The sequence below is a fragment of the Streptomyces yongxingensis genome, from assembly GCF_055597465.1.
In genome coordinates this window covers 7,369,494-7,426,051 of record NZ_CM145717.1, presented here as the reverse complement: position 1 = coordinate 7,426,051, position 56,558 = coordinate 7,369,494, and the positions used below count along the sequence as shown (strand labels likewise).

Here is a 56,558-nt window from a genome sequence, read left to right as displayed (position 1 = left end):
CCGTCACCGCGGGCAACTCCTCGCCCCTCAACGACGGCGCGGCCGCGCTGCTGCTCGTCGACGAGGAGGGGCTGAAGGCCACCGGACGCGAGCCGCTGGCCCGGATCGGCGCCTCGGCCGTCACCGGTATCGAGCCGCAGTACTTCGGGCTCGGCCCGGTCGAGGCCGTACGCCGCGCGCTCGCCAAGGCGGGCCGCTCGTTCGCCGATCTGGCCACCCTCGAACTCAACGAGGCGTTCGCCGCGCAGGTACTGGGCTGCCTCGCCGAGTGGCCGGACCTCAATCCCGAGATCGTCAACCCGCGTGGCGGCGCCATCGCCATCGGCCACCCGCTCGGCGCCTCCGGCGCCCGGCTCGCCGGGGCCGTCGCCCATCAGCTCGCCGCCCGCGGCTCGGGGACGGGCCTGGCCACCTTGTGCATCGGCGTCGGACAGGGCCTCGCCCTCGTCCTGGAGAGGTAATCCCGGAACGGTAAAGGCTGGAAAGGTAAGGCTGACGGCAGACATGGCTCTCACCCAGTCCGACATCGACAGCGAACTCGCGCACCTACGGGAGTCGTACGACAAGGCGCGCGCCGAGGGCGCTCCCGCCACCGACCACCCGCCGCGCGACTTCCCCCCGTACCGCAGCAGTGTGCTGCGCCACCCCAAGCAGCCGCTGGTCGCGGTCCACGGCGACCCGGAGACCGTGGAGCTGCACACCCCGGTCTTCGGCCACACCGACATCACCGCGATCGACAACGACCTCACGGTGCAGCACCAGGGCGAGCCGCTCGGCGAGCGGATCACCGTCTCCGGACGGCTCCTGGACAGCCGGGGCCGCCCCGTCCGAGGGCAGCTCATCGAGCTGTGGCAGGCCAACGCCTCGGGCCGCTACGCCCATCTGCGCGATCAGCACCCCGCGCCGCTCGACCCCAACTTCACCGGTGTGGGGCGGACGTTGACCGGCGACGACGGTTCGTACCACTTCACCACCATCAAGCCGGGCGCGTATCCGTGGCGCAACCACGAGAACGCCTGGCGCCCGGCGCATCTGCACTTCTCCGTCTTCGGCTCGGCGTTCACCCAGCGGCTGGTGACCCAGATGTACTTCCCCGGCGATCCGCTCTTCGCCTACGACCCGATCCTGCAGTCGGTGACGGACGACTCGGCGCGGCAGCGGCTGGTCGCCCGTTACGACCACGCGCTGTCGCGGCCTGAGTGGTCGCTGGGCTACCGCTGGGACATCGTGCTGGACGGGCCGTCCGCCACATGGATCGAGGAGGGCCGCTGATGAGCGAGAGGCTCGCGCCCACCCCGTCCCACACCGTGGGCCCCTTCTACGGATACGCCCTGCCCTTCCCCGGCGGCGGCGAGATGGCCCCGGCGGGTCACCCCGGCGCCATCACGCTCCACGGCTATGTCCGTGACGGCGAGGGCGCCCCCGTCCCGGACGCGCTGGTGGAGCTGTGGCAGGCGGGGCCGGACGGCTCGCTCGCCGGGGCGGGCGGGTCGATGCGGCGCGACCCGGTGACCGGCGGCTTCCTCGGGCGCAACGGCGTGGACTTCACCGGCTTCGGCCGCATCGCCACCGACGCGGACGGCCACTGGACGGCCCGTACGCTGCCGCCGGGCGGCCCGGCCGCGCCCGCCGCGCCGTACATCAGCGTGTGCGTCCACGCCCGGGGGCTGCTGCACCACCTCTTCACCCGCGTGTACTTCCCGGAGAACGCCGAGGCCAACGCCGCCGACCCGCTCCTCGCCTCGCTGGATCCGGCGCGCCGCGAGACGCTGGTGGCGACGGCGGCGTCCCCGCCGGGGACCTATCGCTTCGACATCCGCCTGCAGGGCGAAGGGGAGACGGTTTTCCTTGAGTTCCGCTAGTCCTGGTACTTCCGGCAGCGACGACGTGGGACTGCTGTCACCGGTGCGGACCGGGTCGGCGGTGGAGGCCGCCACGGGCGACGCGGCGTTCCTGCAGGCCATGCTGGACGCCGAGGCCGCGCTGGCGCGGGTGGTGGCACCGGCCGGGGCGGCGGAGGCGGTGGCGGGCGCGGCCCGCGTCGAGCTGTACGACGTACGTGACCTGGCGCTGCGCGCCCGCTCCGGGGGCAACCCGGTCATCCCGCTGGTCGCCGAGCTCACGGCGGCGGTGGCCCGTACGGACGGCGAGGCCGCGTCGTACGTCCACCGGGGCGCGACCAGCCAGGACATCGTGGACACGGCCACGATGCTGGTGGCCGCGCGGGCGCTGCCGCTGATCGTGGCCGATCTGGAGCGTACGGCGGCGGAGCTGGCGCGGATCGCCGCCGCGCACCGGGACACCCCGATGCCCGGCCGCACCCTCACCCAGCACGCCGTGCCCACCACCTTCGGGCTGAAGGCGGCGGGCTGGCGGGCGCTCGTCCTGGACGCCCGCGACCGGCTCGCGGCGCTGCGGCCACCCGCCCAACTGGGCGGTGCGGCGGGCACGTTGGCCGCCTTCGACGGCGGGGTTCCGCTGCTGGGCCGGTTCGCCGAGGAGACCGGTCTCGCCGAGCCCGAACTGCCGTGGCACACCCTGCGCACCCCCGTCGCCGACCTGGGCACCGCGCTCGCCTTCGCCGTGGGGGCACTGGGGAAGGTGGCGGCGGATGTGCTGGTGCTCTCGCGGACGGAGATCGGCGAGGTGGCGGAGGGGGCGGGGGGCGGCTCGTCCGCGATGCCTCATAAGTCGAACCCGGTGCGTGCCACGCTGATGGCCGCCGCGGCCCGCCAGGCCCCGGGCCATGCCGCCACCTTGCTCGGCTCGCTCGCCGCGGAGGACGAACGGCCGGGTGGGGCGTGGCATGCGGAGTGGCAGCCGCTGCGGGAGCTGTTGCGGCTTGCGGGGGGTGCCGCCCGCGATGCCGTGGAACTCGCCTCCGGTCTGCGGGTCTTTCCCGAGCGGATGGCCGCGAACCTGGGGCTGACGGATGGGCTGATCGTGAGCGAACGCCTGATCGCCGTGCTCGCGCCGACGGTCGGCCGTGGCCGTGCGAAGGAGCTCTTGGCGGAAGCGGCGCGGGAGGGGAGGGGGCTGGCCGAAGCGCTGTCGGGCGTCCTACCGGCGGAGCGCCTACGCGAGCTGACGGACCCGACCACGTATGTGGGCGCGGCCCCCGCCCTGACGATGCGGGCCCTGGCCCGCGATGGGTAACCCTTGCGGGGGCCTGTTCCCCACCCCGCCCCTTCCCGAAACTGGGGGCTGCGCCCCCAGCCCCCGCTCCGGGGGCTCCGCCCCCGAACCCCCGCTCCTCAAACGCCGGAGGGGCTGGATATGCACCTGGTTGTGCGCAATCGTTCTTCCCCCAGCTACGGCTGGGAGGTGCCCCCTGGCGGAACGGGTGGGCACAACCCACCCACCGGCCCGCGCCCAGGCCGCCGCACAACACAACCCGCCCACCCACCGGAGCACCCCCGGAGCACCCACCCCATGACCAACACCCCACCCCACCACAACCTCACCGGACCCCCTACCGCCCCGCCCCTCATCCTCGGCCCCTCCCTCGGCACCTCCCTCGCCGTCTGGGAGCCCCAGCTCCCCGCGCTCGCCCGGGGGCACCGCGTACTGCGCTGGGATCTGCCCGGCCACGGCGGGTCCCCCGTCGCGCCGCTGCCCTCGGACGGCTCGGCCACCATCGACGATCTCGCCGCCCTCGTGCTGCGGCTCGCCGACGATCAGGGGTGGGAGCGGTTCGCGTACGCGGGGATTTCGATCGGCGGCGCGGTCGGGCTGCACCTCGCCGCACACCACCCCGACCGGATCAGCCGCCTCTCCGTCGTCTGCTCCTCGGCCCGGTTCGGCGACCCCGCCGTCTGGCGTGAGCGGGCCGCGCTCGTACGGGCCGAGGGGACGGAGGCGATGGTGGCGAGCCGTCCCGGCACCTGGTTCTCGCGCGGCTTCGCCCACACACCCGTCGGCGCCGCGCTGATCGAGGATCTGCGGGCCACCGACCGTGCGGGCTACGCCGCCTGCTGCGACGTTCTCGCCGCCTACGACATGACGGCCGACCTGGAGAAGATCACGGCGCCCACCCTCGTCGTCGCCGGTCGCGACGACCCCGCGACCCCGCCCGCCCACGCCCGCCGGATCGCCGACGCGGTGCCCGGCGCGAGCCTGCTGGAGGTCGCCGGGGCGGCGCACCTCGCGGGCGTGGAGCGGCCGGAGGCGGTCACCGGGGCGCTGCTCACCCACCTGGACAGCCCGGCACCCCCAGGGGACGACGCCTCACGCCACGCCGCCGGGATGGCGGTGCGCCGGGCCGTCCTCGGGGACGCCCACGTGGATCGCGCGGTGGCCCGGACGACCCCGTTCACCGCCCGCTTCCAGGACTTCATCACCCGCTACGCCTGGGGCGAGATCTGGACCGGCGACGGGCTGGACCGGCGGACCCGCAGCTGTATCACCCTCACCGCGCTGATCGCCCACGGCCATGACGCCGAACTGGCCATGCACATCCGGGCCGCGCTCACCAACGGTCTGACCCGTGAGGAGATCGGCGAGGTGCTGCTCCAGTCGGCGATCTACTGCGGCGTCCCGGCCGCCAACTCGGCCTTCGCCACCGCCCAGCGCGTCTTCGATGACATGGACCTCGACGTCGATGACGACGCCGACGCCGATGACGACATCGACGCCGACATCGACTCAGCGTCACATTCCGATACCGAAAAGTGACATCCCCCCGCAACACCTCTGTCGTAATCCGCCTCCATCGTTGATCGTTGTGTCGTACGAGACCGGGAGTCCGGGAGTCCGGGAGACCGAGACGGGGAGACGAGGGGGCGCACACCCATGTCCATGAGTCGCCGAAGGCTGCTGGGTGCGGGCGGAGGGCTGGCCCTGACGGGCGCGCTGGCCTCCGCCTGTGGGTCGAACACCGGACGGGACGGCGATGACCACGCCGGCCAGCCGGTGATCAAGCAGTGGTACCACCAGTACGGCGAGCCCGGCACCGAACAGGCCGTCAGGCGCTACGCCGACGCGTTCGACAAGGCGAACGTCCAGGTGCAGTGGCGGCCGGGCAACTACGACCAGCAGACCGCCGCCGCGCTGCTCACGACGTCCGGCCCGGATGTCTTCGAGGTCAACGGCCCGACGCTGGACCAGATCCAGGGCGGTCAGGTGGTCGACCTGACCGATCTCCTCAGCGAGGCCAAGGACGACTTCAACCCGGCCGTGCTCGCCCCGAAGACGTATCAGGGCAAGATCTGGGCCGTACCGCAGGTCATCGACACCCAGTTGCTCTACTACCGCAAGAGCATGCTCGAGGCCGCGGGGGTGGAGCCGCCGCGCAGCCTCGACGCGCTGATCGACGCGGCGAAGGAGCTGACCACCAAGGACGTCAAGGGGCTCTTCCTGGGCAATGACGGCGGCCCCGGCGTCCTCGGCGGCACCCCGCTCAACGCCGCCGGGCTCACACTGGTCACCGAGGACGGCAAGGTCGGCTTCGACGACCCGGCCGCCGCCCGGACGCTCGGCAAGCTGCGTCACCTCTACGCCGAGAAGTCGCTGCTGCTCGGGGCGCCCTCCGACTGGTCGGACCCGGCCGCGTTCACCCAGGGGCTCACCGCCATGCAGTGGTCCGGGCTGTGGGCGCTGCCGCAGGTGAAGAAGGCGCTGGGGGACGACTTCGGGGTGCTGCCGTTCCCCCGGGACGGGGCGCACGGCGCGCCCGCGGTGCCGGTCGGCGCGTACGGGGCGGCGGTCAGCGCCCGGGCCCGGGACAAAGCGCTGGCGAAGGCGTATGTGAAGTGGCTGTGGGTCGAACGGACCGACTACCAGGAGGACTTCGCGCTCCGCTACGGCTTCCACATCCCCGCCCGGATCTCGCTCGCCACGAAGGCCGCCAAGCTGCGGCAGGACGCGGCCGGTGAGGCGGTGCGCTACGCCACCGACCACGGCCATGCCGAGCCGCTGCTGTGGACCTCCGCGAGCCGGACGGCCTACCAGGACGCGCTGAGCCGGATCATCAAGGGCGGGGCCGACCCGGACGGCGAGCTGCGGTCGGTGGTCCGCAAGACCGAGGCCGAGCTGCGGCGCGTGAAGAAGAAGAGCTGATGCGGGGGACGTTCGTCCGCGGGCTCCTGGGCCCGCAGAACCGCCATCTGTGGTTCTGGATATTCGTCGGCCCGTTCGTCCTGGGGCTGACCCTCTTCACCTACGTCCCGCTGGCCTGGAGCGTCTACCTCAGCTTCTTCGACGCGCACAACACCGTCTCGCCCACGGACTTCGTCGGCTTCGACAACTACACGGCGATGCTGGGCGACGACGCGTTCACCGACAGCCTGGTGACCTTCCTGGTCTTCACGGCGTTCATCGTCCCGGCCACCTACGCGCTCTCGCTCGCGCTGGCGCTGATGGTCAACCGGCTGCGCTGGGCGCAGGCGTTCTTCCGGTCGGTGTTCTTCCTGCCGGTGGCGTGTTCGTATGTGGTGGCGGCGCTGATCTGGAAGATGTCGATTTTCAACGGGGTGCGCTTCGGGCTGGCCAACACCGTGCTGGACTGGTTCGGCGCCGATCAGATCGCCTGGCTGTCGACCACGGAGCCGCCCTGGTACTGGCTGGTCATCGTGACCGTACGGCTGTGGCTCCAGGCGGGGTTCTACATGGTGCTGTTCCTGGCCGGGCTGCAGCGCATCTCCCCGCGGCTGTACGAGGCGGCGGCCGTGGACGGGGCGCGGCCCGGCTGGCAGGTGTTCCGGCACATCACCTTTCCGCAGTTGCGGGCGACCTCGGTCGCGGTGGTGCTGCTGCTGGTGATCAACGCCTTCCAGGCGTTCGACGAGTTCTACAACCTGCTGTCGGACTCGCGCGGCTATCCGCCCTACGCCCGCCCGCCGCTGGTCTACCTCTACTACACGGCGCTGGGCCAGGGGCAGAACCTGGGCCTGGGCAGTGCGGGCGCGGTGATCCTGGCGCTGATCATCGCCGTGGTGACGGTGGTGCAGGCCCGCTGGTTCGGCCTGGGCCGGAAGGAGGACTGATGCCCACTCCCCCGAAGTCGCGCGATGTCCGGCGCCGGAACACCCGCGACGTCCGGGACGCCCTCGTCGGCGTGGGGCGCGCCGTGCGGCTGGTGCTGCTGCTCGCGCTCGCGCTGGTCTTCCTGATCCCGTTCTACCTGCTGGTGCGCAACGGTCTGTCGAGCGAGGCGGACATCACCTCGCCGGGGTGGACGTTCTTCCCGGGCGAGCTGCACTGGTCCAACGTCAGCGAGTTGTTCGACGACCCCAATGTGCCGATGGCGCACGCGCTGCTCAACTCCTCGCTGATCGCGGTCCTCACCACCGTGGGCACCCTGCTGCTGGCCTCGCTCGCCGGTTACGGCCTGGCCCGCATCCCGTACGCCTACGCCAATGTGGTCTTCTACTGGATCCTGGGCACCTTGATGGTCCCGGCGGCGGTCACCTTCGTGCCCGGCTTCGTGCTGGTCAGCTCGCTCGGCTGGGTGTCCACGCTGCGCGGTCTGGTGGTGCCCACGCTGTTCAGCGCGGTCGCGGCGTTCATCTTCCGCCAGTACTTCCTGGGCTTTCCCCGGGAGCTGGAGGACGCGGCGCGGGTGGACGGGCTGGGCTACTGGCGTACGTACTGGCGGGTCGTGGTGCCGAACTCCCGGCCGGTGTTCGCGGCGGTCGGCACGATCGTCTTCATCGGCGCCTGGAACTCCTTCCTGTGGCCGCTGGTCATCGGCCAGGACCGGGACGCGTGGACGGTCCAGGTGGCGCTGTCGACGTTCACCACCGCCCAGACCGTCAACCTCCATGAGCTGTTCGTGGCGGCGGCGGTGTCGATCGTGCCGCTGCTGGTGGTCTTCCTCGTGCTCCAGCGCTATATCGTCGCGGGCGTCGAGCGCACCGGGATCGACGACTGATCATGACTGAGGATGACTGAGGCGGAAGGCTGAGACGGACGGCCGGGCGGACGGCTGATGCGGACGGTGAGACAGCCGGCCGGGACGCCGATCAGTGGGCCGGGCCGTCGTCCGGCAGCGGGGCGTACCGCCGCAGCCAGACCTCGGTCTGGGACAGATGCGCGGTGGCGGCCGCGGCGGCGGCCGCCGGGACAGCCGCTTCTGCGCCTCGCGCAGCCGGGCGACCACCTGCTCGTCGGCGCGGGCGGCGGCCAGCGCGGCGGCCTGGGCCTCCAGGGGGCGGCGGACGTCGAACAGCTCCAGCAGCCCGTCGAGCGGCAGGACGTCCACGGTCGCGGCGAACCCGGCCAGCATCTGCCCGGGGCGCAGCGCCGATACGAAGGTGCCGGAGCCGTGGCGGGGCTCCAGCAGCCCGAGGGCGGCGAGGGAGCGCACCGCCTCGCGCAGCGATCCGCGCGAGACACCGAGCCGCGCGCAGAGCTCGGGCTCGGCGGGGAGGTCTCCGGCCCGGACGCGGCCGTCAACATCCCGGCCGTGCTGGTCATCCTGGTGCTCACCGCCATCCTGCCTCCGGGGTGCGCACCACCTCCCGGATCAACACCGTGATGACGGTGGTGAAGCTCGCGGCCATCGTCATCTTCCTCGCCATCGGGGTGACGCATGTGGACGCCACGTTCGGCATGGCGGGATCCTCACCGGTGGCGCGATCGTCTTCGGCGCGTACTCCGGCTTTCGACATCATGGCCAGCAACGCCGAGGATGCCAAGCGTCCGCAGCGCACCCTGCCCATCGCGCTGCTGAAGGCGGCGGGCGCGGACTGGGCGGTGCGGATCGTGGGCATCGGCGCGATCTGCGGGCTGACCACGGTCGTGATGATCATGCTGCTGGGGCAGAGCCGGGTTTTCCTCGCCATGAGCCGCGACCGGCTGCTGCCCGAGTGGTTCTCCCATGTCCACCCGGTGACCCGCAGCCCGTACCTGCGCCGGTCCGCCCCGATCTGCGGCGGGGGTTCCGCACCCCGTGGGTGCCGGTCGTCCCCGCCGTCGCGGTGCTGCCATGTCTGCTGCCGGCGGGCAATCTGCCGCTGATCACCTGGGCCCGGTTCCTGGGCTGGATGGCCGCCGGACTGCTGATCTACCTCTGCTGGGGCCGCCGGCACAGCAAGGTGGCCACCGGGGAACTGACCACCGGGGCCACGCCGGGGGAGGCCGAGGACCACGACATGGCCGAGGGCCGGAAAGCCTCATCCGCGCCCTGACGGGCCCCGTCCGCTCGTGGCGACCGGCGGCAGCGCCGCCGGTGCCCCGAAGACGCGCTCCCCCGGCGCCCCGCCGCGCAGCAGCGCCGCCCCCAGCGGGGTCAGCGTGTGCAGGACGGCGCTGCCCTGGCGCAGGGTGTGCACCAGGCCCGCCTCGCGCAGCACACTGGCGTGCTGACTGGCCGAGGCCAGCGATACGCCGACCCTGCGGGCGAGTTCACTGGTCGTACAGCCGCCGCCGACCTCCAGCAGCACCGCCGAGCGGGTCTGTCCGACCAGCTTGCCGAGCGTCTGGGCGGACCCGGACGCCACGGCGGGCCGCTGCTCGGGGCGGGGTACGAGGCCGCACCGGGCGTGTTCGACGGGATAGACCAGAACGGGCGTCAGGTCCGGGTTGCGGTAGGTCACCGGCGTCCCCCGGCAGAAGAACGACGGCAGCAGCAGCAACCCCCGCCCCCGCAGCCACAGATCGCGGTCCACCGGATAGTCGACCTCCAGCACGGGCGCCCGCCACCGCATCGTCGGCGGCAGCGAGGCCAGCAGCCCGTCGGCGCCCCCGTCCAGCAGGGCGCGGCCCCGGGCCACCCGGTCGGCCTCGATCCGGGCCTGGATATGCGGCCAGTACGGGGCGACGGCGACCTGGTGGTAGGCGCGCAGCGTGCTGATCAGCCGGTCCAGCGATCTCCGCTCGCCCTGCGCCAGATCCCGTATCCACCCCGGGAGCGCCCGGGCCGCCGGAAGCCCGGCCAGCTCCGCGTGCAAGCGCTCGCCCGGGACGGCGCGCAGCGCGGACATCGCGGCATCGCAACCGATTACCCCTTCGGCGGGTGTCAGGAAGTCCGGGAAATAGCCGCGCGACGGAATGAGCGGCGCCAGCAGTCGCGCTTCGCCGTTGAGTCGGTTTCGCGCCTCGGAACGCCATTTCCCGTATACGGTCTCGGCCCGGTTCTCCCGCAACCGATGGAAACTCAAAACGGTTTCCCAGAGCGCGTCCGGGCGGACCGCCACCCGCAGCCGGGCCAGATCGAGTTCACTGAAATGAACACGGAGCACCAGACCCCCACACGTGACACTGCGACCGCCCCCGATCACCGATGAGTATGCACGCTGGCACGGTCAGTCACCACGCCCTTTTGGCCAGATGTGAAACGGGGAGCGGCGCGGAGCCCGGAAGGGGAAAGCTGTTCCCCAGGAAAGCCGGGGGCCACCGGGAAAAGCTTCCGAGGGCCGTCCGGAATTCAACAGGCGGTGCTCAGAGCCAGTTTGCTCGTTCCCGTGGGGGGTGACGAGTACGTTACGGCGACTGGGCACTTGTGTTGCCGCACGTAGCCGATGCGCGCGGCAACAGCTCCCGTGGGGGGAGTGAGAGGGGGCGGCACCTCCGCACAAGGTGCCGCCCCCTTTGAGGTCCGGAGCCGATGCCGGGGGTGAGGGTGGGTGTTCCCGGCACCGGCTCCGGTGGTCTTACGGGCTCCGCCGCGTGGCGAGGGCTTCGCCCCTGGACCCCGGGGTCTGGGGCGGAGCCCCCACGCGGCGGAGCCGCAAATCGACGCTGCGTGGGAAGGGGCGGGGAGGGGATCAGCCCGCCGCGGGCATCACCATCCACCGGCCCCCTACCGGCTACCGGCCGTTGGCCGCCGCGCGGCCGGCCTCCAGGCGGGCCACGGGGATGCGGAACGGGGAGCAGGAGACGTAGTCCAGGCCCACCTCGTGGAAGAAGTGGACGGACTCCGGGTCGCCGCCGTGCTCACCGCAGACACCGAGTTTGAGGTCGGGGCGGGTGGCCCGACCGGCCTGGGCGGCGTCGCGGACGAGGGAGCCGACCCCGTCCTTGTCGATGGTCTCGAACGGGCTGACGCCGAAGATGCCCTTCTCCAGGTAGGCGGTGAAGAAGCTGGCCTCGACGTCGTCCCGGGAGAAGCCCCAGACGGTCTGCGTGAGGTCGTTGGTGCCGAAGGAGAAGAAGTCGGCGGATTCGGCGATCTGGGCGGCGGTCAGCGCGGCACGCGGCAGCTCGATCATGGTGCCGAGGGTGAGCTTGAGGTCCACGCCCCGGGTCTGCTCGACCTCCGCGATGACCCGCTCGGCCTCCTCGCGGACGATCTCCAGCTCCTGGACCGTGCCGACCAGCGGAATCATGATCTCGGCCCGCGGGTCGCCCTTGGCGTTCCGGCGCTCGGCTGCGGCCTCGGCGATCGCCCGCACCTGCATGGCGAACAGCCCCGGAATGACCAGGCCCAGCCGCACCCCGCGCAGGCCCAGCATCGGGTTCTGCTCATGCAGCCGGTGCACGGCCTGGAGCAGTCGCAGGTCGTTCTCGTTGTGGTCCTTGCGGGACTCGGCGAGCGCGACGCGCACCGACAGCTCGGTGATGTCGGGCAGGAACTCGTGCAGCGGCGGGTCGAGCAGCCGGACGGTGACCGGCAGCCCGTCCATCGCCTCGAAGAGCTCGACGAAGTCGTCCTTCTGCAGCGGCAGCAGCTCGCCCAGCGCCGTGTCCCGCTCCTCTTCGGTGTGGGCGAGGATCAGCCGCTCGACCTTCTCCCGGCGCTCGCCGAGGAACATGTGCTCGGTGCGGCACAGCCCGATGCCCTGGGCGCCGAACCGCCGGGCGCGGGCGGCGTCCTCGGCGTTGTCCGCGTTGGCCCGTACCCGCAGCCGGCGCACCCGGTCCGCGTACGCCATGATCCGGTGCACCGCGCCCACCAGTTCGTCGGCGTCGTCGGCGCCCGCGTGCATCCGGCCCTCGAAGTACTCCACCACCGGCGAGGGCACGACCGGGACCTCGCCGAGGTAGACCTTGCCGGAGGAGCCGTCGATCGAGACGACGTCGCCCTCCTCGATGACGAGGCCGTCCTTGCCGTCCCGGCCGGGCACCGTCATACGGCGCCGCTTGGTGTCGACCTCGAGCTCCTCGGCGCCGCACACACAGGTCTTGCCCATGCCGCGGGCGACGACGGCGGCGTGTGAGGTCTTGCCGCCGCGCGAGGTCAGAATGCCCTCCGCTGCGATCATGCCGTCGAGGTCGTCGGGGTTGGTCTCACGGCGGATGAGGATGACCTTCTCACCCGAGCGCGACCATTTGACGGCGGTGTACGAGTCGAAGACGGCCTTGCCGACGGCGGCGCCCGGGGACGCGGCGATGCCCCGGCCGATCTTCTGGACGCTGTCGCCGGAGGCCACCTCGTCGTCGAAGCGCGGGAACATCAGCTGCGCGAGCTGCGCCCCGTTGACCCGGCGCAGCGCCTCGGCCTCGTCGATCAGCCCCTGGTCGACGAGCTGGGTGGCGATCCGGAAGGCGGCCCCGGCGGTGCGCTTGCCGACGCGGGTCTGGAGCATCCACAGCTTGCCGCGCTCGATGGTGAACTCGATGTCGCACAGGTCCTTGTAGTGCGTCTCGAGGGTTTCCATGATCTGCATCAGCTCGTCGTACGAGCGCTGGTCGATCCGCTCGAGGTCGGCCAGCGGCACGGTGTTGCGGATGCCCGCGACCACGTCCTCGCCCTGGGCGTTCTGCAGGTAGTCGCCGTAGACGCCCTGGTGGCCGCTGGCCGGGTCGCGGGTGAAGGCGACGCCGGTGCCCGAGTCGGGGCCGAGGTTGCCGAAGACCATGGAGCAGATGTTGACCGCGGTGCCGAGGTCGTGGGGGATGCGCTCCTGGCGGCGGTAGAGCTTGGCGCGGTCGCCGTTCCAGGAGTCGAACACGGCTCGTACGGCGAGGTCCATCTGCTCGCGCGGCTCCTGCGGGAAGCCCCGGCCGGTCTCCTTGGCGACGATCTCCTTGAACTCGCCGACCAGCTTCTTGAGGTCGGCGGCGTCGAGGTCCACGTCGACGGTGACGCCCTTGGCGCGCTTGGCCTGCTCGATGGCCTCCTCGAAGAGGTCGCCGTCCACGCCGAGCACGGTCTTGCCGAACATCTGGATGAGACGCCGGTAGGAGTCCCAGGCGAACCGGTCGTCACCCGCCTGCGCCGCCAGCCCGGCCACGGACTGGTCCGAGAGGCCGATGTTGAGGACGGTGTCCATCATCCCGGGCATCGAGAACTTGGCGCCGGACCGTACGGATACGAGGAGGGGGTCGTCCGCCTGGCCGAGCTTCTTGCCCATCTTCGCTTCGAGCGCGTCGAGGTGCGCACTCACCTCGTCGCGCAGGGCCGGGGGCTCCGCACCGCTGTCCAGGTAGACCTTGCACGCCTCGGTGGTGATGGTGAAGCCCGGTGGCACGGGGAGACCGAGATTGGTCATCTCGGCGAGATTGGCTCCCTTCCCGCCGAGCAGGTCCTTGAGATCCTTGTTGCCCTCGGTGAAGTCGTAAACGAACTTCTGCTGATCTTGTGTTTCCGGCACGGGACTCGATCTCCTCGGCTCGGCTGCCCTGACGGCGGGGAGCGTACCCAGATCAAAGGCCCCTGAGCAGGTCCACTCCACCGTCATACGGCTGTAACCACCCGCCTGCCACGTGTTCGAAAGTGCGGCGCCCGAACGAGGCTCTTCTGAGGTGCCTTCAAGCCTCGAACTCACACCCACCCTCCGCCCGTGATGGACGCTTGGAATTTCACTATACGTAACCGATGGTTCGAGGTGTCGAACATCAAGTGGGTGGCACTGAGTGCCACGCATTGGAGAGGTGAGCACAGCGGGGAGCCATCGGATTACCCCTCGGTCGCCGCTCATCTGAGCGAAGGTCCGATCAGAGTGGCGAGAATCACGCCTTGTCACGGCCCATTGTCTCGCCTTTTGGATACAACGAGAGGGGCTGCGCTCAGATGAGCGACACGCCGAGAGGGGTGGTCGACCGCCTCCGCGGATGCCGAGGGGCGGTGGACCAGCTCCTCTGCCGTCCCCTCACCCGGCCCCTCTCCGCATCAGGGGGCTGGGGCCCGGCATTCCCCGCGAACGAATCGCGCCATATTTCAGGACGCCTGGTCATCTCCGGGCTCCCGCAACCCGGCGAGGGCCTGGCGGGTCTTCACGGTGCAGTTGTGCTCGTCGCCCAGGACGCGCTCGCTGATCTCGAGCACGGCCCGCCATTCGGCCTCCGCCTCGTCGAGGCGGCCCAGGCCCTTGAGGGTGACGCCGAGGTTGTGGCGGGTCCAGAGGGTTCCGGTGTTCTCCGGGCCCAGCACGCGGAGCCGCCCCTTGACCGTCTCCCGGATCTGCCGCTCGGCCTCCGTGAACCGGCCGAGCTTGTTGAGTACGTACCCCCAGCTGTGGCGCGCGGCCAGCGTCGCCTTGGCCTCGGCGCCCAGGGCCCGGACGCGCCCCTCGACCACCTGGCGGAATTCCGCCTCGGCCTCCTCGTAGCGCTCCTGATCGCGCACCAGCACCGCCAGGTTCAGCCGCGTCGTCAGCGCGTTCGGCGCGTCCCGGCCCAGGACCCGGGCCTCCGCCTCGACGACCACGCGGTACTCGGCCTCGGCCTCCTCCCGGCGTCCCAGCTCGGCCAGGACCCTGGCGCGGCCGCCTCGGGTCATGAGGGTCGACTGCGCATCCGGCCCGAGGACGCGAAGCCAGTCGTCGAGCACCTCGGTGTACTCCGCCAGCGCCTCCTCGTACAGCCCCGCCAGCCGCATGCTGGTCGCCAGGCAGTAGCGCGTGCTCAGGACGTTGGCATGGTCCTCCCCGAACACCGGGATCTGCTGCGCCAGGAGTTCGCGGTAGATCGGCCGCGCTTCGTCGTACCGCTGTTGGTCCTCCAGGACGAACGCGCGCAGCCGCTGGGCGATGAGCGAGTCGTCGTGCCATTTCCCGAGCGTGCCGACCGTCTCCTCCACCAGCGTGTCGAGCTCGGCCTCCGCCTCGGCGTACCGGCTCAGGGCACGCAGTCGGTGAACGCGGTTGCGCCGCGCACGGCGGATCCGCCAGTTCCACGGCTTCAGGCCCGCGGAGGTCCGCTCGACCAACTCCCGCCACAGCGCCTCGGCCTCTTCGTTGCGCTGCCTGGTGTCCAAGATCTCGCCGAGGGCGAACTCCGCCGTCAGCAGCGCGTCGTCCACGCCATCCGACTCCGCCGAGCGGCAGTCCTCAACCGTCGACCGCAGTTCGCCCTCGGCCTCGTCGTACAGCCCGAGCCTGCGCAGCGCGGCGGCCAGCCAGACCCGCGCGGTCACGGTCCTGACCTGCGTGGGGCCGTCCAGCTCCCGCCGGCCGGCGGCCACGGTCCGGAACTCCCGCGCGGCCTCCTCCACGCGCCCGAGGTCCAGCAGCACCCGGCCATGGACCTGGCGCCGGGACAGCACCTCCGCCCGATGGTCGCCGCCTTCCCGCCGACCCCACGCCTCGAGCAGCGTGCGGGACTCCTCCTCCACCGCCTCCAGCCGCCCGGCGTCGTACAGCAGGTCCACGAGGTAGCTGCGGGCGAAGAGTGTGTAGTCGGCCTCTTCGCCGTGCACCCGCGCCGAGACCGCGACCACCGCCCGCAGCTCGCGCTCCGCCTCGTCGTGCTCCCCGAGCTTGTTCAGGGTGAGCGCCAAATGCCCACGGAGATTGCGGGATTCGAGGTCATCGGCGGACCTCAGCCCCTCGATCTGCTGCCGCGCCGCTTCCTTCAGCTCTTCGGCGTAGGCCCCCCATCCGGCCCTGACGAGCTCATAGGCCAAGCTGGGCAGGAACCGCACGCCCCACCAGCCGGATTCCTCGTTCCGCTCGTCGGCGTTGTCCAGCACCCGGTCGACCTGATAGCGCACCCCCCTCGGCAATCCGTCATCCGCCGCGAACCGCCGCACCAGCGCGATCATCAGCGGCTGGACCCGCTCGGAGGTGTAGGACCGGGGCGGGACATCACGAGCCGGGGGCGGGGCGGCCGGTTCGGGCGGCTGCCGCACGGGCTCCTCCCGCTCCGGCGGCTCCTCCTCCGCCGCGTCCTCCAGCAGCCCCAGCCGCGACAGCAGCTCCGGTGACGCCGCCGCGAACGGGCGGGCCTCCTCGGCGACGCGGGAGTCCCCGTGGTCGCCGGAGAGCCGGGCGCGGAACTCGGGGCCGCTGCCCTGGCGGTGCAGCAGGAACTCGGTGACCTGCGCCGCCGTCTCCAGCGCGTCCGATGTCCGGACCGCGTCCAGCAGCAGATCCGCGACGCCGGGGTGGAACTCGTACTCCTCCGCGCGGGGCCCGGGATGGAACTCGTACTCCTCCGCGCTCCCCTCCCGCCGGCGCAGCAGCCCGCCCAGGAACACCTCGGCCAGCTGCGCCGGGTGGAAGCGCTCCCCACGGCCCGCGCCCGCCTGGTGGATCAGCCGCATCACCGGCAGCGTCAGCGGATACACGGTGGCCAGCGCCCCGGCCAGGCGCTGGGCCTCGGGCGAGGCGGCGCCCCGGAAGCGGCGCAGCCGCTCCTCGGCCGTCGGCTCGGGGACATGGGCCGTGGCCCGCGCGGCCACCGGCTTCTCCACGCCGTCCAGCAGCATCACCGGCAGCGGTTCGCCGCCGCCACCCGTACCGGTCAGCGCCGCCCACGTGCCCAGCTCGCCCTCGGCCAGCTCCAGCACGGGCACCGGTGTCGTGCCGTCGTACGACACCAGGCCGCGCGGCAGCACCGGATGGCGCACCGACAGCGCGCGGCCCGGCGCGCCCTCGCGGCCGCCCGCGTCGACCAGCAGCCGCTGGGTGGGCATACCGCGCTCCGGCCACATCCGCGCGGGCAGCGGCTGGAGGACCGCCACCGGCGAGTGGCGGGCCCAGCGGCGCAGCAGCTGCGGAATCGCGCCGCCGCGCCACCCCGGGCCCACCCCGTCCGAGAGGACCAGCATCACGGTGCGGCCGGAGGTGTCGGTGAGCTGGCGGGCGGTGCGGCGCGGGGCGCCGGGGGCGTACGGGCGCGCCCGGAGCACCGGTCGGTCCTCATGGGCGCTGTCCAGGCCGTAGGTCCGTACGGAGCGGAAGGCGCCCTGCCGCTCCAGCAGTCCGCGCACCTCGGCGGCGAGCTGCTGCCACAGCACCATCGACGGGCCGTCGTCCACGATGAGCGCGACGCTCAGCCAGCGCTCCGGGCGGGGGCGCAGCACCACGTCCGGCAGACCGGTCTCGGCGATCCACTCGGCGGTGGCGGTCTCGTCGACGCGGAAGGACGTGCGGGACGGCACGCTGCGCCGCAGCGGCCGCAGCGCGCGGGACAGCCCGCGCGTCCCGGGGAGCGCCCGGACGCCCCGGACGCCGACGGCTCGCGCCGGGCGGGCCGCGGCGGGGCGGGCGGCGCCGGGGGCGTAGAGCCCGCCGGGGACGAGGGGTCCGGGCTCGGGTTCGCCGGGGGTGAGTGCCGCGGCGGGCTGCCGCTGGGCGCCCTTCGCCTCGTCCTCGCCGTCGGCCGCGCCGGAGGCGGGAGCGGCGGAACGCCGGGACGGCGCCGGTTCGCCGCCCTCCCCTTCGCCGCGCGCCGGGGCGGTGGTGGCGGCGAACCACAGGACGTCGCGCAGCTCCACCTCGGAGAGCTCGACCCCCGCGTCCTCCAGCAGGGCGCACAGCCGCTCGATCATGGCGCGTCGACTTCGTTCAGCGAGCGGAACAGCTTGTCGAGGACGTCCCTGTCGACCCGCACCCCGGAGGACCGCAGCCGGACCGCGTTGAGCAGTTGGTCGGTGGCCAGCTCCCGCTCGTTGCGCCGGGACACGAAGTCGGCGATCAGCTCCTGGGCCCGCGCGCCGACCTCCTCGCCCAGGTGCATGGTGACGATCTGCTGGAGCCGCGCCTCGTCGGGCTGCTTGAGGTCGAGCCGGACGCAGCGGCGCAGGAACGCCGGGGGGAACTCGCGCTCGCCGTTGCTGGTGATGACGACGACGGGGAAGACGGAGCACCTGACCCAGCCGCTGGTGATCGGGACCTTCTCCCGGGAGCCGGCTTTCTGCACCTGGACCGTCTTCCCCTCCCCCAGGCGGGCCAGTTCCGGAATCTCGAACTTGCCCTCCTCGAAGACCGTGAGGAGGTCATTGGGCAGGTCGACATCGCCCTTGTCGAGTTCGTCCACGAGCAGCACCCGCGGCTTCTCGGCCGGAAGGAGCGCGGTGCCGAGCGGGCCGAGCCGCAGATAGTCGCCGATGTCCGGCTCGGTCCCGGCGCTCTCGTCGGCGCGCCGCTTGAGGGAGGCTTCGCGCAGCCTGCCCACCGCGTCGTACGAGTAGAGGCCCTCGGTGAGCGTGGAGCGGCTGTTGACCGGCCAGTGCAGCACCTCGCCCAGCATCAGCTCGCGGGCGATGGCGTGGGCCAGGGTCGACTTGCCGGTGCCGGGGCGGCCGGTGACCAGCAGCGGGCGGTGCAGATGCAGCGCCATGTTGACGACGTCGCGGTCCTCGTCGGAGATCAGGTACGGCAGCGGCCGTTCCGTGTCCCGGCGCCGCGCGTCGTCGCCGAAGCGCCGCCACGGCGGGGCGGAGGGCCAGGTCTCCACCTCGTGGGGCCGGGTGTCGCCGCCCTGGAAGAGCCTCCAGTCCTGTGCCATCTTCTTCGTCTCTCCTCAGGGTGCGGACAGGTCGAGTTGGTCGGGGAGCGGGCGGTGCGGATCGTCCCACAGGAGGGCTATATGCCGGCCGTGGTGGCTCTCATCGGCCTCGCTCGCCGACCGGAGTTTGCGCAGGTGCTGAGGCAGGGACCTCAGTCGTTCGGTGCGGAGCAGGGTCTTCAACTCGGCCTGCGCGGCGGCGCCCTCCGCCTCGCCATGCCATATGAGGACGGGCACTCCCCCGAACAGACAGGCGTTGAAGACCTCCGAACGAGCCCGCACCGGGGAAGTCATCACCACGCCCGGAGCGTCCTCCTGGCCCTGGAGCTCGCCGTTGACCTGCTTGAACGTCTCATAGTGGGCGGACAGCCAGTGCAGATCCCCGGCATCCGCCGTACGGGCCCTCTCCCAGCGCCGCTCCCACAGATGCCGTTGATGCTCCCGGAGTTCGGCGCAGCGCACGACGACCGGATAGTCCGTGCCGAGCGAGCGCTCCAGGCGCCCCTCGGCGTCGAGCTGCCAGCGATGCACGGCCAGTTCCAGGTCAGTGGGTGCCACGAAGAACTCCACCAGCGTGTCATGGGTGCGGGCATGTTCCCTCAGGAGGTGGTCGAGGCGACGCTGTATCTCCTCCAGCGAGGCCGGGGTGTCGGCCTTCGCCAGGGAGTTGACGTGGTCACCGCGCCGCGACCAGACCTCATAGGTGCGCCGCTGCCCGTCCCCGCTCGGTGCGTGGAGCCGTATCTGAATGCTCCCCCAGCTACCGCCGAGAGGAGCCCCCCGGTCCATGCGGGTGTCCGGGTCGGCTTGTACGCGCTCGGCGTGCTCCCGCGCCTCGCCGCGCCGTTCGTGCAGCTGGCCCTCGAGATCGATCCGCTTGGCACACTCCAGCGACCACGCTTGCAGTTCTCCCGCGACCGCTCCCCCGCAGAGCGCGGCGAAGTGCTCCACGACGCGCAGCAGCTGCGGGAGTTGTTTCGGCGGAGGGAGCAGCACGGCTTCGAGGTCGTCGACCAGCGCGGCCGGATCGAGGGACGACAGGGCCATGGTGGGGTACTTCTCGCGGGCGACCTCGGCGAAGTCGTGCCACCCCTGCTGCCCCAACCGCTCCAGCAGCCCGACCAGCTCCGCGTACTCGGCGCGGGTCAGCCACTGGTTCTGGAGCACGTGGCACGCCTTGCGGATCTCCGTGCGGACCGGGGCCCGGGCGCTGAGCTCCGCGAGGAGGGTGACGGTGCCGTGCGGGTTCTCCAGCGCCCAGTCGACCAGCTCCTCCGCCGAGGGAGGCGTCGTGGTGGGCGGGTCGGTGGTGAACTGCTCGCAGAGCCCGACGACGGCCTCCCCTACGCGGCCGGGATGCGCCCCCAGCAGCGCGCCGACCGCGTGGATCAGCTTGCCGCGCTCCCGCCGCTGCTGCTCGTCCAGCGGCGAACGGGGCGGGCCGAGCGGGACGTCCTCGCCGTTCCCGTCCCCCCTGCTGATGTGCACGGTCGGGAACTGCCGCAGGCCCTCCTCCCGGCCCAGCCGCGCGAACTCGTCCCGGACCCCCTGCCACACCCGGTCGAGGTCCGGCGCGACGCCGCCCGCGGAGGCGGTTTCGAGCTGCCGTAAGAGCACGGAGGTGAACAGGCCCGCGCCCTGCTGGTTCTTGGTCACCGCCCCGGGCTGACATGCGCGCATCCAGTAGATCTCGCGGGCGCGGTTGATCTCCGGCTTCCTGGTGAGCTCGTCCGGGTCGGCGACCATCGTGTGGTTGCGGAGGGAAAGGGCCTGCCAGCAGGCGTCGATGATCACGGTGACCCGGCCCACGCCCCGCTTCGGCAGATGCTCGGTGCGCAGCAGGGTCATCAGGTTCAGCGCGTCGAGACCCCGCATGTCCCGGTCCCGGGTCTCCGGGTACAGCAGGCTCCAGCGGCCTCCCGGGGCCTGCACACCGTGCCCCGCCCAGTAGATCCACAGCCGGTCCGCGTCGAGGGACCGCAGCTCCTCCATGAAGACCTTACGGATGGTGGGGCCGTCCGCCGGGCGGTAGTCGCGGTCCGCCGCTTCCACGGCGGCCTTGTTCCCTTCCGTGGGCGAGGCCAGCAGGCGGATGTTCTCCGACGGCACGCCGAGCCCGGTCAGCCACGTCCGCATCGCGAGCGCGTCGTTCACCGGACCGTCGAGGGTCCAGGCGTCGCTGCCGCTGTACCGCTCGACCGCCACGATCACGGCGTGGGTGCGGCGCCAGTCGTGCTCCACCGCTGTCACTTCGGCAGCTCCGGGGCCAACAGGTCGTACAGCCGCTGGTGGGCGAAGTACGAGGTGTGGGCGCGCGGGAAGGGCTGGCGGGTGTTGACGCGCAGATCGGTGACCCGGCCGGGGAAGACCTTCTCCCCGACGAAGCCGAGCAGATCCCGCTCGTCGTAGACGTTGATCCAGCGGGGGAAGGCGCCGGGCAGCGGTTCGTCGCGGCGCAGCGCGGTGAGCGCGTCCAGCTCGTAGAGGAACGGCGCCTGGGAGCCGACCGTCACCAGCAGCTCCACCCCGGCGGGCGGATCGGGCTCGGCGAGCAGATCGACACAGGCGATACCGCCGAGGCTGTGGGCGAGCAGCACCACCGGGCCGTTCCCCGCCGCGGTCTCGGCGCGCACCGCCGCCCGGATCGCGGCGCGCACCCCGGCGCCGCGCACCTGGTAGCGGAGGATGTCGCCACTGGCCGGGACGGACGTGGTGGTGATCCGGCCCCGCTGGGCGTGGGCCAGCCAGGAGAACGGCGCAACGTAGGCGTTGAACGCCCGTACGGCGACGCCCTTCGCGGCACCGGCGACGAATCCGCCCCGGTCGGTGCCGCCCAGCTGATCGGTGAGCACGCCGACGACGGTGTCGCGGTCGGCGCCGTCCACCGCGAGCGGCTCGTCGTCGCCGTCCGGGCCCTCGGCCCGCTGGACGGCCAGGGCGTATACGGCGCGGGCCGCGATGGGCTCGATGCCGTCGGCGGGCGAGGTGCCGCCCAGGCTGCCGGAGATCTCGTCGGCCACGCGGTCGGCGGCCTCGTCGAGATGCGGCGCGAGCTCCGCGATGAGCCGCGGCAGGCTGCCACCGGACTCCCCGGCGCCGTCCGCCACCGCCTCCAGCGTCAGGCCGCGCACCGTGTCGGCGACGGCCTCCCAGGGGTCGACGCGGCCGGGCGCGAAGCCCGTCTCCTCGCCGTCGTCGTGCGCCGTCTGCGCGAACTCCCGCAGCTCCGCGAGCGGGTCCGCCTCCAGCAGCGCCCAGACGGCCAGCGGATCGTCCTCGTCCAGCACGCCGTCGTCCAGCACGCCGTCACCGCCGACGCCGCGGTTCTTCGTGCGCACCGGGATCGAGGCTCCGCCGAGCCCCAGCGCGGCTCCGTGCTCCTCGCCCCAGAAGCAGCGGGCGATCCGGAGGTCGGCTCTCACCCGCCCCAGGCCGCTCACGACCCGCGCGAGGCTCTTCTCGTACGACTTGGCCCGGACCCCCGTGCCGTGGACGAAGACGACGCTTGTCACCGATCCCCCCAGATCGTCCAGATCCCACCGCGACCACGAGCCCATCACTTTAACCGGTGATGACCCCATGTGACCCCCGGACTACCGGGCCCGCCCCGGACCACCCGGCTCACGCCCCGGACTACCCCGGCTCAGCCGCCGGAGGTGTCGAGCTCCGCGTCCGCGCCGACGCCCGCGCGGTCGTACGGGTCGTCAAGCCAGCCGTCGGGCAGCACCACGCGGTTGCGGCCCGAGGTGCGGCCGCGCGGGCCGTCGGCGCCGGGGGGCCACTCCTGGTCCAGGTCCAGCTCGGCCAGCAGGGCGTCCAGCTCGGCGAGGGACGAGGTGATCGCCAGCCGCTTGCGCATCTCCGAGCCCACCGAGAAGCCCTTGGTGTACCAGGCGACATGCTTACGGAAGTCGATCACGCCGCGCTGCTCGTCCTCCAGCCACTCGGCGAGCAGCTCGGCGTGACGGCGCATCACGGCCGCGACCTCCTTGAGGGTCGGCCGCGCGTACACCGGCGCCTCGGAGCCGGGCACCGACGCCCCCGGGCCGGGCTCGAACGCGGCCACCAGGTCGCCGAAGAGCCAGGGCCGCCCCAGGCAGCCGCGCCCCACGACCACGCCGTCACAGCCCGTCTCGCGCATCATCCGGACCGCGTCGTCGGCGGACCAGATGTCGCCGTTGCCCAGCACCGGGATCTCGGGGACGGCCTCCTTCAGGCGGGCGATCGCCTCCCAGTCGGCGGTGCCGCCGTAGTGCTGGGCCGCGGTGCGGCCGTGCAGGGCGATCGCGGTCACGCCCTCCTCGACGGCGATCCGGCCCGCGTCGAGGTAGGTGATGTGGTCGTCGTCGATGCCCTTGCGCATCTTCATGGTCACCGGCAGCGGGCCCGCCGCGGTCACGGCCTCGCGCAGGATCGAGCGCAGCAGATGCCGCTTGTACGGGAGCGCCGAGCCGCCGCCCTTACGGGTCACCTTGGGCACCGGGCAGCCGAAGTTCAGGTCGATGTGGTCGGCGAGGTCCTCGTCCACGATCATCTGGACGGCCTTGCCGACGGTCACCGGGTCCACCCCGTACAACTGGATGGAGCGCGGCTTCTCGGTGCCGTCGAAGTGGATCAGCCGCATCGTCTTGGCGTCCCGCTCCACCAGCGCCCGAGTGGTGATCATCTCGCTGACGAACAGCCCCCTGCCGCCGGAGAACTCCCTGCACAGGGTGCGGAACGGAGCGTTGGTGATCCCGGCCATCGGTGCCAGGACGACCGGCGGCTGGACCGTATGCGGTCCGATCCGCAGCTGCGTCCGCTCCGAGTGCGGCGTCTGCGGCGATTGCGTCATGGGATCAGCTTCCTCGTGCGTACTACGGTGGGAGGGCGGGGCCGATCTCTCATTGTCCCGCACCCGCGAGAGGGAACGTGTCCCGCACCCGCGAGAGGGATCGACAGGGCGGTGATGACCGCCGCACCGACGGTATCGATGTAGCGTTCAACCATGCGTGAGCTCAGCCATCGGCGGCGCATGCTTGTGCTGGCGATCTGCTGCATGAGCCTGCTGCTCGTCAGCCTCGACAACACGGTTCTCAATGTCGCTCTGCCCTCGATACGAAGTGATCTGCACGCTTCCGTCTCGGGGATGCAGTGGACGATCGACGCCTACACCCTGGTCCTCGCCGCCCTGCTGATGCTCTCGGGGTCGACGGCCGACCGGGTGGGGCGCAAGCGCACGTTCCAGACCGGGCTGGTGATCTTCACTCTCGGATCGGGACTGTGCAGCCTCGCGCCCAATCTCGAAGCGCTGGTCATCTTCCGCATGGTGCAGGCGATCGGCGGTTCGATGCTCAACCCCGTCGCCATGTCGATCATCACCAACGTCTTCACCGAGCCCAGGGAGCGGGCCCGCGCCATCGGGGTCTGGGGCGGGGTCGTCGGCATCAGCATGGCGGCCGGGCCGATCGTGGGCGGACTGCTGGTGGAGTCCGTCGGCTGGCGCTCGATCTTCTGGATAAACATTCCGGTCGGACTCGCGGCGCTGCTCCTCACCGCCCGTTACGTCCCCGAGTCGCGTGCCCCCCGGCCGCGCCGCGCCGACCCCATCGGCCAGCTTCTGGTCATCGCGGTGCTGGGCACCCTCACGTACGCGATCATCGAGGCGCCGGACCGCGGCTGGGACTCGCCGCTGATCGCCACCTGCGCCGGGGTCGCCGCCCTGGGGCTGCTCGCGCTGATCCGCTACGAGCGGCGGCGTGCGGAACCGCTGATCGATGTGCGGTTCTTCCACAGCGCGCCGTTCAGCGGGGCGACGGTCGTCGCGGTGTGCGCCTTCGCGGCGCTCGGCGGCTATCTCTTCATGAACACGCTGTATCTCCAGGACGTGCGCGGGCTCGACGCGCTGCACGCCGGACTGTGGATGCTGCCCATGGCGTTCATGTGCTTCGTCTGCGCCCCGCTGTCCGGGCGGCTGGTGGGCGCCCGTGGGCCACGGCCGTCGATGCTGGTGGCCGGGGTGGCCATAACGGCCAGCGGGATCCTGTTCGCCGTCTTCGACGCCCAGGCCACCGATGTGGGGCTGCTGATCGGCTATGTGCTGTTCGGCCTCGGCTTCGGCATGGTCAACGCGCCCATCACCAATACGGCGGTCTCCGGGATGCCCCGCTCCCAGGCCGGGGTCGCCGCGGCCGTCGCCTCCACCAGCCGTCAGGTGGGGCAGTCGCTCGGCGTCGCGGTCATCGGCGCGGTGCTGGCGGCGGGTGCCGCGTCGGCGGCGGCGGGCGGGATGGGGCACGCCGCCTCGCCCGCGGCCGCCGCGTCGTTCGTGGACGCGGCACGCCCCGCGTGGTGGATCATCGCCGCGTGTGGTGCCGTCATCCTGCTGCTGGGGCTGGTGACCACGGGCCACTGGGCCGAGAAGACGACCCGGCACGCGGCCGCGCTGTTCGAGGAGGGCACGCCGACGGGCCAGACCTCGGCGAGCGCCAAGGCGTAATCCGTAAGGAGGCCGTCCCGAGCCGGTGGGTCAGACCGCCGCCGGGGCGGCCTCCTCCTTTGCGGCTTCCTCCTCGAGCGCCATCGCGTGCAGCCGCTCCAGCCGCTCCTGCGTCTCCACGTCCGCCGGGGTGTACGTGAGCAGCTTGGAGCCCTGCTGAGGGCCGGTCCACAGGCTGGTGGAGGCCAGCCGGAGGATGCCCACCCGCGACTGGCGGTAGACCTTGATCTTGTCGCCGGGCCGGACCACCTCATGCCGCGCCCAGATCTCCCGGAACTCCGGCGAGGCGTCCTCCAGCCGCTTCACCATCGCCTTCCAGGCGGGCTCGGCCACATGTTCGGCCATGACGGCGCGGAACTTGGCCGCCATCAGCCGGATCGTCTCGTCCCGGTCCACCAGGCTCGAACGCCACTCGTCGTTGGTGAAGGCCAGCCACAGGCAGTTGCGGTCCTCCGGCGCCACCTGGTCCAGGTCGCACATCAGCAGCCGGTAGCTGCGGTTGTAGGCGAGCAGGTCGAAGCGGCTGTTCTGGACGCAGGCGGGGAACGGCTCGAGCTGCTCCAGCATGAGCTGCAGCGCCTGCGGAACGCCCGCGCACTCGCTCGCCGGAGTCGGGTCGACGGCCCCGGCGAGCGCGAAGAGATGGGCCCGCTCGCTGCGGTCCAGCAGCAGCGCGCGGGCGATGGCGTCGAGGACCTGCGCCGAGACATGGATGTCGCGGGCCTGCTCCAGCCACGTGTACCAGGTCACGCCGACGGCCGAGAGCTGCGCGACCTCCTCGCGGCGCAGCCCGGGGGTGCGCCGGCGGCGGCCCCGGGGCAACCCCACCTGCTCGGGCGTGATCCGCTCCCGCCGGCTGCGCAGGAACGCGGCCAGCTCGCCTCTTCGTGGGTCGCTCGCCTCCGGGCGCTCTGATCCGGCCGTCGCGTGCTGCACCATCGTGGTCATGGCTCCAGGGTGCCCGACGGCTCAGCCGGTTGCCAGGTACTTCTTGTACCAGGATAAAGACACTCTGGTACCAGCCTGAGCGACGCGGGATCTTCGTAGACGTGACCGAAACGCAGATTTCCACGATACGAACGAGAACCGCCGCCCCGGGTGCGGCGAAGACCCCCGGGCGGACCCACACCTCCTCCGGATCCGCGCTGAGCCCCCTCGGGCTGTTCACCGTGCTGCTGGGCGCGGCGCTGCCGCTGATCGACTTCTTCATCGTCAACGTGGCCCTGCCCACCATGGACCGCGATCTCCACGCCGGTCCGGCCGTACTGGAGCTGGTCGTCGCCGGATACGGCGTGGCGTACGCGGTGCTGCTGGTCCTCGGCGGGCGGCTGGGCGACACCTTCGGGCGGCGCCGGCTCTTCCTCGCCGGGATGGCGGCCTTCGGGCTGACCTCGCTGGCCTGCGGGCTCGCGCCGGACGCGTGGAGCCTGGTGGGCGCCCGGGTGGCGCAGGGCGCCTCGGCCGCGCTGATGCTTCCGCAGGTGCTGGCCACGATCCACTCCTCGACCAGCGGTTCGCGCCGCGCCCGTGCGCTCAGCATGTACGGCGCGACGGCCGGTCTGTCCATGGTCGCGGGGCAGATCCTGGGCGGTGTGCTGGTGGCCGCGGACATCGCGGGCACCGGGTGGCGCGCGGTCTTCCTGGTGAATGTGCCGGTCGCGCTGCTCGGTCTGGTTCTCGCGGTCCGTACGGTCCCCGAGACCCGCTCGGAGCGGCCCGCGCCGGTGGACGTGCCGGGCACGGTGCTGCTGGCGCTGTCGCTGATCACGCTGATGGTGCCGCTGACCGAGGGGCGGGCGGCGGGCTGGCCGCTGTGGACCTGGCTGGGTCTTGGCGCGTTCCCGTTCGTGGCCGCCGCGTTCTACGCCGTGGAGCGGCGCGCGGACCGCTCGGGGAGGACGCCGCTGCTGCCGCCGAGTCTGTTCGCCCTGCCCGGGCTGCGGCGCGGGCTGGCCATGGTGGTGCCGTTCTCGATCGGCTTCGGCGGCTTCATGTTCGTCATCGCGGTCGCGCTGCAGCAGGGGCTGCGGTACGGGCCGGTGGAGGCCGGGCTGGCGCTGGCGCCGATGGCCACGACGTTCTTCGTGGCCTCGCTGATGGGGCCGCGCCTGGTGGGCCGGTACGGCAGCCGTGTGGTGACCGCGGGCGGACTGATCCAGGTGGTGGGCATCGCGCTGCTGATGCTGGCCGTATGGCGGGACTGGCCGGATCTGTCGCTGGCCGGGCTGCTGCCGGGCGTCGCGCTGGCCGGGTTCGGGCAGGGGCTGCAGCTTCCGGTGCTGATCCGGATCGTGCTGGCCGATGTGCCGAGCGAGCGGGCCGGGGTGGGGAGCGGCGTGATGGTCACCACCCAGCAGTCGGCGCTGGCTCTGGGCGTGGCGACGCTCGGCACGCTCTTCCTGTCCCTGGAGCCGTCGGCGGGCATGCGTGACGCGCTGGTCAGCACGCTCGCGGCCCAGCTGGCGGCGATCGCGCTGACCCTGCTGATGAGCCTGCGGCTGCCGCGCAAGGTGTCGTAGGAGAGCGCGGGACGAGTGGAACAACCGGACGGGATGACTGGTAGGCGATGACAGATATTGAAATCTGTCATCGCACATGCCAAGCTCTCCTTGGGGTACCCGTTCGCCCCCTCGATATCTCGCCGCCCCAAGGAGCACCCCCCGTGCAGAACCGCCAGCTCGGCACCACCGGCCCCCAGGTCTCCGCGATCGGCCTCGGCTGTATGGGCATGTCCGCCATGTACGGCGCCGGCGTCGACCGCGCCGAGTCCATCGCCACCATCCACGCCGCCCTCGACGCCGGGGTCACCCTGCTCGACACCGGCGACTTCTACGGCATGGGCCACAACGAACTGCTCATCAACGAGGCCCTGCGCACCGCCCCCGCGGTCCGCCGCGAACGCGCCCTGATCAGCGTGAAGTTCGGCGCCCTGCGCGGCCCGGACGGCGCCTGGATCGGCCATGACGGCCGCCCCGCCGCCATCAAGAACTTCCTCGCGTACTCGCTCCAGCGGCTGGGCACCGACCACATCGACATCTACCGCATCGCCCGCCTCGACCCGGCCGTCCCGATCGAGGAGACGGTCGGGGCCATCGCCGAGGCCGTACAGGCGGGGTACGTACGGCACATCGGCCTCTCGGAAGTGGGCGCCGAGACCATCCGGCGGGCCGCCGCCGTCGCCCCGATCTCGGATCTCCAGATCGAGTACTCACTGCTCGCACGCGGTATCGAGGACGAGATCCTGCCCGTCTGCCGTGAGCTGGGCATCGGCATCACCCCGTACGGAGTGCTCTCGCGCGGGCTGATCAGCGGCCACTGGAGCCGGGAGCGCACCACGGACGCCCAGGACTTCCGCAGCAGGGCCCCGCGGTTCCAGGGCGAGAACCTCGACCGCAACCTCGGCCTCGTGGAGGCCCTCCGCAAGATCGCCGACGCCAAGGGCGTCAGCGTCGCCCAGATCGCCATCGCGTGGGTGCTCGCGCAGGGCGTCCGGCGCTCCACCGCCGTCGTCCCGCTCGTCGGGTCCCGCCGCCGCGACCAGTTGACCGAGGCCCTGGGCGCGCTTGACGTTACGCTCGACGCCGACGACCTGGCCGCCATCGAGGAGGCCGTCCCGGCGGACGCCGCCGCGGGCGCCCGCTACCCGGAGGCCCAGATGGCCACCCTCGACAGCGAGAAGAAGTAAGGGACCCGATGCCGCCGCCGCCCGAGACCCCCCTGACGCCCGCCCGCATCCTCGAAGCCACCGAGGACGTGCTGCGCCGCTACGGCCCCGCGAAGGCCACGGTGGTGGACGTGGCCCGGGCGCTGGGGGTCAGCCACGGCAGCGTCTACCGCCACTTCCGCTCCAAGACGGCGCTGCGTGAGGCGGTCACCGAGCGGTGGCTGGACCAGGAGCACGACGGCCTGTCCCGCATCGCCCGCGCCAAGGGCCCGGCGGCCGACCGGCTGGAGGACTGGCTGCTCACCCTGTTCGCCGCCAAGCGCCGTAAGGCGGGCGTCGATCCGGAGCTCTTCGCCACGTATCTGGAGCTGGCCTCCGAGAACAGCGAGATCGTCGCGCGCCATGTCGAGACGATGATCGGCCAGCTCACCACGATCGTCGAAAGCGGCATCGCGAGCGGGGAGTTCACGATGCGGGACGCCCGCGTCACGGGCCGGGCGCTGTGGGACGCGACGGCGCGGTTCCACGACCCCGTCTACGCGCCGCGGTGGTCGGACCCGGACATGGACCCGGCCTTCGCGGCCGTCTGCGAGCTGCTGCTGGACGGTCTTCGGGCCCGCTAACGGCTCTCCGGCGGTACGCGTACGCCTGCGGCGGGCTGCTCCCCTCCCCGCCCCTTCCCGATACCAAGGGCTCCGCCCCTGGACCCCCGGGGCCCGGGGCGGAGCTTCGGCCCGGGGCCTGGGGTCTGGCGTCTGAGGTCTGAGGCGGATCCCCGGCCCAGGGCCCGGGGTCCAGGGTCCGGGGTCTGGGGCGGATCCCCGGCCGGGGGTCCGGCGTCCGGCGTCTGGGATCCGGGGTCCGAGGCGGATCCCCAGCCCAGGGCCCGGGGCCGAGCCCCGGCCGGGGGTCCGGCGTCCGAGGCCGAGCCCCGACCCGGGGTCTGGGGGCTGGGGCGGAGCCCCAGTTTCGGGAAGGGGCGGGGAGGGGGCAGCCCGCCGCAGGCGTACGCGTTACCGCCGGGCACCCCTCTGCGCTCCGCTGAACGTGCCCCGACCTGCCGTCGATCGTCCGCGGCGCCGTCGTGGCGCGGCCGCCGCCCACGGCCACGCAGGTCGGCCGGTCGCGTCGCCCACGCGGCGGAGCCGCACATCGACACAGCCGCGGCGCCGCCGCACATCGACACACCGCGGCGGAGCCGCACATCAACGCAGCCGCGGCGGAGCCGCACCTCGACACAGCCCCGCGCCCCTTCAGGGCGCCCCTCAGCCCACGCCCAGGAAGCGCAGCACGGCCAGCACCCTGCGGTGGTCCGCCTCGGCGACCGGCAGGTCCAGCTTCCCGAAGATGGAGTTGATGTGCTTGGCCACCGCGCTCTCGCTGATCACCAGCGCCCCCGCGATCCCCGCGTTCGACCGCCCGCCTGCCATCAGCTCCAGTACGTCCCGCTCGCGCGAGGTCAGCCGGTCCAGCGGATCGCTGTGCCGTCGCACCAGCAACTGGGCCACGACCTGCGGGTCCAGGGCGGTGCCGCCGCCCGCCACCCGGCGCAGCGCGTCGATGAACTCCTCCACGTCCGCGACCCGCTGCTTGAGCAGATAGCCGATCCCGCGGGTGTGGGACGTCAGCAGATCCGCCGCGTACCGCTCCTCGACGTACTGCGAGAGCAGCAGTACGGCCGTGTCCGGCCACTGCCGCCGGATCAGCAGGGCCGCCCGGACGCCCTCGTCCGTGAAGCCCGGGGGCATCCGGACGTCCACAACCGCGATGTCCGGACGGTGTTCCTCGACCGCCGCGAGCAGCCCCTCGGCGTCGTCCGCCTCCGCCACGACCTCGAAGCCCGCGGTCTGTACGACCTTGACCAGGCCGATCCGCAGCAGAACCGAGTCCTCGGCGATCACAGCGCGCACGGCAGCTCCACGGTGATGACGGTCGGGCCCCCGCGGGGGCTGCTGATGTCGAACGTGCCGTCCACCGACCCGGCCCGCTTGGCGAGCCCGCCGAGGCCGCTGCCCCGCGCGGGGTCGGCACCGCCCACCCCGTCGTCGGTGACCACCACCCGCAGCGTGTCCCCGGTCCGGACGACCGTGACCTCGGCCCGGGTGGCCCTGGCGTGCTTGGCGATGTTGGCGAGGGCCTCGGAGACGACGAAGTACGCGACGGCCTCGACTGTCGGAGCGGCCCGCTCGGGGACGTCGACGTGCAGCCGCACCGGCAGCGGGGCGCGGGCGGCGATCCCGGGGAGGGCGGCGTCCAGGCCGAGTTCGTCGAGGACAGCCGGGTGCAGCCCGCGCACCAGGTTGTTGAGCTCCTCGATGGCCTCCTTGGCCTCGCGGTGCGCCTCGTCGATGACCTGCCGTGCCTCGTCCGGCAGATCCCTGAGAGTGGCCTTGGCCAGCCCCAGGTTGACCGCCATGGAGACGAGCCGCTGCTGGGCGCCGTCGTGCAGATCACGTTCGATGCGGCGCCGCTCGGCATCCGCCGCGTCGACCGCCCCCGCACGGCTCTCGGTCAGGTCCTCGACCCGCCGCTCCAACTCCTTGGCGGGGACGGGGCCCAGCAGCACGGTGGCGGCGCGGGTGTCGAGCCGGGCGAGGGCGCCGATGAGCCAGTACGCGAGGGCCAGCAGCACGAGGCCGCCCACGGTGAGATACGCGGCCACCGTGGCGTCGGGCAGGAACTTCAGCCGTCCGGCCGGCTGCCGCCAGAGGAAGGCGGTCGCGGCCACCACGCCCACGAGGGCCAAGCTCCAGGCCAGCACCCCGCCGAAGGCCACCGCCGGTCCGGCCAGCAGGTGGTACCACAGCTGCCGCCACGACATCCGGGGCCCGGTGATCCGGGCGCCGAACAGCGCCCCGAACCGCCACCGCTGCACGCGCGTCAGCAGCGGCGTGGCCACGGCCGGGGCGGCCAGCGGGACGGTGAGCGCGAGCAGGATGTCCATCGGCCACGAGGCGTCGTCGTAGATCAGCCACGGCACGCTCATCGGCGCCGCCCAGGCCATGAACTGCACCGCGATACCCGCGAATCCGAAGCGGGCGTCGCGCCGCAGCCGGTGCGCCGAACGCCCGAAGGCAGGGCGTATCGCGGTGCGGAGGCTCATGCGACGACCTTAGAGCGGCCCCGGGCGGCCGCGCGCTGGACCACATGCCCGGATCCGGGGTGTATCTGGTGCCACCCCGAGTCGGCAACTGATGTGACCGACACCGGAGGCGGCGCGGGACAGGCTGACGGTGTGCCCGGCACGACCGACCGGGCCCGGAAGGAGATCCGCGCCATGACCACCCTGTACTCCCCCACGCCCACCGCTGCTCCGACCACCGGCCCGGGGACGTCGCGGAGCACGCGGGTGTCGCGAAAGACGCGGGCGTCGCGGAGCACGCGGCTCACGCTTGCCCGGCGGCTCGTGCGGCCTGAGTCGGTGCTGCTGCTCTCGGGGGCGGCGCTGGTCCCCTGGCTGTACGTACTGGCCCGGACGCTGCCGTCCACGGCGCCGGTCGGCCACTGGAACGTCGCATGGGTGGGCCTGGACGCCCTCGAAGCGCTCGGGCTGCTCTCCACCGCCGCGCTGCGCCGCCGCGGCGACGACCGCCACCGGCTGACCGCGGCGGCGACGGGGACGCTGCTGGTGGTGGACGCGTGGTTCGACACGGTGACGGCCGCGCCGGGCGAGGAGCTGGCGGCCGCGGTCGCGATGGCCCTCTGCGCGGAGCTGCCGCTGGCGGCGGTGTGCACGGCGCTGGCGCTCGGCGGGGAACGGCGGACCGTCCGCGGGGACCGCCGGTTCACCCCTGGGAGGCGGCCCACCAGACGATGACCGCGGCCACCGCGAAACAGGCCAGCATGATCAGGACGACCTGCCGACGCGCCGCCGCGTCGGCGGTCATCCGCGGCGAGCCGACGGCCCCGTGCGCCTGGGCGAGGTGATCGAGCCCCTTGTGCCGGGCGCCGCCGTAGGTGATCCGCTCCTGCCAGTCGCAGTGCCGGCAGCCGAGCAGCCGCCGCTGCCCCGGACCGTAGCCGTAGCTCACCTCGAAGACCGTGCCGTCCTCGCGGATGGCGGTGATGTGATGCGTCACGCCTCGCACGATTGGTGAACCCCCCGTTCTGCCGAGTCGACGGGCCCCGGTGCCACGGACCTCGCGTCCGCGGCACCGGAGCCCGTCGTCGGGTATGTGTCCGGTACCCGTGGTCCGGGCGCGGCGGCCCGGGGTGGTCCGGGCGCGATGGCCCGGACCGGGTCAGCAGCCGATCAGACGGCCGCCCAGGTAGGACTGGATCTGGTCGAGGGAGACCCGCTCCTGCTTCATCGTGTCGCGCTCGCGCACGGTGACGGCGTTGTCGTCGAGGGTGTCGAAGTCCACGGTGACGCAGAAGGGCGTGCCGATCTCGTCCTGGCGGCGGTAGCGGCGGCCGATCGCGCCCGCGTCGTCGAACTCGATGTTCCAGTGCTTGCGCAGGTCCGCGGCGAGCCCCTTGGCCTTCGGCGAGAGCTGCGGGTTGCGGGACAGCGGCAGCACCGCGACCTTGACCGGCGCCAGACGCGGGTCGAGCCGCATCACGGTGCGCTTCTCCATCTTGCCCTTGGCGTTGGGCGCCTCGTCCTCGACGTACGCGTCGAGCATGAAGGCCAGCATCGCGCGGCCCACGCCCGCCGCCGGCTCGATGACGTAGGGGGTCCAGCGCTCGCCGGCCTCCTGGTCGAAGTACGACAGGTCCTGGCCGGACGCCGCGGAGTGCGCCTTCAGGTCGAAGTCGGTGCGGTTGGCCAGACCCTCGAGCTCGCCCCACTCCGAGCCGCCGAAGTTGAAGCGGTACTCGATGTCAGCGGTGCGCTTGGAGTAGTGGGAGAGCTTCTCCTTGGGGTGCTCGTACCACCGGATGTTCGCCTCCTGGAGACCGAGGTCCCGGTACCAGTTCCAGCGCTGCTCCATCCAGTACTCGTGCCACTTCTCGTCCTCGCCCGGCTTGACGAAGAACTCCATCTCCATCTGCTCGAATTCACGCGTACGGAAGATGAAGTTGCCCGGCGTGATCTCGTTGCGGAACGACTTGCCCACCTGCGCGATACCGAACGGCGGCTTCTTGCGCGAGGTCTGCTGGACCGCGAGGAAGTTGGTGAAGATGCCCTGGGCGGTCTCGGGGCGCAGATACGCGACCGAGCCGGAGTCCTGGGTCGGGCCGAGGTGGGTGGCGAGCAGCCCGGAGAACTGCTTGGGCTCGGTGAAGCTGCCCTTGTTGCCGCAGTGCGGGCAGTTGACGTCGGCCAGGCCGTTCTCGGGGAGCCGGCCGTGCTTGGCCTCGTACGCCTCCTCCAGGTGGTCCGCGCGGAACCGCTTGTGACAGGAGGTGCACTCGGTCAGCGGGTCCGTGAAGGTGGCGACGTGGCCGGACGCCTCCCACACCTCACGGGCCAGGATCACGGACGAGTCGAGTCCGACGACGTCGTCACGCGAGGTGACCGTGGAACGCCACCACTGCCGCTTGATGTTCTCCTTCAGCTCCACACCGAGCGGTCCGTAGTCCCAGGCGGCGCGCTGGCCGCCGTAGATCTCGCTGCACGGGTAGACGAAGCCACGGCGCTTGCTGAGGCTGACGATGGTGTCGATCTTGTCGGCGGCCACGGTGCTCTCTTCATTGATGACGACATTGACGACGAAGCGAATGCTTCAGGTTACCGGCGGCGGCACCCCCCGGATCAAATCGATAGTCGAAGCGATCAACAAGAGGACAGTTGTTGACAATCGTTTCCATCTTTGTTGAAAATGAGAGTCATGAACATACGCTGCCTCAGGCCCACGACCGCCCTCATAGGAGCCGCCGCACTGGGTCTGACCACCCTCACAGCCTGCTCCACCAACGCCGGAGACGGAAGGACGGACGGCAAGCTGGATGTGGTGGCGTCGTTCTATCCCATGCAATTCCTCGCCCAGCGGATCGGCGGGGACGCCGTCCATGTCTCCTCCCTGACCAAGCCCGGCGTCGAACCGCACGATCTGGAGATCAGCCCCCGGCAGACCGCCGATCTCAGCGAGGCCGGCCTCGTGGTCTACCTCAAGGGGCTCCAGCCCTCCGTCGACCGGGCCATCGCCCAGGCCGACCCGAAGCACGTGGCCGACGCGGCCTCGTACACCTCGCTGGAGGACCACGGCACGGAGGTCGAGGGCGAGCACGAGCACGGCGGCGAGGGCGAGAAAGGCCACGAGGAGCACGGCCACTCCGGCGACGCGGCCGCCGACCCCCACATCTGGCTGGATCCGGTGCGGTACGCCCAGGTGGCCGAGGGCGTCGGCAAGGCACTGGAGAAGGCCGACCCCGATCACGCCGCGACGTACAAGAAGAACACCACCGCCCTGGTCAAGGAGCTGAGCACGCTCGATCAGGACTTCCGGAGCGGTTTGAAGGGCCGTTCTTCGGACACCTTCATCACGACCCACGCCGCCTTCGGCTATCTCGCCGAGCGCTACGGCCTGCGGCAGGAGGCGATCTCCGGGCTCGACCCCGAGTCCGAGCCCAGCCCGGCCCGGGTCAAGGGACTGCACTCCATCGCCAAGAAGGACAAGGTCAACACCGTCTTCTTCGAGACCCTGGTGAGCGACCGCACGGCCAAGACGCTGGCGGGCGATCTCCATCTGCGGACCGATGTGCTGGATCCGATCGAGGGCATCGGCTCCAAGTCCAAGGGCGATGACTACGTCCAGGTCATGCGAGCCAATCTGAAGGCACTGCAGAGGGCGCTGGGCGCCAAGTGACGGAGGAAGCCATGGAAGCCGAGGAGACCCGGGAATCCGGGGTGGCCGGGGAATCCGGGGTGGCCGGGGAATCCGGGGTGGCCGAGGAGCCGGGCACAGCCCGGACCGCGGCACCGGCGGAGGACCCAGCCGCGGACCCCATATCCCTGCGCGGCGCCACGGCCACCCTCGGTGGCCGCCCCGTGCTGCGCGGTGTCGATCTGACCGTCCGCCGCGGCGAGGTCGTGGCGCTGCTCGGCGCCAACGGCTCGGGCAAGTCCACCGCCGTACGGTCCATCGTCGGCCAGGTGCCGCTCAGCGGCGGTGAGCTGGCTCTCTTCGGCATCCCCCACCGCCGCTTCCGCGACTGGGCCCGGATCGGCTACGTACCGCAGCGCACCACCGCCGCCAGCGGCGTCCCCGCGACCGTGCGGGAGGTCGTCTCGGCGGGGCGGCTGGCCCGCCGCCGGTTCGGCCCGCCGCGCAGGGCCGACCGGGCGGCCGTCCAGCGGGCCCTGGAGCTCGTCGGCATGGCCAACCGCGCCAGGGACCCGGTGAGCGCCCTGTCCGGCGGTCAGCACCAGCGCGTACTGATCGCCCGCGCCCTCGCGGGCGAACCGGAGCTGCTGATCATGGACGAGCCGATGGCCGGGGTCGACCTCGCCAGCCAGGAGATCCTCGCGGGCACCCTCCGCGAGCAGGTCGCCAGCGGCTCCACGGTCCTGCTCGTCCTCCATGAGCTCGGCCCGCTGGAGCCGCTGATCGACCGCGCGGTGGTGCTCCGCGACGGCTGCGTCGTCCACGACGGACCGCCGCCCAAGGCCGTGGGCCAGCACGCGCTGCCCGGCCACGATCACGTCCATCCCCATGCGGCGCCCGACGCCGAACCGATCCGGACAGGGTTGCTGACCTGAGATGCTCGAGATCCTCGACTACGCCTTCATGCAGCGGGCCCTGCTCGCCGCGGTCCTGGTGGGCATCACCGCGCCCGCCGTCGGCATCTACCTCGTCCAGCGGCGCCAGGCGATCATGGGCGACGGTATCGGCCATGTCGCCCTCACCGGCGTCGCCCTCGGCTTCCTGACCGGCACCAACCCGGTCTGGACCGCCGTCGGCGTCTCCGCGCTCGGCGCGATCCTCATGGAGCTGATCCGCTGGTACGGCAAGACCCGCGGCGATCTCGCGCTCGCGATGCTCTTCTACGGCGGGATGGCGGGCGGTGTGCTGCTGATCAACCTGTCGCCGACCGGCTCCAACGCCAACCTCACCACCTATCTCTTCGGCTCGATCACGACGGTCTCCCCCGAGGACGTCGTCGCGATCTCCCTGCTGGCCGCCTTCGTCGTACTGATCACCCTGGGGCTGCGCCGCCAGTTGTTCGCGGTCTGCCAGGACGAGGAGTTCGCCCGGGTGACCGGCCTCCCGGTGCGCACGCTCAACCTGCTGCTGGCCGTCACCGCGGCCGTCACGGTCACCGTCGCCATGCGCGTCGTGGGCCTGCTCCTGGTCAGCGCCCTGATGGTGGTCCCGGTCGCCGCCGCCCAGCAGGCCACCCGGGGCTTCGCGATGACGCTGGCGCTGGCGATCACCATCGGCGTCGTGGTGACCCTGTCCGGCACGGTCTTCTCGTTCTACAAGAACGTCCCGCCCGGCGCGAGCATCGTCGTCCTCGCCATCGGCGTCTTCGCCCTGATCACCGCCCTGGCCGCGCCCCTGGCGAAAAGACGTGCTCAGCGCGTGGCCGCGGCCGAGGAACGATGCACTCTGAGGGACGATGTACTCGTATAGTTCGCTGCTCGGGCCGTTCCGTCCACCACCCGGTCCATCGCTCTCATCCGCTACCCCGGCGATAACTGGCACAATGGCCGGGCAGAAGGCGCGGCGGGCGCGGAACGAGCCCCGAGAGCGACGGAGCATGCGAGGTTGAGGAGGCAGCTGTGGCGACCGCGGGTCCCCCAGTACGCGGCCGGTCCACCAGGCAGCGCGCCGCGGTGGCGGCGGCACTGGACGAGGTGGACGAGTTCCGCAGTGCGCAGGAGCTCCACGACATGCTCAAGCACCGGGGCGACTCGGTCGGCCTGACCACCGTCTACCGCACCCTCCAGTCCCTCGCCGACGCCGGCGAGGTCGACGTCCTGCGCACCACGGAGGGCGAGGCGGTCTACCGCCGGTGCAACAGCGAGGAGCACCACCACCACCTGGTCTGCCGCGCCTGCGGCAAGGCGGTCGAGGTGGAGGGCCCCGCCGTCGAGAAGTGGGCCGACGCGATCGCCGCCGAGCACGGCTTCGTGGACGTGGCCCACACCATCGAGATCTTCGGCACCTGCGGCGACTGCGCCGCGCCAAAGGCGTCCCAGGGCTGACCCCCACTCCACAGGGTCAGCCCTCGTTCCACAGGGTCACCCCTGCGGTCCGCTTCCCCCTGGGCCGTCACAGCCTTGTACTGAAACCACGCCCGTACGCGCGGCACCCTGCGCTTCGGCGGGGCGCCGAGTACCGTGCCAAGTACATGAACATTACGGCTACTTGGGGGAAAGCCTGATGTCCTTGTTTCCTGATCTGCCGGGACTGCCGGACCTCTTCATCGATCCGCCGTCCCCGAAGAAGACCGCGGGCGCCTTCCACACCACCAGCGCGACGGGGCAGAACAAGACCAAGCTGGACGACCCCGAGGCCGCCGGGAAGGCCCATTCGGGCTGGGCGGTCGCGAAGCCCAACCAGGAGTGCGTCACGGCATGGCGCAACCACCTGCACGACCTCGGCAAGTCGGCCAGGGAGGCGGCCGCCGCCATCACCGATGCCATGGACGACTACATGGACACCGATCTCTCCATCGAGGCGGAGCTCCGCAAGGACGCCCGCTGGCTGGAGGGTGCCTGATGGTCTCCGTACCCGACCTCCGATCCGCGAGCCCGCAAGCCTGGCGCGACGCCGCCACCGACGCCCTCACCGCCGCCAAGCACTGCGAGGAGATCGGCGCCTTCGCCCGCGACGACGTGGCCCGCACCATCGAGAAGCAGTGGGTGTCCGACGCGGGGCTCGCCGCCCGCCGCACCTTCGTCAAGCACGCCGAGGACTACGAAGCGGCGAATCTCGCGCTGCGCGAGCTCTGCCGCGTCTACGACGATCTGGCCGATGAGATCGAGGCCGCCCAGCGCGATCTGAACAGCGCGCTCGACTACGCCAAGGACCATGAGCTGACCGTCGACGACAGCGGTCGCGTCGCCAGCTCCAAGTCGGCCTCCGATCCGGGTGCCAACGGCCAGTCGGAGCCGGTCCGGCATGCCCAGGGCATCATCGAGGGCGCCCTGTCCCGTGCGACCAAGGCCGACACCGAGGCGTCGGCCGCGCTGCGGACCATCAGCGGCCTCACGGAGATCTCCGATCCGAAGCTGGTCAAGGAGGCGCTGAAGAAGAACAGCCCGCTGGCCATCGCGCTGCGCCTGACGGGGGCACCCAACGGTACGCATCCGATCAACGTTTCCCCCTCGCAGCTCGCCGCCGTGGAGCGGGCCGCGAGGGAGACGGGGATGAGCAAGACGCTGCTGCTGTCGATCCTCTGGCAGGAGCAGCAGTGGTACCAGAACTACGACAAGGACCTCCGCGGCCCCCTGCCGACCTTCGGCAGGATCTTCAACTGGACGCTCCAGCAGACGATCAAGCCGGACAAGTCGCTCGGCATCACGCATATGAAGCTGGGGACGGCCCGTAAGGTCATGGCGGACAACCGCGATGTGTTCACTGCGGCGGACGGCACCTATCTGGGAGACCTCAGCGATGCCCAACTCACCAAGTACATCGAGGAGAACCCCAACGAGGACATCCGCCTGAGCGCGTACTACCTGAAGGAGTTGCAGAAGAATCCGTACGGCTCGGACACGGACAAGCAGTTGTTCGTGCTCTACGCCGCCGACACCCCCGACGTCCGCGAGAAGAACGAGCAGTACGGGGACGACTCGGACCACCGAGGGGGCGACATCAAGGCCCGCGGCGAGAACTGGGACAAGCTCCAGCCGCGTCTCGAGGACGCCAAGGCGTGGGAGGCCCTGAGCGACGAAGAGCGCCAGAAGGCCCTGGAGCAGTTGGCGGGCGACACCCCCAAGGGGCACTCGTTCTCCATCGATCCGATCTACGGCGGCGAGACGCCCGGCACCGGCACCGGCGAGCCGGAGCCCGGAACACCGTCGCCGGAGCCCGGGAAGTCCCCCACCCCACCGTCCTCGGGTGACAAGAACGACGATGGAGGCGGCGGGGGCGGCGACAAGAAGCCGAGCGAGCCCAGCCCCGGTCTCACACCGCGTCCCTCGGCGACGGGCTAGGACCCCTGAAGAAGTGAGTTCATGAAGCGAGTGATCAGCGTCTTCGCGGCGGGGGCGGCCATGGCCGTCCTCGCCGCGTGCGGCAACACCACGCAGGGCGGCACCGGCTCGTCGCCGAGCCCGAGCGCCACGATGCCGGGCAATGTGCCCACGAAGCCCGAGTACCCGGACGCCGACGCGGTCGTGGAGGCCCTCGAAGCGGGCGGTGTCCCATGCGAGATCACCCGCCGTTCGCAGGGCAGTGGGCGCGGGGGCTCGAGCCTCGGATGCGCGTCCGTCATCGACGGCACGAAGTTCGAGAACGACATCCATGTACTCAATCCGGAGATCTTCGACCGCGACGACGTCGGCGATTCCATCGCCTCCCGGAGAAAGCCCCCCAGTAGCCAGACCCTGGTCGCCGCGGGTCACTGGTTCGTATGGGTCACCGAGCCCCGCTTCGCGAGCCGGATCGCGGCCGCTCTCGGCGGCGTCGTGCTGCCGCCCAAAAAGGCCAAGATCCCCGATTATCCGCTCCCGGACATCCCCCGCACCCCCCGCTACCGGACCGTCGGCGCCCTAGCCGACGACCTCGCGGCGGCGGTGGGCTGCGACGACCGGAAGCAGCGCTCGGACACCGTCCTGACCTGCACCACCGGCAAGGACACCGGCTCGCCCAACTGCGCCACCCTCGCCCTGCACGCCTCGGACGCCGACCGTAACGCGGTGCTGCGCGAGGCCATCGCCTACAAGGGCGTGCCCGCGACCCTGGTCACGGCCGGCAACTGGACCGTCAACCTCTGCGACTACGACCTCGGTTCACGCGTCGCCGACGCTCTGCACGGCACGGTCGTGTCCTACGACGGAGGCTGACCGCCATGCCCTCGGACAACCCTGGCCACTCCCCCGCCGCCCGTGTGCTGCGGCGGGCGGGATCCGCTCTTGGGCGGGGGCGGGCGGCGTTCGTGCGTTGCTGGGGCCATCCGCGTCTGAAGTGGCCCAAGCGCGTGGCGGCGGGCACCGTCGTGCTTCTGGTCGTGCCCCTCCTGACCGCCGGGGTGTCGCTGCGGCTGCAGTACGCGGGAGATCCCGCGCCCGGGACGCGGACCCGTGACCGGGACGCGGTGTGGCTCGGGCATGCCTGGGTGGACGGGCGCAATGGTGAGGCACAGTTGGCCGAGCTGGTCCGGCGGGTGCGTGGCACGGGCATCCGGGATCTGTACGTCCACGCGGGCCCGCTGGAGCACGACGGAAGCCTGCCCGCGGGGCGCTATCCGAAGGCCCGGTGGCTGGTGGACGCGGTGCGGCGGGAGCTGCCCGGGGTGCGCGTCCAGGCGTGGCTCGGCGACGTGCTGTCCACCGAAGGCCAAGCGGGGATGGACCTCGGCGAACGGGCGACGCGCGAGCGCGTCGTGCGCTCGGCGCGCCAGGTGCTGGACGCGGGGTTCGCGGGCGTCCACTTCGATCTGGAGCCCCTGCACTCCGGCGACCGGGACTATCTGTCGCTGCTGGACGATGTGCACGCGGTCACCCGTGCCCGTCACGCGCCGCTGTCGGTGGCCGCGCACCAGATCGATCCGCTCCCCTCCCTCCACTCCGTCGCGGGCTTCGTCGCCGGTCACCCCAAGTGGTGGTCGCAGTCGTACTTCGGCGCGGTCGCCCGCCGGGTCGACCAGATCGCGGTGATGTCCTACGACACGGCGATGCCCATGGAGAGCCTGTACGGGGGCTATGTGGCGCAGCAGACGCGGCTGGCCCTCGAGGCGACCCCGCGCGGCACGGACCTGCTGATGGGCCTCCCGGCCTTCCACACCGACGACATCGGCCACCACGCATCGGCCGAGACGGTGGCGGCCGCCGTCCGGGGCGCCCGCCTCGGCCTGAGTCGCGAGGACGCGCGCCGCGAGCGGTTCGGCGTCGCGCTGTACGTGGACTTCGCGGCGACGCCGGGTGACTGGGCCGCGTACCGGAGGGGCTGGGGCGCGCCGACATCGGATTGATCTCGGCGGGGGTTGTGGGTACGGTGCCCGACGTGATGAGTCCTGAATCAGACAGAACGGAGCCGCCGGTCGCTCGGCGGCGAGTCGTTCTCTGACCACTGATCTGACTTTGGTCTGACGCGATCTGACCCTTTGGGTCGATCTCGCTTCCAGCGACCGGACACGACTCCGTGTGTCTGGTTCCTCTCTCGGGCCCGCTCGTGGCGTAGTCCGACATCCAGCACGCGGCCGCTCTTGCCCGCATACGCTCATCGCTGATCGCTGGAGTCGACCTCTTGCCTGTCTTCCTCTATGTCCTCGCGCTCGCCGTCTTCGCGCAAGGGACGTCCGAGTTCATGCTGTCCGGTCTCGTACCGGGAATCGCCCGCGACCTCTCCGTATCGGTGGGGGCCGCGGCGAGTCTGACGTCCGCGTATGCGATCGGGATGATCGTCGGCGCCCCGGTGATGGCCGCGCTGAGCGCGCGATGGCCGCGGCGGCGTGCGCTGGCGGGCTTTCTGGCGGCGTTCGTCGTGGTGCATGTGATCGGCGCGGTCACGACGGACTTCGCCGTGCTCTTCGGAACACGTGTCGTCGCCGCGATCGTCAACGCCGGTTTCCTGGCGGTCGCGATGTCCGTGGCGACGGCGCTGGTCCCCGCGGAGCAGCGCGGCAGGGCCACCGCCGTTCTGCTGTCCGGGGTCACGCTGTCGTGCGTCGCGGGCGTCCCCGCGGGGGCGCTGCTCGGGGACTGGTCCGGCTGGCGTTCCGCGTTCTGGGCCGTGGCCGCCCTGTGCCTGCCCGCGCTGGCACTGGTCTTCCGTCAGGCGCCCGCCGACGCGGCGGGCCGCGAGGAGGTCTCGGTCAGGCGGGAGGCGCGTGCGTTGCGGTCGCGCTCGGTGCGGTTGGCGATGGTCCTCGCGGCCGTGGTCAACGGGGCGACCTTCGCGACCTTCGCCTACCTGGCCGTCATCGCCACGGACATCGCCCACCTTCCGGCCGCCGCGGTCCCGGCCCTGCTCGCCGCGTTCGGGGTGGGCGCGTTCGTGGGGGTGACCACGGCCGGGCGCACGGCCGACGGCGGGCTCGGGAAGGGCCTGCTCCTGGCGCTGTGCGTCCTGCCCGTGGGGTGGGCTCTGCTCGCCGTGACCAGCCCTTACGCGGCCCCGCTCTTCGTCGTGACGATCGTCCAGGGCGCCCTGTCGTTCGGCATCGGCTCAACGCTCGTCGCCCGCGTCATGCATGTCGCGCCCCAGGCCCCGTCGCTGGGCGGTTCGTTCGCCACGGTCGCGCTGAACGCGGGTGCCTTCCTGGGCCCGTTGATCGCGGGCGTCGCGACCGGGACGACGGGCGACTACCGGGACGCGGCGTGGATCAGCGCCGCCCTGGCCGCGACGGCGGTCGCCGCCGTCGCGGCTTCCCGGGCAGGGGTTGCCCGCGCCGGGGTCGAGGAAGCCGGGTAACCTCCGCGGGAGGCGCCAGTGGGCGCCCGGTTGAAGCGTGCGCGATAGGCCGTGGGAGTGAGTCCCACCCGGCCGACCATGTGCTTGCGCAGGGAGTCCGCGCTGCCCAGGCCGCTCTTCCCGGCCACCTGATCCATGGGCAGCTCGGTGGTCTCCAGCAGCTCTCTGGCCCGGTCGATGCGCTGGTGCAGCAACCATTGGAGCGGGCTCAGCCCGGTCTCCGCTGGGAAACGCCGGCTGAGGGTGCGCACGCTCATCTTGGCGTGACCGGCCAGGTCGGCCAGGGTGAGCGGGCGGTCGAGGTGTGCGAGCGCCCAGGCGCGGGTGGGGGCGAGAGAGGTGCCGCGCTCCGGCGGTAGCGGCGTCTCGATGAACTGGGACTGCCCGCCCGGCCGGACGGGAGGGACGACCGCGAGCCGCGCGGCCGCATTGGCGACCGCCGCGCCGTAGTCGACCCTGACCAGATGCAGGCACAGGTCGATGGCGGCGGCCGCGCCCGCCGAGGTGAAGATGCCACCGTCCTCGACGAAGAGGAGGTCGGGCTGCACATCGATTGCCGGGAAGCGAGTGGCGAGGTCATCGGCCAGCCCCCAGTGGGTCGTGGCGCGCAGCCCGTCGAGCAGGCCGGCCTGGGCCAGTACGAAGGCGCCCGTACACAGGGAGGCGATCCGCGCGCCGGCGGCCGCGGCTTTCCGCAGGGCGTCGAGGACCTCCGTGGGAGCCTGCTCGCCGCCACTGCCGACAGCGATGACCGTGTCGGCGCCCTCCACCGCGTCCAGGCCGTCCGGCACTACGACGTCGGGGCCGCCGACGGTCGGCGTCGGGCCGGGTCGCGCCGTACAGACGCGCACATCATAGTGCGGGACGTTGTTGAACACCATGAGCGGGATCGAGACGTCGAAACTGAGCACGGGCGGCACGATGACTGCGGCGACGCGGTGCATGGCCAGATCCTCCGGAAGCGTGGCATTCCGGCCAGTATCCCACGAAGCCGTGGAGCGGCACCGTTGTCCGCATGACATCTCATGTGATCGTGGGCCGCGGAGCCGCCGCGTCGAAGACCGCTCTGCTGCTGGCCGAGGACGGCGAGCGGGTACGCATGGTCAGCCGGACCGGCGGCGGGCCCGACCACCCGCTCATCGACAAGGTCGCCGCGGACGCGACCGACACCGACCGGCTCACCGAGCTGACGGAGGGGGCGGACACGCTGTTCACCACCGCCGCGCCGCCGTACCACCTCTGGCCCGAGCAGTTTCCGATCTTGTCGGCGTCACTCCTGGGCGCGGTGAAGCGGACCGGGGCCGCGTACGTCATGCTCGGCAACCACTACGCCTATGGGCCCGTAAGCGGGCCGATCACGCCGGACTTCCCCTTGGCCGCGACCGGCCCCAAGGGGCGGGCCAGAGCGCGGGTATGGGAGGAAGCCGCGGCCTCAGGGGTGAAGGTCACCGAGGTGCGGGCCGCCCAGTTCTACGGCGACGGCGCCTTCTCGGTATTCAGCCTCATGGTGCAGCGGCAGGTCATGGAAGGGAGGCTGGTCCTGGTGCCGCAAGAACTCGACGTGCCCCACAGTTACTCGGCGATCGGCGACACCGCACGCACGCTGGTCGCCGCGAGTCGCGACGAGCAGGCGTACGGCCGGGCCTGGCACGTACCCACCTCGACCCTGTCGGTGCGGGAACTGGCCGTGCGACTCGCCGAACTCGCGGGGGCACCGGAACCGCGGCTGGAGGAGATGACCGAACGCGATCTGACCCTGCTCGCGCTCAACGAGCCGTTCTGGGCCGAAATGCACGAAGTGCTTACCAAGCCCGGCCACCCGTTCGTCATCGACTACTCCGAGACCGAGAAGATACTCGGCGTGAGCGCCACCCCGGCGAACGACGTGCTCCGGGAAGTGATCTAGAGCGGCTCGGCGCGGGCGTTGCGCCGGCGGACGTTTCGGGGCGGCCGGCCGGCGCGATCAGCGGTCGTCGCCAACGGGTGCGAGCTGTCGGCTGAGCCTGAGCACGTCGTCGACCGTCCGGGGGTCGGTGCTTCCGCGGAAGGCGGGGACGGGGGTGGCGTCGGGGCCGATGAGCAGGCCGGTCCGGCCGTCGAGGGAGGCGTCGGTCGCGGCGACGACGGACGACCGGGCGGCCAGGGCCGCGGGTCCGGCGGTGGAGCGTTCGAACGTCCGCCGGACCAGCGGCCACAGCAGGCGCAGCGCCGGGGAGACGATCTTCGGTGAGCGCATGGTGCCGTTGGTCATGTCGGTCGCGGCGCCGCCGGGGTCGGCCGCGAAGACCGTGACACCGCTGCCGCGCAGGCGTTCCGCCAGGTCCAGGGTGTAGGCGAGGTTGGCGAGCTTGGCCCGGCCGTACCAGTGGAAGGCGTAGTAGCCACCGGGCGGTTCGACGGCGTCGAAGGTGCGCCTGGCGGCGCGTATCGCAGCGGAGCTGACGTTCACGATCCGGCTCGGCCCGCCGGCGCGGAGCTGGTCAAGGAGCGATTCGGTCAGCAGGTACGGCGAGAGGTGGTTGACGGCGAACGTCGCCTCGATCCCGTCGACGGTCCGCTGCCGGTCCGCGAACATCGCACCCACGTTGTTGACCAGGACCTTCAGCGGGCCCTCGGCCGCGAGGCGGGCGGCGAGCGCCCGGACGTCGGCGAGGGACGCGAGGTCGGCCGCCATGAAGTGCGGCTCGCCGCCGGTCGCGACCGCGGCGATCCGCTCGACCGCGCGGGCGCCGCGCTCGGCGTCCCGGCCCACCACGGTGACGGCGAACCCGCGCGCCGCCAGCCCCATCGCGGTCTCCAGACCGATCCCCCCGGTCCCCGCCGTCACGACCGCCCGCTGCTCCATGGGTCCGCCCTCCGCCGCCTCGCCATCCGTAATCGGATAGCTATCCGATTCGATGAGGGCACACTAGCACGACCGGATAGCTATCCGGTTAGCGAGGTGAACCAGTCGTCAGCGCGGGGGACGCAGCCCCTCGAGAAGGACGTCGAGGTAGACCTCGGCGCGCTTCGGGTCGCTGTCACCGGCACGTACGGCGTGCTCGATGCCGCAGAGCAGACGGCGCACATCGTCGGCCTCGACGTCCCGCCGGATGGCGCCACTCCGGCGGGCCCGGTCGAGCAGGTGCGCGACGGCCCCGTCGAGCTCGGCCTTGAGCGCCGCGGTCCGCGCGTCGGTATCACTGGCGGATTCGAGAACGGCGGCGAAGCCGCTGTCGCCCAACGCGTGCAGGAGGGTAAAACGCAGCAGGCGATGCAGCCCCGCGAGGGCGTCCTCCTCGGCGGCCGCGGCCTGGGCCTCGTCGACCAGTTCCTGAAAGCGCTCGGTCGACAGCGCCTCCCACAGCGCGTGACGATTGGGGAAATGCCGATAGACGGTCCCCACGCCCACCCCGGCGAGCCGGGCGATGGCATTCAGCTGAAGCGAATCATCACCGGCGGCCAACTGTTCGCGGGCGACCCGCAACACCCGAGCACGATTCCGCGCCGCATCCGCCCGCAGCCCCGGCTCCTGCTCGCCTTTCGCTGTCACGCGCCCAGCATAAGCCGCCGCCCTCGGTCCGATGCTCCCCGCTCATGAGTGCTGTACAGCAACGGTCACGTCGCCGGGGTCAGGCAGCGCGGTCGGAGCCTCGTCGGTGTACCAGGAGTACTCCAGAGCCGATAGCCTCCCATCGCTCACCCATAGCAGCAGTTCGCCGACCAACTCTCCGGAGGAGTCCTTCACAGCGCCAGTAGCGGGGATCACACCGTTGGGGACCTCCGCAGGCGGAAAAGACTCGAGCACTTTGAGATCCACGCTGGGCGAATCTCTCCCCCAGCGACCGACGACACGCGTTGCTGGAACCTGCTGCCTCAATTGCTCAGCGCCGGGAAACCGCGCTGACAGGAGCTTGTTGAGTACATCGCTTTCAGCCGCTCGTAGATGCCTGGGCGGATGCTCGACTGCCGCCATCATTTCCCTCCGGGGAACTTGTCTTCGATGAACGCCGTACCTACTCGCGGCACCCCCTTCACCATGGCTCCGCGAATCGTCACGACCTCGCCGTCGATCGTACGCTTGACCACAAACCCGCCAGCGTCCGGCAAGTCATCCTTTTCGCCCAAGCTATTAACGATGCGCCTGAATGCCTGTTCCCTGCCTCCAGAATTCTTGACGATGTCCTCGAACCCGTGCTTCGGAGGGTCGATTACATGCTCCAGCTTGCGCGGAGTGTTGTCCAGTTCGTAAGCCTTGTCCAGAGCCTCTTGTGGACAGCGCTGAAGACCGAGCGGATCAGCCCGGCCGAGCGAGTTGGTGACATACGCGTAATGGTTGGGGGCGGGGTCCAGGCCGAGGGGGTCCGGGGTGACGTAGCGGGCGGTCTCTGGGTCGTAGTGGCGGAAGTAGTTGTAGTACAGGCCCGTTTCGGGGTCGGCGTATTGGCCGGGAAAGCGGAGGGGGCAATCAACCGTTGATCCGCTCGCCCCGGAGGGGAAGTGGGGTGCGGTGTCGTCATCGGCGCCGGTGAATTTCTCAATGAGGGATTCGCCGGGCTCGCGCACCAGTGACGTGTGGTCGGTTTGGGTCAGGGGGCGGTGGGTGTCCGGGGCGTAGTCCCAGGTGGTGTGGTTGCCCTCTGATGTGGATTGCTCCGCAAGGCGGGTGTCTTCCCATGCGAAGGTCACCGATTCCGCCACCGTGCCGTCCTCGGCCAGGCGCTGTTTCGATATGCGACGGCCGAGGGGGTCGTACGCGTAGTGCCAGTGGTCGCCGTCCGGAGTTTTCGCGTCCGTCAGGCGGTCTTCCGCGTTCCAGGTGTAGGTCCAGGTGCGGGTCTGGCCGTTGAGGAGTTTGCGGGTGCGGCGGGTGAGGCGGCCCTGGGCGTCGTGTTCATAGGTGGTGCGGCCCGCTCGGTGGATCAGCGTGCCGGTGAACTCCCGGTCGCCGGGCGCCTCATGGCCCGGGGCCGTGGCCTGCGTCAGGTTGCCCGCCGTGTCGTAGGCGTAGGTCTCGGTCCAGCCGTGGGCGTGGACCGCCGTCACGCGGCCGACCGGGTCGAGGTCGAAGCGGCGGGTGCCCGACGTCAGTTCGCGGATCTCGGTGAGGTAGCCGTCCGGGCGGTAGGCGTAGGAGCGGTGTTGGAGGATCCGGTCCGCCTCGTTGCCACGGCCCTCGGCGATCGTCTGGGTGGTCAGGCGATCTGACTTGTCCCAGGTCTGCGCCAGCGTCACGGACTCGCCCACGCGGCGTTCCGTCTCTCGGCCCGCCGCGTCGTACGTAAAGGTCAGGGTGCCTGCCGTGCCAGTACGCAACGCGGTGGGGCGGCCCGCCGCGTCATAGGTCCACGCCGTCGTCAGGCCCGAGGGCATCGTGCGTTCGGTGCGGCGGCCCACGGCGTCATACGCGTACGTCGTCGTCCGGCCGTTGACCGTCTCGGACAGGACTCGGCCCACCGCGTCCCGTTCGAGAGTCACCACCGAGTCGGCGTTGCTCGCTTGGGTCAGGGCGCCCTGCGCGTCGTAGGCATACGTCGTCCGTGCGCCCGCCTCGTCGCGTTGTTCCGTCGTGCGGCCCAGCGCGTCCCGGGTGAAGTACAGCGTCTCGCCCGCCCCGTTGGTGCGGGTCAGCAGGTCACCCGCCGCATCGTGGGTGTAGCCGATGGTGCGGCCGTTGAAGTCCGTCTCGGAGGTGAGCCGGCCCGCCGGGTCGTAGCTGTAGGTCCACGTCAGGCCCTGGGGGTTGGTGACCTCGGTCAGGCGCAGCTCGGTGTCGTAGGCGAAGGCGTACCTCGCGCCGTCCGGCTCCGTACGGGTGGCCGGGACGTCGAAGTGGGTGGACGTCTGATGGGTGGTGTGGCCCGCCGGGTCCGTGTGGGTGAGGAGGTTGCCCTCGCCGTCCCAGGTCCAGCTCTCCCTGGCCCCGTCCGGCTCCTCCCGCCACGCCGGTTTGCCCTCGGTCGTCCAGCCCATACGGGTGGTGTGGCCCAGCGGATCCGTCACCTCCACCACCCGGCCGAAGGGGTCCCGGCGAACACTCGTGGTGTGCCCCAGCGGATCCGTCACGGCAATGGGGAGCCCGGCCCCGTCCGGGGTCAGGCGCGTGGTGTTGCCCAGCGCGTCCGTCACCTCGGCCAGGTGACCCCGCTCGGTGTAACCGTACGCCGTGGTCGACCCCGCCGGATTCCCCCGGCTCCGGCACCGGGTACACCAGCCGCATCCCGTCCGCGGCGGCGAACACCACGCCCTCCGCGTCCAGTTGGACCCGCTCGTCCAGCAGGCTGGCCCACGTCGGGCCGAACCACACCCCGCCCCGGTACGAGGACACATGCGTGCGCTCGAAGACCAGCGGCAACGACCCCGGCAGCGTCAGATCAGTCTGCTCCATCAGCATCGCACCCGTCGCGATGTCGATCGGCTCACCCGTACACGGACACTTCTTGGCCGGACGGGCGGCCGGACCCTCCTCCACGAGATTCGGGCGCAGCGAGGGCACCTTCGGCGGCTTGAGCAGATCCGGAACACCGGTGAGCTTCGGCATCACACCGGGCTTGAGCACCCCCAACCCCGCGCCGAAGATCCCGCCGTCGATCATGCCGTCCTTGGCCGCCTGGTTGACCTCGTCCAGGCTGAAACCCTTCTGCTGCCCCAGGGCGATCTTCACCGGCTGCGCCACCGCCGCGTCGATCGTCACCGACAGCACACTGGTGAAAACCGCGCCAGTCAGCATCTCCGCCGCGATGACAGCGACCGACTCCTCCACGGCGACGCCCAGACCGGCGGCCATGGCGATGATCTCCGCCGCTACACCATCGGAGGCGCCCCCGGTGACGATGGTCAGCAGCCCGCCGCCAACGAGTGCGACGGCATCGATGCTGATCTGCGTCCACAGCTTCTCGATCGCGTCATCGACCGTGTCGGCGAACTTGTCCAGCGCTTTGGCCATGTTCCGGGCGGACTTGGCGAGATTGCTCAGCCAGCCCTCGTCCTCGCCCTTAGCGTACCGGCCCCAGAAGGTCTCGAAGGCGTCGATCGCCTCGCCCTTGTTGTGGTGGATGAGCGTCGTGGCCGCCTTGTTGGTCGCGACGCGCACATCGTCCACACTGTCGGCGAACGTCCGCCAGGCGTCCGCGGCGTGGCGCAGCGTGCCGGAGTTGGCGTCCGGCCACCACATGCCCAGCTTCATGAGGAGGGCCTTGGCCTTGTCCTCGATGCTCACCGGCCGCCACCGTGGCCCGGCCCGTCCTTCTTGGCCTTGGTGAACATGCCCTCGATGAGCTTGTCGTTGTCGACATGCCCGTCGGCCATGTCGTTCATCGCCTCGTAGATGCTGGTCAGGCCGAGGACAACAATGCCGGCCGCCGACTCGATGTGCTTCTGGTTCGGCTTGTACTGCTTGCCGAAGTCCTTACCCGGCTTGTCGTCCCCCCACGGCTCGCCATAACCGTCCAGCGTCGAGATCAGCGTGGTCAGCGCCTCACTCAGCTTCACCGCCTGGTGATGGAACGTCGGCGCGACAGACTTGATGTCAGCCACCTTGATGTCCAGGACCTTGCCGTCGCCGTGCCCGCCGCCACTGTGCCCGCCGCCGCTGCCCATGCGACGCCTCCCCCGCTGCGCGTTTGTCGTACAAAGCTCCCAGGCTAGGGCGACGACCCTCACGGACCGTTCAACGTGGCCTCTACAGCGAGTAAAGAGCGCTCACCTCGGCGCGCGCCCCGCTCCCCCTCCCGAGGGCCATTGACGAAGCGGAACACGGATCCGTATATTAATCGGAACCGCGCTCCGCTTTCGGGCGGAGCCGCAACAGCGCTGTAAGGAGAGTGCAGGAGTGATTCTGGTCACCGGGGGGCTCGGCTTCATCGGCTCCCACACCGTGCAGGCACTTCTGGACGCGGGCGAGGAGTGTGTGCTGGTCCAGCGTCGCCCCGCCGACCTGCCGGAGGGTCGTTTCAGCGCGCCGGTCGCGGTGGAGCGGGCCGACATCACCGATCTGAGCGCGCTGCTCGACGTCGGCACGCGCCACAAGATCACCGGCATCGTGCACCTCGCGGGGTCCATGCCCTGGCCGCCGGACCCCGAGCAGCCCATCGAGGCGACGCGCACGGCGATCGGCGGCCTGCTCAACGTCCTCCAGGCCGCGCGGGACTGGGGCGTGCGGCGGGTGGGCGTGGCGAGCACGATCGGTGTCTACGGCGGCGGGACGGAGGCCGCGCTCACCGAGGACATGCCCGTGTCGCTGAGCTCGGGGCACCTCATCCCGACCTTCAAGAAGATCGGCGAGCTGCTCAACGACCACCTGGCCGACGCCACCGGCATCGAGATCATCAACTACCGCATCTCCGGGATCTGGGGGCCGCTCGAGCCCCACGGCCCGCTGTTCTTCGCCGCCCCCGAGCTCGTCCACGCCGCCGCGCGCGGCACCGAGCCGGACCTCTCCCCCCTCCCGGGGCCCGCGTACGCGGAGGACGCGCTCGACCTGTGCTACGCGAAGGACGCGGGCCGGGCCATCGCGCTCCTCCAGCTCGCGGACCGTCTCAACCACCGCACCTACAACGTGGCCTCCGGCCGCGCCACGAGCAACGCCCAGATCATCGCCGCCATCAAGAAGGTCGTCCCGGACGCCCGGGTCGACCTCCCCACCGGCGGCACCACCCCGCCGCGCTACCTCGACATCACCCGCATCCGGCAGGACACCGGCTACGCGCCCGCCTACGACACCGAGCGCGCGGTCGCCGAGTACATCGCCTGGCTGCGGGCGGGCAATGAGCGGTGACCCAGACCTGGAGTCCCGAGTCAGCGACGGGTGAGGTGGGTGAGCGTGACGCCGTTGGGGAAGGCCGTGCGCTCGGCGACGTCGAAGACGGTGGGATCGAAGGCGCCGTCGAAGGCCGGGATCCCGGCACCCGCGACGACGGGGTAGTTCTTGATCACCAGTTCGTCGATCTCCGGCAGCAGGGCACCCGCGAGCTTGCCGCCACCGCAGAGCCACACGCCCAGCCCCGCGCCGTCCTCCCGCTTGAGCTCGCGTACGAGGGCGAGCGGGTCGCCCGGGACGACGGTGACGGCCGGGTCGGTGTCGGGCTCGAGGGTGCTGGACACCACGTACTGGCGCAGGTGGGCGTACGGGCTGGTGATCCCCGCGTCGAGGGCGGGGCGGTAGGCGCCGAGGCCCATGATGACGGTGTCGAAGTGCCGGTTGGGCGCGTCGGCCAGGCCGATCGCCGCGCGGTACCCGGTCGGGACCGTCTCGGGAAACAGCGTATTGGTCCAGGCCGAGTAGGCGGCGGACTGCTGTTCGTCGCCGCTGGGGAAGAAGTCGTACTCGCCGCCGGGGCCCGCGATGCGGCCATCGAGCGTGACACCGACGTAGTACACGAGCTTTCGCACCTTTAGCCGCTCCATACGTAGTACTCTGGTTGAAGTGGTTTGAACGTAGTACTACAGATGGAGTGGTGTCAATGGTGAGACGGAACGACCAGCGGCGCGCGGCCCTCGTGGACGCCGCGATCGAGGTGCTGGCCAGGGAAGGCGCACGCGGCCTGACCTTCCGCGCGGTGGACGCCGAGGCCGCCGTACCCGCCGGGACCGCGTCCAACTACTTCGGCAGCCGCGACGATCTGCTCACCCAGGCCGGTGCCCGGGTCTATGAGCGGCTCCAGCCCGACGAGGCCACGATCGCCCGCCAGCGGGCGGCGGGCCGCGACCGGGAGACCTACGCGGAGCTGATGCGTGAGCTCGTGAGCCGCGTCGCATCGTTCCGCACCGGCTATCTGGCGCTGCTGGAACTCCGCCTCGAGGCCACCCGCCGGCCCGAGCTGCGCAAGGTCCTCACCGAGCGGGTCCGGGCCGACCTCGACGCGAACGTCGCGTACCACGAGGAGTCGGGCCTCCCTGGCGACGCCACGGCCGTCAAGCTGCTCGTGCTGGCGCTGAACTGGCTGATCGTCGAGCAGCTCACCTTGCCGGACGTCTTCACGGAGGCGGAGCGGGATCAGTTGGTGGCGGCCGCGGTGGACCGCATCGTGGCGGCGGAGTGAGGATCGGGTCCGGGCTCACCGCCCGGGTCCGGGCCCCGCTCATACCGCTTACGCGGAGTGGGAGTCCTTCTGGGAGTCCTTCTTCAACTGCTCCTCGTTGGGGATCGCCCCGCCGAAGCGGCGGTCCCGCGAGGCGTACTCCAGGCACGCCCGCCACAGGTCGCGGCGGTCGAAGTCCGGCCACAGCACGTCCTGGTACACCATCTCGGCGTACGCGCTCTGCCAGATCAGGTAGTTGGACGTCCGCTGCTCGCCCGAGGGGCGCAGGAAGAGATCCACATCCGGCATGTCCGGGTAGTAGAGGTACTTCGCGAACGTCTTCTCGTTCACCTTCGACGGGTCGAGGCGGCCCGCCCGGACGTCCTCCGCCAGCGCCTTCGCCGCGTCCGCGATCTCCGCACGGCCGCCGTAGTTCATGCAGAAGTACATCGTCATGGCGTCGTTGTCCTTGGTCTGCTCCTGGGCGACCTGGAGCTCCTGCGCCACCGACTTCCACAGCTTCGGCATCCGGCCCGCCCAGCGGATCCGGACGCCCATCTCGTCCATCTCGTCGCGGCGGCGGCGGATGACATCGCGGTTGAAGTTCATCAGGAAGCGCACCTCGTCGGGCGAGCGCTTCCAGTTCTCGGTCGAGAAGGCGTAGAGGGAGAGGTTCTTGACCCCCATCTCGAGGCAGCCCTTGAGCACGTCCAGCACGACACCCTCGCCGACCTTGTGCCCCTCGGTGCGCGGCAGCCCGCGCTCCTTGGCCCAGCGGCCGTTCCCGTCCATCACCACGGCCACGTGCTGCGGCACCAGCTCACCGGGGATCTTCGGCGGCCGGGCGCCGGACGGGTGCGGTTCCGGGGTCCGGTACTCGCGCCGCTGTCGGCCCAGAAACCCGCGTCCTGCCATGCCTGCCACGTCTCCCTCAGCTCTTGCTCTGTCGTACTACTTCTCTACGTACCGCAGCGACCGAAGTCCCCGCTCCAGGTGCCAGTGCAAATACGCCGCCACGAGCCCGCTGCCCTCCCGGGCATGCCGCAGCTCACACGCGTCCGCCGTCGCCCAGTCCCCGGTCAGCAGCGCGCCCAGCAGCGTCAGCGACTCCGCCGAGGGTACGACGCTTCCGGGCACCCGGCACTCTCCGCAGATGACCCCGCCCGCGCCGACCGAGAAGAACCGGTTCGGACCGGGCATCCCGCACTTGGCGCAGTCGTCGAAACTCGGTGCGTAGCCGTTGACGGCGAGGGAACGGAGCAGAAACGCGTCCAGGACGAGATGCGGCTCATGATCCCCGGCGGCGAGGGTGCGCAGCGCGCCGACGAGCAGCAGATACTGCTGTACGGCGGGCTCGCCCTCGTGGTCGGTGAACCGCTCGGCCGTCTCCAGCATGGCCGTACCGGCGGTGTAGCGGGCGTAGTCGGTGACGATGGCGCTGCCGTACGGAGCGATGGTCTCACTCTGCGTGCAGAGCGGCAGCCCGCGGCCGATCAGCTCGCCACCCCCGCGCGAGAAGAACTGCACGTCAACGTGGCTGAACGGTTCGAGCCGCGCCCCGAACTTCGACTTGGTCCGCCGCACTCCGCGCGCGACGGCGCGGACGCGGCCGTTGTTGCGCGTGAGCAGGGTGATGATCCGGTCCGCCTCGCCCAGCTTCTGGGTGCGCAGCACGATGCCGTCGTCGCGGAACAGACTCATGCGGTTTATTGTCCCTCAGCGGCACAGGTGATCGAACCGCCCGGCCCGGACGGCCCGGGTCAGCGCCCGGAGGGCGGCGGGGGTGGTTGCGATCACGGTCTGCGGTTCGTCGCTCTCGCGGAGGAGGATCGCGGTGGCGTCCGGGACTTGGGCCAGCTCGACGCAGGCGTTGTCTGGGGCGTCGGCCGAGTACGAGGACTTCCGCCACTGTATGTGGGACATCTCCATGCCTTCAGAGTCGGGGCGCGATGGCGTGAATGAAATCGCGCGTGTCTTCGGGTGTGAGGGACAGCTCTTCCGTCCGATCGAGAATCCGCCGGTAGTTGGCGAGGTGGGTCTCTCCGTCAAGGAACATCACACCGGTGGGCGCGTCGAGCTGCACCGTATCCAACTGCGGGACCGCCCCACGCACATAGGCAGCCGAGACCCCGGCATTGGGAAACCCTCCGGCGGAGAAGGGAATGGCTCGCACCGTGACATTGTCCCGCTCCGATGCCTCAAGGACACGCTCCAGCTGAGCGCGGGCCACCTTGGACCCACCGAACTCCATCCTCAGCGCAGCTTCGTGGATAAGGAAGGTGCACGGCGGCGGATCGTCCCGATCCAGGACATCGCGACGGCGCAACCGGAAGGACAGGCTGACTCGAAGTTGCGCGGGAGTCGGTTCCGGCTCGGCGGTCGAGAACACGGCCTTCGCATAGTCCTCAGTCTGCAGGAGACCCGGGATGTGCATGATCTGCACGGCGCGCAAGCTCACGGCTCGGAATTCGAGCTCGGCCAGGTCAAGGGCGCTGGCAGCCATCTTGCCCTGGTACTCGTCCCACCAGCCCCGGCCGCGCTCGGTAGCCATGGCTGCAAGAGCGTCAACATACGCCTGGTCACCGCAGGAGTAGACAGCAGCCAGCATCCTGACGCGCTCCTCGCTCACACCCAGGCGGCCCGACTCCATGTTGCTGACCCGTGCACCCTCGGCGCCCAGCTGCTGAGCCGCGTGGGCCACCGTCATCCCGGCGTGCTCACGCATCTTGCGCAATTCGGCACCAACGCGGCGCTGTCGCGCGGTTGGGGCTGCCTTCTGCGGCATGTACGAACCTCCCCTTGCCCACCTCGTCACAGAGTGCGCCTGCGACACTACTCGAATCCACGAGCGGCTGCATGAATACAGAATTAAGCGCTGCATAGCTGCACCCGCATGCTCTATGGTCCTGATAGCGCAACGCATCGAACCAACCACGCACCGCGTTGGGAGTACCGCCATGCCCGAAGTCGCCGAACCCACCGAACCCCCGTACGCCTACCGCTTCAGCGCCCCCAACTCCCCCAAGAGCCCCAGGGTCTGCCGCGACGCGATCGCCGCGCTACTCCAGGCCAACGACCTGCACGACCTCGCGGACACGGCGAAACTCCTGGTCTCCGAGGCCGTGACGAACGTCAATCAGCACACCGACACCCAGCTGATCCACATCGACACCCTCGTCCGCGACCGCATCGCGACGATCGCCGTACGCGACGGCTCCCCGGAACGCCACCCGTACCCCCGCGACGCGGCGCCCGACGAGGAGGGTGGACGCGGCCTGTTCCTGATGCGGGAGCTGGCCTACGCCTGGGGCGTCACCTGGGAGAACGGGCTGCGCCCCACCGGCAAGCACATCTGGTTCGAGCTCCGCGAACCCATCACCGAGTGATCAAGA

General features: G+C 71.2%; 51 protein-coding genes and 2 pseudogenes (1 of these 53 only partly in view). 28 read left to right on the top strand and 25 right to left on the bottom strand.

Features of this window, described 5'->3' with window-relative positions:
- From ACZ6TD_RS31580 to ACZ6TD_RS31545, 8 genes are all read left to right on the top strand, one after another.
- Positions 1-461, top strand: partial view of a thiolase family protein gene (locus ACZ6TD_RS31580; protein WP_471343567.1) — the end only. 730 nt of this gene lie to the left of the window's left edge; the window shows 461 of its 1,191 coding nt (coding positions 731-1,191); its start codon lies off the left edge, out of view; the stop codon is at positions 459-461.
- A gap of 43 nt (positions 462-504) precedes the next feature.
- Positions 505-1,272: a protocatechuate 3,4-dioxygenase subunit beta gene (gene pcaH / locus ACZ6TD_RS31575; protein WP_471343565.1), complete on the top strand. Its 768-nt coding sequence runs from the start codon at positions 505-507 to the stop codon at positions 1,270-1,272.
- Positions 1,272-1,862, top strand: coding sequence for a protocatechuate 3,4-dioxygenase subunit alpha (gene pcaG, locus ACZ6TD_RS31570; protein ID WP_471343564.1), 591 nt, complete (start codon positions 1,272-1,274; stop codon positions 1,860-1,862). Before pcaH ends, pcaG begins: the two co-directional genes overlap by 1 nt.
- A 25-nt stretch (positions 1,863-1,887) precedes the next feature.
- Complete coding sequence (gene pcaB, locus ACZ6TD_RS31565) at positions 1,888-3,156, top strand: 3-carboxy-cis,cis-muconate cycloisomerase (RefSeq protein WP_471343563.1); 1,269 nt, start codon at positions 1,888-1,890, stop codon at positions 3,154-3,156.
- A gap of 276 nt (positions 3,157-3,432) precedes the next feature.
- Positions 3,433-4,674, top strand: coding sequence for a bifunctional 3-oxoadipate enol-lactonase/4-carboxymuconolactone decarboxylase PcaDC (gene pcaDC / locus ACZ6TD_RS31560; RefSeq protein WP_471343561.1), 1,242 nt, complete (start codon positions 3,433-3,435; stop codon positions 4,672-4,674).
- 117 nt (positions 4,675-4,791) lie between these two features.
- Positions 4,792-6,057, top strand: coding sequence for an ABC transporter substrate-binding protein (locus tag ACZ6TD_RS31555; RefSeq protein WP_471343559.1), 1,266 nt, complete (start codon positions 4,792-4,794; stop codon positions 6,055-6,057).
- Positions 6,057-6,983 carry a carbohydrate ABC transporter permease gene (locus ACZ6TD_RS31550; RefSeq protein ID WP_471343558.1) on the top strand — a complete coding sequence of 309 codons (927 nt, stop codon included), beginning with the start codon at positions 6,057-6,059 and terminating at the stop codon, positions 6,981-6,983. The genes ACZ6TD_RS31555 and ACZ6TD_RS31550 overlap by 1 nt, the downstream gene beginning before the upstream one ends.
- The gene (locus ACZ6TD_RS31545) at positions 6,983-7,870 is read left to right on the top strand and encodes a carbohydrate ABC transporter permease (protein ID WP_471343556.1); all 888 of its coding nucleotides are present in this window, start codon (positions 6,983-6,985) and stop codon (positions 7,868-7,870) included. Before ACZ6TD_RS31550 ends, ACZ6TD_RS31545 begins: the two co-directional genes overlap by 1 nt.
- On the opposite strand, the gene ACZ6TD_RS31540 is transcribed toward ACZ6TD_RS31545, so the two are convergent.
- Entirely contained in the window at positions 7,871-8,305 is a 435-nt protein-coding gene (locus ACZ6TD_RS31540) for an FCD domain-containing protein (RefSeq protein ID WP_471343554.1), read from the bottom strand.
- A gap of 140 nt (positions 8,306-8,445) precedes the next feature.
- Here ACZ6TD_RS31540 and ACZ6TD_RS31535 point away from each other — a divergent pair, with 140 nt between their 5' ends.
- Together ACZ6TD_RS31535 and ACZ6TD_RS31530 are read left to right on the top strand one after the other, a co-directional pair.
- Positions 8,446-8,958 carry an APC family permease gene (locus ACZ6TD_RS31535; protein WP_471343553.1) on the top strand — a complete coding sequence of 171 codons (513 nt, stop codon included), beginning with the start codon at positions 8,446-8,448 and terminating at the stop codon, positions 8,956-8,958.
- Positions 8,919-9,128 carry an amino acid permease C-terminal domain-containing protein gene (locus tag ACZ6TD_RS31530; protein WP_471343551.1) on the top strand — a complete coding sequence of 70 codons (210 nt, stop codon included), beginning with the start codon at positions 8,919-8,921 and terminating at the stop codon, positions 9,126-9,128. The genes ACZ6TD_RS31535 and ACZ6TD_RS31530 overlap by 40 nt, the downstream gene beginning before the upstream one ends.
- On the opposite strand, the gene ACZ6TD_RS31525 is transcribed toward ACZ6TD_RS31530, so the two are convergent.
- From ACZ6TD_RS31525 to dusB, 7 genes are all read right to left on the bottom strand, one after another.
- Positions 9,114-10,181, bottom strand: coding sequence for an ArsR/SmtB family transcription factor (locus ACZ6TD_RS31525; RefSeq protein WP_471343550.1), 1,068 nt, complete (start codon positions 10,179-10,181; stop codon positions 9,114-9,116). The two genes, ACZ6TD_RS31530 and ACZ6TD_RS31525, sit on opposite strands and share 15 nt — an antisense overlap.
- A 567-nt stretch (positions 10,182-10,748) precedes the next feature.
- A complete protein-coding gene (gene ppdK / locus ACZ6TD_RS31520; RefSeq protein ID WP_471343548.1) occupies positions 10,749-13,475 on the bottom strand; it encodes a pyruvate, phosphate dikinase in 2,727 nt (908 codons plus the stop codon).
- A 566-nt stretch (positions 13,476-14,041) separates the two neighbouring features.
- The gene (locus tag ACZ6TD_RS31515) at positions 14,042-17,596 is read right to left on the bottom strand and encodes an SAV_2336 N-terminal domain-related protein (RefSeq protein ID WP_471343547.1); all 3,555 of its coding nucleotides are present in this window, start codon (positions 17,594-17,596) and stop codon (positions 14,042-14,044) included.
- The gene (locus ACZ6TD_RS31510) at positions 17,593-18,555 is read right to left on the bottom strand and encodes an AAA family ATPase (protein WP_471343546.1); all 963 of its coding nucleotides are present in this window, start codon (positions 18,553-18,555) and stop codon (positions 17,593-17,595) included. Before ACZ6TD_RS31510 ends, ACZ6TD_RS31515 begins: the two co-directional genes overlap by 4 nt.
- Before the next feature lie 15 nt (positions 18,556-18,570).
- Positions 18,571-20,805, bottom strand: coding sequence for a VMAP-C domain-containing protein (locus tag ACZ6TD_RS31505; RefSeq protein WP_471343545.1), 2,235 nt, complete (start codon positions 20,803-20,805; stop codon positions 18,571-18,573).
- Entirely contained in the window at positions 20,802-22,067 is a 1,266-nt protein-coding gene (locus ACZ6TD_RS31500) for a hypothetical protein (protein ID WP_471343544.1), read from the bottom strand. Before ACZ6TD_RS31500 ends, ACZ6TD_RS31505 begins: the two co-directional genes overlap by 4 nt.
- Positions 22,068-22,198: 131 nt before the next feature.
- Positions 22,199-23,389 (bottom strand): tRNA dihydrouridine synthase DusB, encoded by a 1,191-nt coding sequence (dusB, locus tag ACZ6TD_RS31495; RefSeq protein WP_471343542.1) that lies wholly within the window; start codon positions 23,387-23,389, stop codon positions 22,199-22,201.
- A gap of 153 nt (positions 23,390-23,542) precedes the next feature.
- Here dusB and ACZ6TD_RS31490 point away from each other — a divergent pair, with 153 nt between their 5' ends.
- Positions 23,543-25,033, top strand: a complete 1,491-nt coding sequence (locus ACZ6TD_RS31490; RefSeq protein ID WP_471343541.1) for an MFS transporter — start codon at positions 23,543-23,545, stop codon at positions 25,031-25,033.
- A 30-nt stretch (positions 25,034-25,063) separates the two neighbouring features.
- Here the strand turns inward: ACZ6TD_RS31490 and ACZ6TD_RS31485 are convergent, their stop codons facing one another.
- The gene (locus ACZ6TD_RS31485) at positions 25,064-25,981 is read right to left on the bottom strand and encodes a helix-turn-helix transcriptional regulator (protein ID WP_471343540.1); all 918 of its coding nucleotides are present in this window, start codon (positions 25,979-25,981) and stop codon (positions 25,064-25,066) included.
- Between the two features lie 101 nt (positions 25,982-26,082).
- Between ACZ6TD_RS31485 and ACZ6TD_RS31480 the strand changes: the two genes are divergently transcribed.
- The 3 genes from ACZ6TD_RS31480 (at position 26,083) to ACZ6TD_RS31470 (ending at position 29,320) form a co-directional block, all read left to right on the top strand.
- Complete coding sequence (locus ACZ6TD_RS31480; RefSeq protein WP_471343538.1) at positions 26,083-27,552, top strand: MFS transporter; 1,470 nt, start codon at positions 26,083-26,085, stop codon at positions 27,550-27,552.
- 143 nt (positions 27,553-27,695) lie between these two features.
- Complete coding sequence (locus ACZ6TD_RS31475; RefSeq protein ID WP_471343536.1) at positions 27,696-28,718, top strand: aldo/keto reductase; 1,023 nt, start codon at positions 27,696-27,698, stop codon at positions 28,716-28,718.
- 8 nt (positions 28,719-28,726) lie between these two features.
- The gene (locus ACZ6TD_RS31470) at positions 28,727-29,320 is read left to right on the top strand and encodes a TetR/AcrR family transcriptional regulator (RefSeq protein ID WP_471343535.1); all 594 of its coding nucleotides are present in this window, start codon (positions 28,727-28,729) and stop codon (positions 29,318-29,320) included.
- 642 nt (positions 29,321-29,962) lie between these two features.
- Here the strand turns inward: ACZ6TD_RS31470 and ACZ6TD_RS31465 are convergent.
- Both ACZ6TD_RS31465 and ACZ6TD_RS31460 read right to left on the bottom strand, forming a co-directional pair.
- Complete coding sequence (locus ACZ6TD_RS31465) at positions 29,963-30,607, bottom strand: response regulator transcription factor (RefSeq protein WP_471343534.1); 645 nt, start codon at positions 30,605-30,607, stop codon at positions 29,963-29,965.
- On the bottom strand, positions 30,595-31,800 hold the full coding sequence (locus ACZ6TD_RS31460) for a sensor histidine kinase (RefSeq protein WP_471343532.1): 1,206 nt from the start codon (positions 31,798-31,800) through the stop codon (positions 30,595-30,597). The genes ACZ6TD_RS31465 and ACZ6TD_RS31460 overlap by 13 nt, the downstream gene beginning before the upstream one ends.
- A 132-nt stretch (positions 31,801-31,932) precedes the next feature.
- Between ACZ6TD_RS31460 and ACZ6TD_RS31455 the strand changes: the two genes are divergently transcribed.
- Positions 31,933-32,514 carry a hypothetical protein gene (locus ACZ6TD_RS31455; RefSeq protein ID WP_471343531.1) on the top strand — a complete coding sequence of 194 codons (582 nt, stop codon included), beginning with the start codon at positions 31,933-31,935 and terminating at the stop codon, positions 32,512-32,514.
- On the opposite strand, the gene ACZ6TD_RS31450 is transcribed toward ACZ6TD_RS31455, so the two are convergent.
- On the bottom strand, positions 32,483-32,776 hold the full coding sequence (locus ACZ6TD_RS31450; RefSeq protein ID WP_471343529.1) for a hypothetical protein: 294 nt from the start codon (positions 32,774-32,776) through the stop codon (positions 32,483-32,485). The two genes, ACZ6TD_RS31455 and ACZ6TD_RS31450, sit on opposite strands and share 32 nt — an antisense overlap.
- 162 nt (positions 32,777-32,938) lie before the next feature.
- Complete coding sequence (locus ACZ6TD_RS31445) at positions 32,939-34,321, bottom strand: glycine--tRNA ligase (RefSeq protein WP_210945064.1); 1,383 nt, start codon at positions 34,319-34,321, stop codon at positions 32,939-32,941.
- 150 nt (positions 34,322-34,471) lie between these two features.
- On the opposite strand from ACZ6TD_RS31445, the gene ACZ6TD_RS31440 reads away from it, so the two are divergent.
- The 9 genes from ACZ6TD_RS31440 (at position 34,472) to ACZ6TD_RS31400 (ending at position 43,168) form a co-directional block, all read left to right on the top strand.
- The gene (locus tag ACZ6TD_RS31440) at positions 34,472-35,449 is read left to right on the top strand and encodes a metal ABC transporter substrate-binding protein (protein ID WP_471343528.1); all 978 of its coding nucleotides are present in this window, start codon (positions 34,472-34,474) and stop codon (positions 35,447-35,449) included.
- 11 nt (positions 35,450-35,460) lie between these two features.
- Positions 35,461-36,342, top strand: a complete 882-nt coding sequence (locus ACZ6TD_RS31435; RefSeq protein WP_471343527.1) for a metal ABC transporter ATP-binding protein — start codon at positions 35,461-35,463, stop codon at positions 36,340-36,342.
- Position 36,343: 1 nt separating this feature from the next.
- Entirely contained in the window at positions 36,344-37,216 is an 873-nt protein-coding gene (locus ACZ6TD_RS31430) for a metal ABC transporter permease (protein ID WP_471343526.1), read from the top strand.
- 149 nt (positions 37,217-37,365) lie between these two features.
- Positions 37,366-37,791, top strand: a complete 426-nt coding sequence (locus ACZ6TD_RS31425) for a Fur family transcriptional regulator (RefSeq protein ID WP_470005949.1) — start codon at positions 37,366-37,368, stop codon at positions 37,789-37,791.
- A 178-nt stretch (positions 37,792-37,969) separates the two neighbouring features.
- Positions 37,970-38,308 carry a hypothetical protein gene (locus tag ACZ6TD_RS31420; protein ID WP_471343525.1) on the top strand — a complete coding sequence of 113 codons (339 nt, stop codon included), beginning with the start codon at positions 37,970-37,972 and terminating at the stop codon, positions 38,306-38,308.
- Positions 38,308-39,747, top strand: coding sequence for a hypothetical protein (locus tag ACZ6TD_RS31415; protein ID WP_471343523.1), 1,440 nt, complete (start codon positions 38,308-38,310; stop codon positions 39,745-39,747). The genes ACZ6TD_RS31420 and ACZ6TD_RS31415 overlap by 1 nt, the downstream gene beginning before the upstream one ends.
- 21 nt (positions 39,748-39,768) lie before the next feature.
- The gene (locus ACZ6TD_RS31410; RefSeq protein ID WP_471343522.1) at positions 39,769-40,599 is read left to right on the top strand and encodes a hypothetical protein; all 831 of its coding nucleotides are present in this window, start codon (positions 39,769-39,771) and stop codon (positions 40,597-40,599) included.
- A gap of 5 nt (positions 40,600-40,604) precedes the next feature.
- Positions 40,605-41,726, top strand: coding sequence for a glycoside hydrolase family 18 protein (locus ACZ6TD_RS31405; protein WP_471343521.1), 1,122 nt, complete (start codon positions 40,605-40,607; stop codon positions 41,724-41,726).
- A gap of 275 nt (positions 41,727-42,001) precedes the next feature.
- Positions 42,002-43,168, top strand: a complete 1,167-nt coding sequence (locus tag ACZ6TD_RS31400) for a Cmx/CmrA family chloramphenicol efflux MFS transporter (protein WP_471343520.1) — start codon at positions 42,002-42,004, stop codon at positions 43,166-43,168.
- Here the strand turns inward: ACZ6TD_RS31400 and ACZ6TD_RS31395 are convergent.
- On the bottom strand, positions 43,060-44,112 hold the full coding sequence (locus ACZ6TD_RS31395) for a GlxA family transcriptional regulator (protein WP_471343519.1): 1,053 nt from the start codon (positions 44,110-44,112) through the stop codon (positions 43,060-43,062). The genes ACZ6TD_RS31400 and ACZ6TD_RS31395 overlap by 109 nt on opposite strands.
- A 71-nt stretch (positions 44,113-44,183) precedes the next feature.
- Between ACZ6TD_RS31395 and ACZ6TD_RS31390 the strand changes: the two genes are divergently transcribed.
- Positions 44,184-45,074: a Rossmann-fold NAD(P)-binding domain-containing protein gene (locus ACZ6TD_RS31390; protein ID WP_471343517.1), complete on the top strand. Its 891-nt coding sequence runs from the start codon at positions 44,184-44,186 to the stop codon at positions 45,072-45,074.
- Between the two features lie 57 nt (positions 45,075-45,131).
- Here ACZ6TD_RS31390 and ACZ6TD_RS31385 read toward each other — a convergent pair whose 3' ends face one another.
- From ACZ6TD_RS31385 to ACZ6TD_RS31360, 6 genes and pseudogenes are all read right to left on the bottom strand, one after another.
- Entirely contained in the window at positions 45,132-46,013 is an 882-nt protein-coding gene (locus ACZ6TD_RS31385; protein ID WP_471343515.1) for an SDR family NAD(P)-dependent oxidoreductase, read from the bottom strand.
- A 108-nt stretch (positions 46,014-46,121) separates the two neighbouring features.
- Positions 46,122-46,700, bottom strand: coding sequence for a TetR/AcrR family transcriptional regulator (locus tag ACZ6TD_RS31380; RefSeq protein ID WP_471343513.1), 579 nt, complete (start codon positions 46,698-46,700; stop codon positions 46,122-46,124).
- A gap of 42 nt (positions 46,701-46,742) precedes the next feature.
- Positions 46,743-46,967 carry a hypothetical protein gene (locus ACZ6TD_RS31375; protein WP_344595006.1) on the bottom strand — a complete coding sequence of 75 codons (225 nt, stop codon included), beginning with the start codon at positions 46,965-46,967 and terminating at the stop codon, positions 46,743-46,745.
- Between the two features lie 155 nt (positions 46,968-47,122).
- Positions 47,123-49,333: pseudogene (locus tag ACZ6TD_RS31370) on the bottom strand (RHS repeat-associated core domain-containing protein); the annotation flags it as partial.
- A 79-nt stretch (positions 49,334-49,412) separates the two neighbouring features.
- Positions 49,413-50,321, bottom strand: a pseudogene (locus ACZ6TD_RS31365) (DUF6531 domain-containing protein); the annotation flags it as partial.
- A 41-nt stretch (positions 50,322-50,362) separates the two neighbouring features.
- Positions 50,363-50,746 carry a hypothetical protein gene (locus tag ACZ6TD_RS31360; protein ID WP_471343511.1) on the bottom strand — a complete coding sequence of 128 codons (384 nt, stop codon included), beginning with the start codon at positions 50,744-50,746 and terminating at the stop codon, positions 50,363-50,365.
- A 232-nt stretch (positions 50,747-50,978) separates the two neighbouring features.
- Here ACZ6TD_RS31360 and ACZ6TD_RS31355 point away from each other — a divergent pair, with 232 nt between their 5' ends.
- Positions 50,979-51,923, top strand: coding sequence for an NAD-dependent epimerase/dehydratase family protein (locus tag ACZ6TD_RS31355; RefSeq protein WP_471343509.1), 945 nt, complete (start codon positions 50,979-50,981; stop codon positions 51,921-51,923).
- Between the two features lie 20 nt (positions 51,924-51,943).
- Here ACZ6TD_RS31355 and ACZ6TD_RS31350 read toward each other — a convergent pair whose 3' ends face one another.
- The gene (locus ACZ6TD_RS31350; RefSeq protein WP_471343507.1) at positions 51,944-52,537 is read right to left on the bottom strand and encodes a dihydrofolate reductase family protein; all 594 of its coding nucleotides are present in this window, start codon (positions 52,535-52,537) and stop codon (positions 51,944-51,946) included.
- Between the two features lie 71 nt (positions 52,538-52,608).
- Between ACZ6TD_RS31350 and ACZ6TD_RS31345 the strand changes: the two genes are divergently transcribed.
- A complete protein-coding gene (locus tag ACZ6TD_RS31345) occupies positions 52,609-53,187 on the top strand; it encodes a TetR/AcrR family transcriptional regulator (protein ID WP_471343506.1) in 579 nt (192 codons plus the stop codon).
- Positions 53,188-53,235: 48 nt separating this feature from the next.
- Here ACZ6TD_RS31345 and ACZ6TD_RS31340 read toward each other — a convergent pair whose 3' ends face one another.
- From ACZ6TD_RS31340 to ACZ6TD_RS31325, 4 genes are read right to left on the bottom strand one after another with little or no spacing between them, the layout of a single operon-like run.
- On the bottom strand, positions 53,236-54,081 hold the full coding sequence (locus ACZ6TD_RS31340) for an isoprenyl transferase (protein ID WP_471343504.1): 846 nt from the start codon (positions 54,079-54,081) through the stop codon (positions 53,236-53,238).
- A gap of 36 nt (positions 54,082-54,117) precedes the next feature.
- Positions 54,118-54,867 carry a DNA repair protein RecO gene (gene recO, locus ACZ6TD_RS31335; RefSeq protein WP_471343503.1) on the bottom strand — a complete coding sequence of 250 codons (750 nt, stop codon included), beginning with the start codon at positions 54,865-54,867 and terminating at the stop codon, positions 54,118-54,120.
- A 15-nt stretch (positions 54,868-54,882) separates the two neighbouring features.
- The gene (locus ACZ6TD_RS31330; RefSeq protein WP_471343500.1) at positions 54,883-55,089 is read right to left on the bottom strand and encodes a DUF397 domain-containing protein; all 207 of its coding nucleotides are present in this window, start codon (positions 55,087-55,089) and stop codon (positions 54,883-54,885) included.
- Positions 55,090-55,099: 10 nt separating this feature from the next.
- Complete coding sequence (locus ACZ6TD_RS31325; RefSeq protein ID WP_471343499.1) at positions 55,100-55,951, bottom strand: helix-turn-helix domain-containing protein; 852 nt, start codon at positions 55,949-55,951, stop codon at positions 55,100-55,102.
- Positions 55,952-56,123: 172 nt separating this feature from the next.
- Here ACZ6TD_RS31325 and ACZ6TD_RS31320 point away from each other — a divergent pair, with 172 nt between their 5' ends.
- Positions 56,124-56,552 (top strand): ATP-binding protein, encoded by a 429-nt coding sequence (locus ACZ6TD_RS31320; protein WP_471343497.1) that lies wholly within the window; start codon positions 56,124-56,126, stop codon positions 56,550-56,552.
- Positions 56,553-56,558: the final 6 nt, after the last annotated feature.

What these genes read in the sequence shown, in the direction of transcription:
- ACZ6TD_RS31430 (WP_471343526.1), top strand. Translation starts at nt 36,344, where the DNA reads ATGCTCGAGATCCTCGACTACGCCTTCATGCAGCGGGCCCTGCTCGCC.
- ACZ6TD_RS31325 (WP_471343499.1), bottom strand. Translation starts at nt 55,951, where the DNA reads ATGCCGCAGAAGGCAGCCCCAACCGCGCGACAGCGCCGCGTTGGTGCC.
- ACZ6TD_RS31435 (WP_471343527.1), top strand. Translation starts at nt 35,461, where the DNA reads ATGGAAGCCGAGGAGACCCGGGAATCCGGGGTGGCCGGGGAATCCGGG.
- ACZ6TD_RS31550 (WP_471343558.1), top strand. Translation starts at nt 6,057, where the DNA reads ATGCGGGGGACGTTCGTCCGCGGGCTCCTGGGCCCGCAGAACCGCCAT.
- ACZ6TD_RS31460 (WP_471343532.1), bottom strand. Translation starts at nt 31,800, where the DNA reads ATGAGCCTCCGCACCGCGATACGCCCTGCCTTCGGGCGTTCGGCGCAC.
- ACZ6TD_RS31330 (WP_471343500.1), bottom strand. Translation starts at nt 55,089, where the DNA reads ATGTCCCACATACAGTGGCGGAAGTCCTCGTACTCGGCCGACGCCCCA.
- dusB (WP_471343542.1), bottom strand. Translation starts at nt 23,389, where the DNA reads ATGACGCAATCGCCGCAGACGCCGCACTCGGAGCGGACGCAGCTGCGG.
- ACZ6TD_RS31390 (WP_471343517.1), top strand. Translation starts at nt 44,184, where the DNA reads ATGACATCTCATGTGATCGTGGGCCGCGGAGCCGCCGCGTCGAAGACC.
- ACZ6TD_RS31515 (WP_471343547.1), bottom strand. Translation starts at nt 17,596, where the DNA reads ATGATCGAGCGGCTGTGCGCCCTGCTGGAGGACGCGGGGGTCGAGCTC.
- ACZ6TD_RS31405 (WP_471343521.1), top strand. Translation starts at nt 40,605, where the DNA reads ATGCCCTCGGACAACCCTGGCCACTCCCCCGCCGCCCGTGTGCTGCGG.
- ACZ6TD_RS31385 (WP_471343515.1), bottom strand. Translation starts at nt 46,013, where the DNA reads ATGGAGCAGCGGGCGGTCGTGACGGCGGGGACCGGGGGGATCGGTCTG.
- ACZ6TD_RS31485 (WP_471343540.1), bottom strand. Translation starts at nt 25,981, where the DNA reads ATGACCACGATGGTGCAGCACGCGACGGCCGGATCAGAGCGCCCGGAG.
- ACZ6TD_RS31510 (WP_471343546.1), bottom strand. Translation starts at nt 18,555, where the DNA reads ATGGCACAGGACTGGAGGCTCTTCCAGGGCGGCGACACCCGGCCCCAC.
- ACZ6TD_RS31490 (WP_471343541.1), top strand. Translation starts at nt 23,543, where the DNA reads ATGCGTGAGCTCAGCCATCGGCGGCGCATGCTTGTGCTGGCGATCTGC.
- ACZ6TD_RS31470 (WP_471343535.1), top strand. Translation starts at nt 28,727, where the DNA reads ATGCCGCCGCCGCCCGAGACCCCCCTGACGCCCGCCCGCATCCTCGAA.
- ACZ6TD_RS31415 (WP_471343523.1), top strand. Translation starts at nt 38,308, where the DNA reads ATGGTCTCCGTACCCGACCTCCGATCCGCGAGCCCGCAAGCCTGGCGC.
- pcaH (WP_471343565.1), top strand. Translation starts at nt 505, where the DNA reads ATGGCTCTCACCCAGTCCGACATCGACAGCGAACTCGCGCACCTACGG.
- ACZ6TD_RS31545 (WP_471343556.1), top strand. Translation starts at nt 6,983, where the DNA reads ATGCCCACTCCCCCGAAGTCGCGCGATGTCCGGCGCCGGAACACCCGC.
- ACZ6TD_RS31555 (WP_471343559.1), top strand. Translation starts at nt 4,792, where the DNA reads ATGTCCATGAGTCGCCGAAGGCTGCTGGGTGCGGGCGGAGGGCTGGCC.
- ACZ6TD_RS31340 (WP_471343504.1), bottom strand. Translation starts at nt 54,081, where the DNA reads ATGGCAGGACGCGGGTTTCTGGGCCGACAGCGGCGCGAGTACCGGACC.
- ACZ6TD_RS31420 (WP_471343525.1), top strand. Translation starts at nt 37,970, where the DNA reads ATGTCCTTGTTTCCTGATCTGCCGGGACTGCCGGACCTCTTCATCGAT.
- ACZ6TD_RS31320 (WP_471343497.1), top strand. Translation starts at nt 56,124, where the DNA reads ATGCCCGAAGTCGCCGAACCCACCGAACCCCCGTACGCCTACCGCTTC.
- ACZ6TD_RS31395 (WP_471343519.1), bottom strand. Translation starts at nt 44,112, where the DNA reads ATGCACCGCGTCGCCGCAGTCATCGTGCCGCCCGTGCTCAGTTTCGAC.
- ACZ6TD_RS31345 (WP_471343506.1), top strand. Translation starts at nt 52,609, where the DNA reads ATGGTGAGACGGAACGACCAGCGGCGCGCGGCCCTCGTGGACGCCGCG.
- recO (WP_471343503.1), bottom strand. Translation starts at nt 54,867, where the DNA reads ATGAGTCTGTTCCGCGACGACGGCATCGTGCTGCGCACCCAGAAGCTG.
- pcaDC (WP_471343561.1), top strand. Translation starts at nt 3,433, where the DNA reads ATGACCAACACCCCACCCCACCACAACCTCACCGGACCCCCTACCGCC.
- pcaG (WP_471343564.1), top strand. Translation starts at nt 1,272, where the DNA reads ATGAGCGAGAGGCTCGCGCCCACCCCGTCCCACACCGTGGGCCCCTTC.
- ACZ6TD_RS31440 (WP_471343528.1), top strand. Translation starts at nt 34,472, where the DNA reads ATGAACATACGCTGCCTCAGGCCCACGACCGCCCTCATAGGAGCCGCC.
- ACZ6TD_RS31360 (WP_471343511.1), bottom strand. Translation starts at nt 50,746, where the DNA reads ATGGGCAGCGGCGGCGGGCACAGTGGCGGCGGGCACGGCGACGGCAAG.
- ACZ6TD_RS31410 (WP_471343522.1), top strand. Translation starts at nt 39,769, where the DNA reads ATGAAGCGAGTGATCAGCGTCTTCGCGGCGGGGGCGGCCATGGCCGTC.